Origin of the sequence: Microvirga splendida (assembly GCF_016427565.1) — a bacterium.
Taxonomy (GTDB): Bacteria; Pseudomonadota; Alphaproteobacteria; order Rhizobiales; family Beijerinckiaceae; genus Microvirga; species Microvirga splendida.
On sequence record NZ_JAELXT010000008.1, the window covers coordinates 1 to 56,626 of the forward strand.

52 protein-coding genes (1 of these 52 cut by a window edge) are annotated in these 56,626 nt (G+C 65.0%); 28 read left to right on the forward strand and 24 right to left on the reverse strand.

The features are described from left to right. Nucleotides 1–107: 107 nt before the first annotated feature. Nucleotides 108–1,022, forward strand: coding sequence for a DMT family transporter (locus JAO75_RS10030; RefSeq protein WP_246742446.1), 915 nt, complete (start codon nt 108–110; stop codon nt 1,020–1,022). An 89-nt stretch (nt 1,023–1,111) separates the two neighbouring features. On the opposite strand, the gene JAO75_RS10035 is transcribed toward JAO75_RS10030, so the two are convergent. Continuing rightward, entirely contained in the window at nt 1,112–1,798 is a 687-nt protein-coding gene (locus JAO75_RS10035; protein WP_199048786.1) for a Crp/Fnr family transcriptional regulator, read from the reverse strand. Nucleotides 1,799–2,013: 215 nt separating this feature from the next. Between JAO75_RS10035 and JAO75_RS10040 the strand changes: the two genes are divergently transcribed. From JAO75_RS10040 to JAO75_RS10060, 5 genes are all read left to right on the forward strand, one after another. Beyond that, nucleotides 2,014–3,891 carry an ABC-F family ATP-binding cassette domain-containing protein gene (locus JAO75_RS10040; RefSeq protein WP_199048788.1) on the forward strand — a complete coding sequence of 626 codons (1,878 nt, stop codon included), beginning with the start codon at nt 2,014–2,016 and terminating at the stop codon, nt 3,889–3,891. Nucleotides 3,892–4,003: 112 nt separating this feature from the next. Beyond that, the gene (locus JAO75_RS10045; protein WP_199048790.1) at nt 4,004–4,186 is read left to right on the forward strand and encodes a hypothetical protein; all 183 of its coding nucleotides are present in this window, start codon (nt 4,004–4,006) and stop codon (nt 4,184–4,186) included. A gap of 72 nt (nt 4,187–4,258) precedes the next feature. Continuing rightward, complete coding sequence (locus tag JAO75_RS10050) at nt 4,259–4,426, forward strand: hypothetical protein (RefSeq protein ID WP_199048792.1); 168 nt, start codon at nt 4,259–4,261, stop codon at nt 4,424–4,426. Nucleotides 4,427–4,495: 69 nt separating this feature from the next. Continuing rightward, nucleotides 4,496–4,906: a hypothetical protein gene (locus JAO75_RS10055; protein WP_199048794.1), complete on the forward strand. Its 411-nt coding sequence runs from the start codon at nt 4,496–4,498 to the stop codon at nt 4,904–4,906. 390 nt (nt 4,907–5,296) lie between these two features. Beyond that, a complete protein-coding gene (locus JAO75_RS10060) occupies nt 5,297–5,965 on the forward strand; it encodes a calcium-binding protein (RefSeq protein WP_199048795.1) in 669 nt (222 codons plus the stop codon). 105 nt (nt 5,966–6,070) lie between these two features. Here the strand turns inward: JAO75_RS10060 and JAO75_RS10065 are convergent, their stop codons facing one another. Beyond that, the gene (locus tag JAO75_RS10065; protein WP_199048796.1) at nt 6,071–6,454 is read right to left on the reverse strand and encodes a hypothetical protein; all 384 of its coding nucleotides are present in this window, start codon (nt 6,452–6,454) and stop codon (nt 6,071–6,073) included. Nucleotides 6,455–6,459: 5 nt separating this feature from the next. Then, nucleotides 6,460–8,001, reverse strand: a complete 1,542-nt coding sequence (locus JAO75_RS10070) for a S10 family peptidase (protein ID WP_199048797.1) — start codon at nt 7,999–8,001, stop codon at nt 6,460–6,462. 155 nt (nt 8,002–8,156) lie between these two features. Between JAO75_RS10070 and JAO75_RS10075 the strand changes: the two genes are divergently transcribed. After that, complete coding sequence (locus JAO75_RS10075; RefSeq protein WP_199048798.1) at nt 8,157–8,678, forward strand: hypothetical protein; 522 nt, start codon at nt 8,157–8,159, stop codon at nt 8,676–8,678. A gap of 11 nt (nt 8,679–8,689) precedes the next feature. Here JAO75_RS10075 and JAO75_RS10080 read toward each other — a convergent pair whose 3' ends face one another. Continuing rightward, nucleotides 8,690–9,142 (reverse strand): DNA polymerase III subunit chi, encoded by a 453-nt coding sequence (locus JAO75_RS10080; RefSeq protein ID WP_199048799.1) that lies wholly within the window; start codon nt 9,140–9,142, stop codon nt 8,690–8,692. A gap of 64 nt (nt 9,143–9,206) precedes the next feature. Next, the gene (locus JAO75_RS10085) at nt 9,207–10,703 is read right to left on the reverse strand and encodes a leucyl aminopeptidase (protein ID WP_199049095.1); all 1,497 of its coding nucleotides are present in this window, start codon (nt 10,701–10,703) and stop codon (nt 9,207–9,209) included. A gap of 214 nt (nt 10,704–10,917) precedes the next feature. Here JAO75_RS10085 and lptF point away from each other — a divergent pair, with 214 nt between their 5' ends. From lptF to JAO75_RS10115, 6 genes are all read left to right on the forward strand, one after another. Continuing rightward, on the forward strand, nt 10,918–12,078 hold the full coding sequence (gene lptF, locus JAO75_RS10090; RefSeq protein WP_199048800.1) for an LPS export ABC transporter permease LptF: 1,161 nt from the start codon (nt 10,918–10,920) through the stop codon (nt 12,076–12,078). 2 nt (nt 12,079–12,080) lie between these two features. Further along, nucleotides 12,081–13,166 (forward strand): LPS export ABC transporter permease LptG, encoded by a 1,086-nt coding sequence (gene lptG, locus JAO75_RS10095; RefSeq protein ID WP_199048802.1) that lies wholly within the window; start codon nt 12,081–12,083, stop codon nt 13,164–13,166. Between the two features lie 35 nt (nt 13,167–13,201). Further along, the gene (locus tag JAO75_RS10100; RefSeq protein ID WP_199048804.1) at nt 13,202–15,715 is read left to right on the forward strand and encodes an LPS-assembly protein LptD; all 2,514 of its coding nucleotides are present in this window, start codon (nt 13,202–13,204) and stop codon (nt 15,713–15,715) included. Nucleotides 15,716–15,739: 24 nt separating this feature from the next. Beyond that, complete coding sequence (pdxA, locus tag JAO75_RS10105; RefSeq protein ID WP_210340219.1) at nt 15,740–16,741, forward strand: 4-hydroxythreonine-4-phosphate dehydrogenase PdxA; 1,002 nt, start codon at nt 15,740–15,742, stop codon at nt 16,739–16,741. Continuing rightward, nucleotides 16,738–17,598 (forward strand): 16S rRNA (adenine(1518)-N(6)/adenine(1519)-N(6))-dimethyltransferase RsmA, encoded by an 861-nt coding sequence (gene rsmA, locus JAO75_RS10110; protein WP_199048808.1) that lies wholly within the window; start codon nt 16,738–16,740, stop codon nt 17,596–17,598. The genes pdxA and rsmA overlap by 4 nt, the downstream gene beginning before the upstream one ends. A 149-nt stretch (nt 17,599–17,747) precedes the next feature. Beyond that, complete coding sequence (locus JAO75_RS10115; protein ID WP_199048810.1) at nt 17,748–18,860, forward strand: D-alanine--D-alanine ligase family protein; 1,113 nt, start codon at nt 17,748–17,750, stop codon at nt 18,858–18,860. A gap of 14 nt (nt 18,861–18,874) precedes the next feature. Here JAO75_RS10115 and gmk read toward each other — a convergent pair whose 3' ends face one another. From gmk to fabD, 7 genes are all read right to left on the reverse strand, one after another. Then, nucleotides 18,875–19,525: a guanylate kinase gene (gmk, locus tag JAO75_RS10120; protein ID WP_199048812.1), complete on the reverse strand. Its 651-nt coding sequence runs from the start codon at nt 19,523–19,525 to the stop codon at nt 18,875–18,877. A gap of 4 nt (nt 19,526–19,529) precedes the next feature. Next, entirely contained in the window at nt 19,530–20,417 is an 888-nt protein-coding gene (locus JAO75_RS10125; RefSeq protein ID WP_199048814.1) for a YicC/YloC family endoribonuclease, read from the reverse strand. Between the two features lie 94 nt (nt 20,418–20,511). Beyond that, nucleotides 20,512–21,870, reverse strand: a complete 1,359-nt coding sequence (mltG, locus tag JAO75_RS10130; RefSeq protein WP_199049097.1) for an endolytic transglycosylase MltG — start codon at nt 21,868–21,870, stop codon at nt 20,512–20,514. Between the two features lie 93 nt (nt 21,871–21,963). Next, nucleotides 21,964–23,226 carry a beta-ketoacyl-ACP synthase II gene (fabF, locus tag JAO75_RS10135; protein WP_199048816.1) on the reverse strand — a complete coding sequence of 421 codons (1,263 nt, stop codon included), beginning with the start codon at nt 23,224–23,226 and terminating at the stop codon, nt 21,964–21,966. 66 nt (nt 23,227–23,292) lie between these two features. After that, nucleotides 23,293–23,529 carry an acyl carrier protein gene (locus tag JAO75_RS10140; protein ID WP_199048818.1) on the reverse strand — a complete coding sequence of 79 codons (237 nt, stop codon included), beginning with the start codon at nt 23,527–23,529 and terminating at the stop codon, nt 23,293–23,295. Nucleotides 23,530–23,765: 236 nt separating this feature from the next. After that, nucleotides 23,766–24,503, reverse strand: coding sequence for a 3-oxoacyl-[acyl-carrier-protein] reductase (fabG, locus tag JAO75_RS10145; RefSeq protein WP_199048820.1), 738 nt, complete (start codon nt 24,501–24,503; stop codon nt 23,766–23,768). Between the two features lie 12 nt (nt 24,504–24,515). Beyond that, the gene (gene fabD / locus JAO75_RS10150; protein ID WP_199048822.1) at nt 24,516–25,463 is read right to left on the reverse strand and encodes an ACP S-malonyltransferase; all 948 of its coding nucleotides are present in this window, start codon (nt 25,461–25,463) and stop codon (nt 24,516–24,518) included. Between the two features lie 431 nt (nt 25,464–25,894). On the opposite strand from fabD, the gene rpoZ reads away from it, so the two are divergent. From rpoZ to JAO75_RS10180, 6 genes are all read left to right on the forward strand, one after another. Beyond that, nucleotides 25,895–26,302 (forward strand): DNA-directed RNA polymerase subunit omega, encoded by a 408-nt coding sequence (gene rpoZ, locus JAO75_RS10155; RefSeq protein ID WP_199048824.1) that lies wholly within the window; start codon nt 25,895–25,897, stop codon nt 26,300–26,302. A gap of 187 nt (nt 26,303–26,489) precedes the next feature. Then, nucleotides 26,490–28,649 (forward strand): RelA/SpoT family protein, encoded by a 2,160-nt coding sequence (locus JAO75_RS10160; RefSeq protein WP_199048826.1) that lies wholly within the window; start codon nt 26,490–26,492, stop codon nt 28,647–28,649. A 6-nt stretch (nt 28,650–28,655) separates the two neighbouring features. Continuing rightward, nucleotides 28,656–29,357 carry a gamma-glutamyl-gamma-aminobutyrate hydrolase family protein gene (locus tag JAO75_RS10165; protein ID WP_199048828.1) on the forward strand — a complete coding sequence of 234 codons (702 nt, stop codon included), beginning with the start codon at nt 28,656–28,658 and terminating at the stop codon, nt 29,355–29,357. A gap of 22 nt (nt 29,358–29,379) precedes the next feature. Next, nucleotides 29,380–30,090 (forward strand): HAD family hydrolase, encoded by a 711-nt coding sequence (locus tag JAO75_RS10170; protein ID WP_199048830.1) that lies wholly within the window; start codon nt 29,380–29,382, stop codon nt 30,088–30,090. Nucleotides 30,091–30,201: 111 nt separating this feature from the next. Next, nucleotides 30,202–30,789 carry an orotate phosphoribosyltransferase gene (pyrE, locus tag JAO75_RS10175; RefSeq protein ID WP_199048832.1) on the forward strand — a complete coding sequence of 196 codons (588 nt, stop codon included), beginning with the start codon at nt 30,202–30,204 and terminating at the stop codon, nt 30,787–30,789. A 238-nt stretch (nt 30,790–31,027) separates the two neighbouring features. Then, a complete protein-coding gene (locus JAO75_RS10180) occupies nt 31,028–31,672 on the forward strand; it encodes a LabA-like NYN domain-containing protein (RefSeq protein WP_199048834.1) in 645 nt (214 codons plus the stop codon). Between the two features lie 212 nt (nt 31,673–31,884). Here JAO75_RS10180 and JAO75_RS10185 read toward each other — a convergent pair whose 3' ends face one another. Genes JAO75_RS10185 through dapA form a run of 3 tightly spaced genes read right to left on the reverse strand, consistent with a single transcriptional unit; the run spans nt 31,885 to nt 33,836 of the window. Further along, on the reverse strand, nt 31,885–32,415 hold the full coding sequence (locus JAO75_RS10185; protein WP_199048836.1) for a glycine cleavage system transcriptional repressor: 531 nt from the start codon (nt 32,413–32,415) through the stop codon (nt 31,885–31,887). A gap of 55 nt (nt 32,416–32,470) precedes the next feature. Then, nucleotides 32,471–32,944: an SsrA-binding protein SmpB gene (gene smpB / locus JAO75_RS10190; RefSeq protein ID WP_199048838.1), complete on the reverse strand. Its 474-nt coding sequence runs from the start codon at nt 32,942–32,944 to the stop codon at nt 32,471–32,473. Nucleotides 32,945–32,951: 7 nt separating this feature from the next. Further along, a complete protein-coding gene (gene dapA, locus JAO75_RS10195; RefSeq protein ID WP_199048840.1) occupies nt 32,952–33,836 on the reverse strand; it encodes a 4-hydroxy-tetrahydrodipicolinate synthase in 885 nt (294 codons plus the stop codon). Nucleotides 33,837–34,025: 189 nt separating this feature from the next. Between dapA and JAO75_RS10200 the strand changes: the two genes are divergently transcribed. Then, nucleotides 34,026–36,068 (forward strand): lytic transglycosylase domain-containing protein, encoded by a 2,043-nt coding sequence (locus tag JAO75_RS10200; protein WP_199048842.1) that lies wholly within the window; start codon nt 34,026–34,028, stop codon nt 36,066–36,068. Nucleotides 36,069–36,113: 45 nt separating this feature from the next. After that, nucleotides 36,114–36,995 carry an alpha/beta fold hydrolase gene (locus tag JAO75_RS10205; RefSeq protein WP_199048844.1) on the forward strand — a complete coding sequence of 294 codons (882 nt, stop codon included), beginning with the start codon at nt 36,114–36,116 and terminating at the stop codon, nt 36,993–36,995. Between the two features lie 140 nt (nt 36,996–37,135). On the opposite strand, the gene JAO75_RS10210 is transcribed toward JAO75_RS10205, so the two are convergent. From JAO75_RS10210 to JAO75_RS10230, 5 genes are all read right to left on the reverse strand, one after another. Then, a complete protein-coding gene (locus JAO75_RS10210) occupies nt 37,136–38,374 on the reverse strand; it encodes a porin (protein WP_199048846.1) in 1,239 nt (412 codons plus the stop codon). Nucleotides 38,375–38,877: 503 nt separating this feature from the next. Next, a complete protein-coding gene (gene hppD, locus JAO75_RS10215; RefSeq protein ID WP_199048848.1) occupies nt 38,878–39,993 on the reverse strand; it encodes a 4-hydroxyphenylpyruvate dioxygenase in 1,116 nt (371 codons plus the stop codon). 85 nt (nt 39,994–40,078) lie between these two features. Beyond that, on the reverse strand, nt 40,079–40,705 hold the full coding sequence (gene maiA / locus JAO75_RS10220; protein WP_199048850.1) for a maleylacetoacetate isomerase: 627 nt from the start codon (nt 40,703–40,705) through the stop codon (nt 40,079–40,081). Next, nucleotides 40,702–41,205, reverse strand: a complete 504-nt coding sequence (locus JAO75_RS10225) for a MarR family winged helix-turn-helix transcriptional regulator (protein ID WP_199048852.1) — start codon at nt 41,203–41,205, stop codon at nt 40,702–40,704. Before JAO75_RS10225 ends, maiA begins: the two co-directional genes overlap by 4 nt. A 219-nt stretch (nt 41,206–41,424) precedes the next feature. After that, nucleotides 41,425–42,513: a TRAP transporter substrate-binding protein gene (locus tag JAO75_RS10230; protein ID WP_199049099.1), complete on the reverse strand. Its 1,089-nt coding sequence runs from the start codon at nt 42,511–42,513 to the stop codon at nt 41,425–41,427. Nucleotides 42,514–42,586: 73 nt separating this feature from the next. Here JAO75_RS10230 and JAO75_RS10235 point away from each other — a divergent pair, with 73 nt between their 5' ends. Beyond that, nucleotides 42,587–43,606: a fumarylacetoacetate hydrolase family protein gene (locus JAO75_RS10235; RefSeq protein WP_199048854.1), complete on the forward strand. Its 1,020-nt coding sequence runs from the start codon at nt 42,587–42,589 to the stop codon at nt 43,604–43,606. Beyond that, a complete protein-coding gene (locus JAO75_RS10240; RefSeq protein WP_199048856.1) occupies nt 43,606–43,959 on the forward strand; it encodes a VOC family protein in 354 nt (117 codons plus the stop codon). The genes JAO75_RS10235 and JAO75_RS10240 overlap by 1 nt, the downstream gene beginning before the upstream one ends. Before the next feature lie 60 nt (nt 43,960–44,019). On the opposite strand, the gene JAO75_RS10245 is transcribed toward JAO75_RS10240, so the two are convergent. Beyond that, entirely contained in the window at nt 44,020–44,550 is a 531-nt protein-coding gene (locus JAO75_RS10245) for a DUF4142 domain-containing protein (RefSeq protein ID WP_199048858.1), read from the reverse strand. A gap of 185 nt (nt 44,551–44,735) precedes the next feature. On the opposite strand from JAO75_RS10245, the gene JAO75_RS10250 reads away from it, so the two are divergent. Together JAO75_RS10250 and JAO75_RS10255 are read left to right on the forward strand one after the other, a co-directional pair. After that, a complete protein-coding gene (locus JAO75_RS10250; RefSeq protein WP_199048860.1) occupies nt 44,736–45,488 on the forward strand; it encodes a tellurite resistance TerB family protein in 753 nt (250 codons plus the stop codon). 64 nt (nt 45,489–45,552) lie between these two features. Further along, nucleotides 45,553–45,768: a dodecin gene (locus JAO75_RS10255; protein WP_199048862.1), complete on the forward strand. Its 216-nt coding sequence runs from the start codon at nt 45,553–45,555 to the stop codon at nt 45,766–45,768. Nucleotides 45,769–45,938: 170 nt separating this feature from the next. On the opposite strand, the gene JAO75_RS25180 is transcribed toward JAO75_RS10255, so the two are convergent. Continuing rightward, nucleotides 45,939–48,053 carry a M10 family metallopeptidase C-terminal domain-containing protein gene (locus tag JAO75_RS25180; RefSeq protein WP_343234589.1) on the reverse strand — a complete coding sequence of 705 codons (2,115 nt, stop codon included), beginning with the start codon at nt 48,051–48,053 and terminating at the stop codon, nt 45,939–45,941. Between the two features lie 339 nt (nt 48,054–48,392). Then, nucleotides 48,393–50,201 (reverse strand): ABC-F family ATP-binding cassette domain-containing protein, encoded by a 1,809-nt coding sequence (locus tag JAO75_RS10265; RefSeq protein WP_199048867.1) that lies wholly within the window; start codon nt 50,199–50,201, stop codon nt 48,393–48,395. Between the two features lie 112 nt (nt 50,202–50,313). Here JAO75_RS10265 and JAO75_RS10270 point away from each other — a divergent pair, with 112 nt between their 5' ends. After that, nucleotides 50,314–52,377, forward strand: coding sequence for a sensor histidine kinase (locus JAO75_RS10270; protein ID WP_199048869.1), 2,064 nt, complete (start codon nt 50,314–50,316; stop codon nt 52,375–52,377). Here the strand turns inward: JAO75_RS10270 and JAO75_RS10275 are convergent. Continuing rightward, nucleotides 52,361–53,788 (reverse strand): aldehyde dehydrogenase family protein, encoded by a 1,428-nt coding sequence (locus tag JAO75_RS10275; RefSeq protein ID WP_199048871.1) that lies wholly within the window; start codon nt 53,786–53,788, stop codon nt 52,361–52,363. The genes JAO75_RS10270 and JAO75_RS10275 overlap by 17 nt on opposite strands. A gap of 301 nt (nt 53,789–54,089) precedes the next feature. On the opposite strand from JAO75_RS10275, the gene JAO75_RS10280 reads away from it, so the two are divergent. Beyond that, nucleotides 54,090–55,703, forward strand: coding sequence for an ABC transporter ATP-binding protein (locus JAO75_RS10280; protein ID WP_199049101.1), 1,614 nt, complete (start codon nt 54,090–54,092; stop codon nt 55,701–55,703). 13 nt (nt 55,704–55,716) lie between these two features. Further along, nucleotides 55,717–56,626: the 5' portion of an aldehyde dehydrogenase family protein gene (locus JAO75_RS10285; protein ID WP_199048873.1), read on the forward strand. The gene runs 563 nt beyond the window's last position; only the first 910 of its 1,473 coding nucleotides appear in the window; the start codon lies at nt 55,717–55,719; its stop codon lies beyond the right edge, outside the window.

A 56,626-nucleotide genomic window follows, 5' to 3' on the forward strand; every position in this document is an offset into this window, starting at 1 on the left:
TCTGCAAAACCTGGCTCAAGGAGCCCAAACGCTTCAAACTTGATCCGGTCCATCAAATGCCGGGACTGAACATCTAGTCTGACCACGCAGGTGGCTGGGAGCGGGCAATGGGAAAGCGCGAGGGCGGCGGAGCAGGACACATCGCGGCCTTTGCCGCGATGGCGTTGATCTGGGGCCTCACTTGGCTGCCTATGAAGATCGCCTCCGAGGCGGTGCCGCCGATCTTTCTGGCGATGATCCGCTTCCTGCTCGCCGGGCTCTTCTTTCTCGCGTTCATTCTCGTGAAGGGGCTGCCGCTCAAGGCAGAGCAGCCGTGGCGTGTCATCGTCGCGTCGCTTCTCATCACGACCGGCTGCTACAGCCTGCTGTTCTGGGGCGTGGCCCGCGCCCCCACCGGGCTGTCGTCGATCGTCAATCTCTCCCTCATGCCGATCTTCCTGATTCTGGTCGGCGCCTTCTACGGCCAGGAGCGCATCACCGCCCGCAGGCTGGGAGCCATCGCGCTCGGCGTCCTGGGTCTCGTGATGCTTTTCTCCGGACGAACAGGCACGGCGCAGGATGGCGCCTTGGTCGGCCTTGCCGCAGTGGCCGTGGCGACCTTGAGCTATGCCTGGGGCGCGGTGGTCAGCCGCCCGCTGATGCAGGCGATGCCCCCGATCACCCTCGCCTTCTGGGAGACGAGCATCGGCGCCCTCGGCCTTGTCCCCGTGTCGCTCCTGGTGGAGGGCTACGATCCCGCCTATTTCGTCGGGCTCACGGACGAGCGCGCGCTCATCGGCCTCGCCATCCTCGTCCTCGGCGGCTCCCTCGGAGGGTTCTCGATCTATCTCTGGCTCGTGCGCGATTGGGGCGCCTTCCGGGCCGGGCTCTACTCCTTCGTCAGCCCCGTCGTGGCGGTCGCCGTGGGCGTCGCCTTCGCCAACGAGGCCTTCGGCTGGCCGGAGGCCATCGGCATGGGCGTGATGCTCTCCGCCACGGCGCTGGCGCTCACCGAGGGCAGGCGTGCCGCAGCGGTCGCCTAGAGCTGTTTCCACTTGCGTGGAATCATCTCTCTTCTTTGGTTTGCCGCATTTTCTGACGGCGAACCGGAGCCACTTCGCCGAGAAATGCTTTAGTGATCGGTCCGGAACGCCTCGGCGACCCGCTCCTTGAGCACGTCCGGCTGGCGCAGGATTAGGGCACCGCGCGTCCGTTCGATCAGCCCCTCCTGGGTCAGCATGGTGAACTCCCGGGTGATCTGCTCGCGGCGGCAGCCGATGCGGGCGGCCACGATATGGTGGAAGGGCGGCGGCGTGATCACCCGCTCGCCCGACTTGTCCTGCCGGGGCGTCGACAGCCGCAGGAGCTCCGAATAGAGCCGGTGCCGCAGGTCGAGCACCGTCTGCTCCATGAAGCGGGCGTTCAGCTCGCGGATGCGCGAGGCCATGAGGCAGAACAGGCGCTCGGCCACGGGCTGGTGGGAGAAGAGCATCTCCTTGAAGACGGAGGCCGGCATCACGCAGGCTTCGCCCCGGGTGAGCGCCGTGACGTTGGCTGAGCGGGGCACGCCGTCCAGAGCGGCCAGCTCGCCGAACAGGTCGCCGGGCTTCATTTCGTGCAGGATGACCTCCTTGCCGGAGGCGGTGCGCATGAGGACCCGCACCTCGCCGGACAGGAGAAAATAGACGTCCGTGGAGGGCTCGTCGAAGTCGACCACGACTTCTTCGGGATCGAAACGGCGCCAGTTGGCCCGCGTCTCGAACGGGGCGAGGTCAATCTCCAGCCCCTTGAACAACTTGATCCCAGTGAGCCGCCCCATCGGTTTCCTCCCTGCACGACATCTTGGCTATACCATAGATCCCGTACTTTCGGTACGGAAGAGATGCCGTATCCCTTTGTCAAGCCTCCAGGTTCCCGTCACTGGCAATTCCGTCTATCGCCCAGGTTTTCTGCCGGGCAGCGGCAGGGCCGGGATTCTGCCCGGCGGCCACCCAAACACCTTGCCAGCGCGGCCCTCCCGCGCCAAAAGGCGGCATGCTCCACGTCAACGACCTGACCTACCGCATCGGCGACCGGCTTATCCTCGACCGCGCCTCCTTCAACCTGCCTGACGGCGCGAAGGTGGGCCTCGTCGGGCGCAACGGTGCGGGCAAGACCACCCTGTTCAAAATCATCCAGGGCGACCTCACCTCCGAGAGCGGCTCCGTCACCCTGCCCCGCGGCATGAAGATCGGCGCCGTGGCCCAGGAGGCGCCGGGCGGGCCCGAAACCCTGATCGACGTGGTGCTCGCCGCCGACAAGGAGCGTGCCGCCCTGCTCGCCGAGGCCGAGACGGCGGACGGCCTGCGCCGGGCCGAGATCGAGACGCGGCTCACCGATATCGGCGCCCATTCCGCGCCGGCCCGCGCGGCCGCCATCCTGCACGGCCTCGGCTTCGACGCGGAGGCGCAGAACCGGCCCTGCTCGGACTTTTCCGGCGGCTGGCGCATGCGCGTGGCACTGGCCGCCGTGCTCTTCACCGAGCCCGACCTGCTGCTCCTCGACGAGCCGACCAACTATCTCGACCTCGAGGGCACCCTCTGGCTCTACGACTATCTCGGGCGCTATCCGCATACGGTGCTGATCATCAGCCACGACCGCGAGCTGCTCGACACCTGCGTGAACCACATCCTCCACCTCGACCGGGGCAAGCTCGCCATCTATCGCGGCGGCTACACGTCGTTTGCAAAGCAATATGCGGAAAAGCGCGAGCTCACCGCAAAGGCGGCCGCCAAGCAGGAGGCGGAGCGCAAGCACCTGCAGGCCTTCGTCGACCGCTTCAAGGCCAAGGCCTCCAAGGCCCGGCAGGCGCAGTCCCGCGTGAAGCGGCTGGAGAAGATGGAGGCGATCACGACCATCGTGGAAGACGACGTGCTGCCATTCAACCTGCCGGGACCGGAGCGTCCCGCCGCGCCGCCGCTGATCACGGTGGAAGGCGCCGCCGTCGGCTACGGCCAGCGCATCGTCCTCGACCGCCTCAACCTCACGATCTCGCCGGACGACCGGATCGCGCTGCTGGGCTCCAACGGCAACGGCAAATCCACCTTCTGCAAGCTCATCGGCGGCAAGCTCGCTCCCATGAAGGGCGAGATGCGCACGCCCACGCGCATGGATGTCGCCTATTTCGCCCAGCACCAGCTCGACGAGCTGAACCCGAAGGCCACGGCCTACGACCATGTGGCGGAGCGCATGCCGGATACCCCCGTCGCCAGGATCCGCGCCCGCACGGCGCAGATCGGCTTCCCGGGCGCGAAGGCCGACACGCCGGTCTCGGCGCTGTCCGGCGGCGAGAAGGCGCGCCTGCTCATGGGGCTTGCGGCCTTCAACGGCCCTCACCTGCTCATCCTCGACGAGCCGACGAACCACCTCGACATCGACAGCCGCACGGCCCTGATGGAGGCGATCAACGACTATACGGGCGCGGTGATCCTGGTCAGCCACGACCGCTTCCTGATAGAGGCCTGCGCCGACCGGCTCTGGATCGTCGGCAACGGCGGCGTGAAGCCCTTCGACGGCGACATGGACGATTACCGCCAGCTCGTCCTGTCGGGCGAACTCGATCCGCAGAAGCGCCCCGACAAGCCGCTGGCGCCCGGCGCCTCCAAGGTCGACGAGCGCCGGGCCGCCGCCGAGCGTCGGGCAAGCCTCGCCCCCCTCCGCAAGAAGCTCGAGGCGCTCGAGGCCCGGATGGCGAAACTCACAGAGGTCATCGGCAAGGTCGATGCGGCGCTGGCCGACGGCACAGCGTTCCAGAAGGATCCGGCCAAGGCGTCCGAGCTTTCCCGAATGCGCGCCGAGGCTGCTTCCACCCTGGAAACGGTCGAGGAGGAATGGCTGGCGCTGAGCAGCGAGATCGAGGAGGCGGGCGCTTAGAAGGCCCGCCTGCCCGCCTCTACTCCCCCAGAGCAGGGGAGCTACCCCCTCGGAGCACACTCCGAATCGAAGCGTGGTCGTAAGCTGACCACAGCCTTATGGGGGGCTGACGATGAAAATCCTGATTTCCGCCTGCACCGACAGGGCGTTCGAGGAAGGGCTCATGCCGATGGCCCATCTGACGATGGCAACGGCATCGGCCGTGAACGACAACGCGCCTCATGCTCCGTCCCGTTGGAGGCTTCGTCTGCATCGCAGGCACCCTGCCGACCTGACGCACCGGGCCGCCTCGTAGGGAGGGTGCGGCGGAGCACATCGAACCGTCCCGGGCAGGTCTACCTTCCGGCGATCCTCAATGGAGGTTTCAATGGCCCAAGCCCTGTCCTACTGCACGGCGAAACTGTTTTCACACGCCATCCTGCCGCTGGCGATGATGAAGCCGCAGCCGGTCGCGAGCGCCAACGACGACGATCCCCCGGCGTCAATGGGACGGCAGGAAGCCCCCAGGTTCGCCGCTGCATCGCTACGGTCGTGAACACCGGCCATTCCGGCTGCGTTCATCATGAGAGGCGCACATTGGTGCGCATTGAATGGAGAACGGACCATGTTTCCTGCAGTTTTGGCCACGGCAATGCTCATCGGCGGCGCCCTGATCGGGATGCCCTCGCAGGCACAGGCGCAAGGGCTGGTGCAGTGCGCACGGGAGAATGGCTTCTGCCGCGTTCCCTATCCGACCCGCGTGATCTACGGCATTCGCGGCCAGGGCGTCGAGGTTTTCGTCCGCGGGGGCGGTGTCCCCTGCACCAACAGGGTGTTCGGCGATCCCGCTCCGGGAGTCGCGAAGCGCTGCTTCTATATCGCCCGCGGATCGGAAAGGGGCCCAAGGCGATACGAGGAGCGGCCCAGACGATACGATGACGGATACCGCAGGTCCTTCCGCGAGTACGATCGCGGTTATGAGGACTATGAGGACGACGGATACGACCGCCCCTTCCGTTCCTACGAGGTCTACTGATCCCGGCAGCAGTCGGCCGGCCCTTGGCCGGGACACAGGAGCGATGAGCGCGCCGGTGTTGCGCGCTCATCGCCGTTTCAAGCGGATCGCGGAGAGGCTCGAGCAGGCCGTCCGGCACGAACCGCTCCCGACCGGCCCATGCCCGGTCACGGACCCTCCCCTGCCGCCTCGTTCCGGATCGGTCTTCACCCTTCGTTAGCCATGATCTCAGTTTGCCACCGGGCCGGCGGTTATACGGCAGATGAACGGGCCGCCTTGCCACCATTCAGCCATGCTGTCCGATGATGCAGTCACGAGGGGTTAACCGCCCTATGGCACAACTCGGACCAGAAACCTTCGACGGGTCTCGCACTCAAAGCAGCCCGGCAACAGAAGACTGCGGAGACAACGATGGCGACCATCTACGGGGATGACTTCGACGACGATATCGAAGCTTTCGACACTTCGGATATCATCTACGGCTATGACGGGGACGATCTGATCTACGGCTTTGACGGCGATGACGACATCTATGGCGGCTACGATCACGACACGATCTACGGCGGCTACGGGGATGATTACCTGATCGGCGGCGCCGGCCATGACGACCTTTACGGCGACTCCGGGTTCGACGACCTCTACGGCGGCTCGGGTCTCGACTACCTTTTCGGAGGCTCGGGGGAGGATCTCCTGGTCGGCGGGACAGGGCGCGACACCCTCGCCGGCGGAACGGGAGAAGACTACTTCACCTTCAAGAGGGGCGATTCCGGTCTGAAGACGAGCACGGCCGACACGATCCTCGATTGGAACAGGTCCTTCGACTTCATCGACATGACGATCAAGGGAACCAGGAGCAACTACCGCGAGTTCGAGACGGATGCCGCCTCCATCGCAACGGCCGCTTCCGACGCCGACTATTTCTACGGCGATACGAACGTCAGGCACGTGTTCCTGTTCAATCCCGACATCGACACGGGATTCCTCGTGTCGGACCTCAACGCCGATGGTCTGTTCGAGACGGGTGTGGTGCTCAAGAAAGCCGGCCTCGCATCGGACATGAGGTTCGACTACATCATCTGAGAGAACGTCCCGCAGAACTGGAAATGGCCGCACTCGGTGCGGCCATTTTCGTTGGAAGGGTCGGAGACGTCGCCCCCGAAAAGGCTCCAGCCCTGTAGGCGAAGTTTAAGGCTTCACCACCCGGTCGAGGCTGTTGTTCACGAAGAAATACAGCTCGCGGCCGCCGGGCTCGGAATAAAGCACCTGCACCTCGCGCTGGCCTTTGCCGCTTTCGCCCACGAGCACGTCGGTGGCGGGCTTGCCCTTCAGGCGCACGAGATCGCATTCGGTGATGCCGGGCTCGATGGCGGCGGCCGTGCCAGCGGGCGTGCCGGTGCAGCGGCCATCGGGCCCGAGAACCGGACCGTCGATTACAGGACCCAACGCTGCGGAAGGTGCAGGAGCGGCGGCCATAGGTGCCACCGCGGAAGGCGGCTCGCTGCGCGTGCTGATGCACGCAGACAGAACCAGCGCCACGAGGGCGACACCCGGCAGAACTCTTGCATCCATTCCGATCAATCCTTCTTGTCGACCGCCCTCGCCTGCAGGGCCTCGTCGAAGAGCCGCTCCGCATCGGCCTTGAAAGCCTGCCGCGATGCCTGCCGCGAATAGAACATGTGGCCGCCTTCGTAAACAGCGAGCCCCACGCGCTTCTGCGGCCCGAGGTCGGGCAGTTGGTTCAGGAGCAGCTGGGACGCGAAGTAAGGGGTCACCAGATCGGTGAAGCCGTGGGTGACGAGGACGCGCAGCTTGCCGTCGAGCGCCAGAGCCTGCCGCAGTTCTTCCAGGTTTTCGGGGCCGCTGCGCCCGCCGCCCCAGCGCCATGCGCCGTTGACGGAACCGTTGAGCAGGTTGTAGCGCCCCTCCGCCTTGTAGTTCAGATTATGGGTCAGGTGGTGGACGATGGCGCTCGTCAGGGGCGCGGTCATGCCGTCGAGCACCGGATCCTCGAATCGGGAAACCTGCGCATTCGGGTTCGGATCGGCGATGGCCACATTGGCGTCGTAGGCGCTGACGATCTCGGACGAGCCGCGCCGCAGCTCCCGTTGAGCGGCCCGCATGTCGATGCGCCCGGCAAGACGGCGCGAGACTTCGGGGCTGAGCCCGCTCAACTCCGCCACGCGCCGGCTGACCCGCTCGACCGCCTCCTTGTCCTGGAGACCGCGCATCAGGTCCACGAGGTACTCGCCCGAGGCATAGGCTTCCGCCTCCTTCAGCGCCTCACGCGAGACGGAGCCATCGCGTGAGAGGTGTGTCGCGGCAAGCGATGGCAGAACGGCCGCATTGATCCAGGGCGCGCCGGCGCCCTGGTCGAGCCAGTCGAAGTCGAAGACGGGCGAGACGAGAACCAGCCCGCTGAAGCCGATGCCCTGATCGCTCTGGAGCTTCTGGGCCAGGAGCGGCCCACGGAATCCGCCATAGCTCTCACCGACAAAGAATTTCGGCGATATGAGCCGGTTCTTTTCCTTCAGCCACCGCATGACGAAGGCGGCCAGTCCGTCGATGTCGCCCTGGACGGAATAGAACCGCTCCCGCACCGGATCACCGCCGACCACGCGGCTGTAGCCGGTTCCTGGCGGGTCGATGAAGACGAGGTCGGTGAAATCGAGCCAGGTCTCGGCATTGGGCACGAGCGCCGGAGGAGCCGAGGGGCTGATCGTGGGGCCGTCGAGCGGCAGGAGCCACGGCCCGATGGCGAGAAGATGCAGATAGGCCGAGGACGCTCCCGGGCCGCCGTTCACCACGAAGGTCACGGGCCGCGTCGCCGGATCGGCATCGTCCCGCGTATAGGCAACGAACCCGATCTCCGCCTGCGGGTCGGCGAGGGTCAGGTGCCCGGCCGTTGCCGTGAAGGACAGGGTCCGGCCGGGAAGCTGGAGCGTATGCCGCGTCACCGATTCCGGCGGCAGCGCCTGCGCTTCCCGGGCCTCGGGCCTGGGCCGGCGCTGCTCCTGCTGCTGCTGCTGTCCCTGAGCCTGCTGCTCCTGGGCTCCGGCAAAAGGGACAATGATGAAGAGGCTGAGAGCAGCAGCGAGCAGACGGAAGACGCGAAGCATAGCTATGATCCTTATGGCCTCCAAGAAACTGGAAAGGTGATACCCCGTTCCAAGGTATAAGGGTCTAATTCACAATCACATCTGCTTCAGGTCCTTCACAGAATACCGAAACTATGTTTCATGGCTTGGAACTATTCTGAAGCCGGCAGTAGAACATGCATTCATCAAGTCATATTACCTTGAGACTTTATCCGATTTGGATGATCTGGACTGGCCGCATTTTCCTTTACATCGCGCTGATTTTCGCTCCTGTAGCGGTAGTGGAATGGACCCTGCCTCTTCTTCCTGCCGCGCTCAAGGAAAACGGGAAAGCTCTTCTCAATGGTTTTGCCGTTCCGCTGCTCTACGCCCTGCTTTATGCCTTTTTGCACAAGATGAGAGCGCGCTCTCAGAACTTCATCATTGTCGTTTCTATCTTGTATGGCGCCATTGGGATCGCCGAGGCGCAACGGGCATTCACGATTGGGGGGCTCTACCATTGGTTCGGGGCAGTCTTATGCCCGCTTTATGCATTGAGCTTCGCCTGGTTGTGGCACAAGGGACGGATCGCCAACCAGACCGCGCTTGCAGCAAGCTACTTGGCGGAACGCGAAGCTCAAATTGAGATCCAGGCAGAAGCAATTTTGCGTGCGCAACGCCTTCAACGAGGGCCGGAAGCCGACGACAGGGTTCCGTAAATCTGCGTAGCTCACGCCTTCCGTTGCCAGCGCCCGCCCTCGTCCTGCTGCCAGTAAGTCGCGTCGTGGCCGCCCTCCTTCACGGCCCGCCACTGGTCGCGGGCGAAGGCCAGCGCCTGGAGATCGTTGCCGTCGAAAAGGATCACCAGGCGCTGGTAGGCCGTCATGTCGGCCGGCAGGTCGGCGCCTTCCACCAGGAATCGGATGGAGGCGCCGTTGGGATTGTCGCCCGACAGGGTGATGAGGATCGGCTGATCCGCCGCATGGGCCTCCCGGTCCGTTCCGTGCGGCAGGAAGCTTTCGTCGGTGAAGGTCCACAGGTGATCGTCGAGGGCGGACATCCGCTCCTCGGTCGTCACCTGGATCACAGCGCGCCACCCGCGCTCCAGCGTCTTCTGCAGGAGCGTGGGCAGCACGGCCTCGAGCGGCTGATGCTGGAGATGATAGAAAAGGACCTCGGTCATGGGAGGTTACTAGCCCTGCGGCCGCGAAGGGTTGCGGCCGCTCCTCGGTCCCTTTCCGATGTCATCACCGGGCCTCGTAATGATCGCGCACGAGGCGGTCGAGGAGGCGCACGCCCCAGCCGGAGCTCCAGCCCTTGTTGATCTCCGTCGCCGGCGAGCCCATGGCGGTTCCGGCAATGTCGAGATGAGCCCAGGGCACATCGTTGACGAAGCGCTGGAGCAGCGACGCCGCCGTGCTCGATCCGCCGAAACGCCCGGCCGAGTTCTTCATGTCGGCGAACTTGGATTCGATCATCTTGTCGAACTCGGGCCCCAGCGGCATGCGCCAGACCCGCTCGCCGGTTGCCTTGCCGGCGGCGGTCAGGCGCTCGGCCAGTTCGTCGTTGTTGGAGAACAGGCCGGCATATTCCTGCGCGAGCGCCACCATGATCGCGCCCGTGAGGGTCGCCAGGTCAATCATGAACTTGGGCTTGAAGCGGTCCTGCACGTACCAGAGCACGTCGGCCAGCACGAGGCGGCCTTCGGCATCCGTATTGATGATCTCGATGGTCTGGCCCGACATGGTGGTGACGATGTCGCCGGGGCGCTGGGCATTGCCGTCGGGCATGTTCTCCACGAGGCCGATGGCGCCGACCACGTTGGCCTTGGCCTTGCGGCTCGCCAGGGCATGCATGAGGCCGACCACGCAGGCGGCGCCCGCCATGTCGCCCTTCATGTCCTCCATGCCGGCGCCCGGCTTGATCGAGATGCCGCCGGTGTCGAAGACGACGCCCTTGCCGACGAACGCGATGGGCTTGTCGTTCGCCTTGCCGCCGTTCCAGCGCATGATGGCCACCCGGCCGCCGCGCACCGAGCCCTGGGCCACGCCGAGCAGCGCCCCCATGCCGAGCTTCTTCATGGCCTTGTCGTCCAGGATCTCGACCTCGACGCCGAGCTTGGTCAGCGCCTGCGCGCGGGCGGCGAATTCCTGGGGTCCCAGCACGTTCGGCGGCTCGTTGACGAGGTCGCGGGCGAGGATCACGCCCTGCTGAACGGCCTCGCGGGCCTTGTAGGCCTTCTTCACCGCCGCGGGATCCGCCACGCTGAAGACCAGCCGTCCGCCGCCCTTGCCGTCGTCCTCGTCCTTCTTCTTGGTCTTGTAGCGGTCGAAGCTGTAGCGGCGCAGCTGGGCGCCGAGGGCCATGTCCGCCGCCGCCTCAGGGGAGACCTCGGTTTCGGGCAGGTCCAGGACCACCGTCGCCAGCTTGCCGTTCACCTTGCCGGCGATCAGGCCGCCCAGCTGGGCGAAATCGACATTGGCCCGGTCCTTCTCGCCGCCGGTGCCGATCACGATCAGACGGTCGACGGAGAGGCCCGTGGGGACCACGATCGACATGGCGGACTTCGCCTTGCCCTTGAAGCTCTCGGCGGCGGCCGCCTTGGCGATCAGATCGACGGCCTTCGGCCCGAGCTGCTTGGCCACGGCCGCGGTGGGCTTGAGATTCTCCCCGACGAAGACGATGAGATCGCCGGATTCGACCTTGCCGTGGGCCTGGAAGTCGATCTTGAAGCTGTCGGCCATGAAATCCTCTTTGTTCTGGTGCATGTCCGGTCTTGAGGCCGGCTGCGGCGCTGACGCGCGATGCTGACGGTTGGGACATATATCATATTGCGCGCTCGGGAACGGGGAAGTCGCCGCGAAATCGGCGCAATTTCTGGCTGTTGAAAACGCCCGTCTTGCCTGAGACCGTGCGACACGATACCCAGGGCGCCACCGCCCGGGGGCGAAGGGCCTTATGACACTTCTCGAACGCTACATCCTGAAAATCACCTTCAGCGCCTTCGCCGCCTGCCTGGTCGCCCTGACGGGGGTCATCTGGATCACCCAGGCCCTGCGGGAACTCGACCTGCTGACCGGCAAGGGCCAGACCCTTCTGATCTTCCTGACCGTCACGGGGCTCTCGCTGCCGGCCTTGATCAGCGTCATCGCGCCCGTCGCCCTGTTCCTGGCCACCCTCTACACGCTGAACAAGCTGAACGGCGATTCCGAGCTGATCGTCATGAGCGCCGGGGGCATGCCTCCGGGGCGATTGCTGCGCCCCTTCCTGGCGCTGGCGGCCTTCATCTGCCTCATCGTCGGGATCATCTCGATCCACATCATGCCCGCGAGCTTCCAGGAGATGCGGCAGCTGTTCACGAAGATCAGGGCCGACTTCGTGGGTACCATGGCCAAGGAAGGCCAATTCATCAGCCTGGAGAACGGAATCACCTTCCATTACCGGGAACGTCAGGGCGATTCCCTGCTCGGGATCTTCATGGAGGACCTGCGGGAGAAGAACAAAGGCATCGTGTATCTGGCCGAGCGCGGCCAGACCGTCGAGCAGAACGGAACGGCCTATCTCGTTCTCCAGAAGGGCAGCGTTCAGCGCAAGGAGCCGAACAGCCGCGATTCCTCCATCGTGGCCTTCGAGCGCTATGCGGTCGATCTCTCGGCGTTCAACAACGAGGGCGGAGAGGTGGTCTACAAGCCGCGGGAGCGAAGCACCACCCAGCTGCTGTTCCCCGACAAGAGCGACCCCCTCTACCAGGCACAGCCGGAGCGTTTCCGGGCCGAGCTGCACGAGCGCCTGTCCTCCTGGCTCTACCCGCTCGCCATGATGATGATCGCCTTCGCGGCTCTCGGCGAGGCCCGCACGACGCGCCAAGGCCGTAGCCTGGCGATCGCCGGCGCGGTGGTGGCGATCGTGCTGATGCGAATCCTCGGTTTTGCCGCCAACAGCGCCGTGGCCCGGACCCCGGTCGCGGTCGTTGCGATCTATGCCGTACCCTTGGCGAGCATCCTGATCAGCCTGCTGCTCATCCTGCAAGGACCGGCCATGCGGTCGGCCCAGGCCAGGGTTCTGAAAGCGATCAACAATCTCCTGCCGGCCCGTTCCCCTGCGGCCCAGAAAGCCTGACCATGCTGATCGGCCGGACCCTTGGCTTCTATTTCTCACGGCAGTTCCTCAAGACCATCGTCATGGTCTTTGCGACGGTCTTCACCCTCGTCTACACCCTGGATTTCGTGGAGCTCATGCGCCGGGCGGGCGACGCGCCGGAGGCGACGACGGCGGCGATTGCCCAGCTGGCCCTGTTCCGCACTCCGTCCATTGCCGAGCAGGTGATGCCCTTCGCCGTACTGTTCGGCAGCATGGCGGCCCTCCTGCAGCTGAGCCGCAAGCTCGAGCTGGTGGTGGCGCGCGCGGCAGGCATCTCCGCCTGGCAGTTCCTCCAGCCGGGGCTCCTCATCGCAATCCTGATCGGCGTGCTCTCCGTCACCGTCTACAACCCCCTCTCGGCCGTCCTCAAGCAGCGCGCCTCTGCCCTGGAGACGAGCATCTTCTCCAGGAATGTCCAGACCCGCGACAAGCCGATCTGGCTTCGCCAGAGGAGCCTCGACGGGCAGGCCATTTTCCGGGCGACAGGCTCTGCGACGGACACCGCGACCCTCTATGACGTCACGGTCTATGCCTTCGACCACGACGGCACTTTCAGCCATCGCGTCGAGGCCCGCGAAGCGAACCTGCACGAGGGCTTCTGGGAGCTGAAGGACGCCAGGGTTCTGTCCGCCACCGAGGAGCCCCGGTCCCATGACCGTTACCTGATTGCCTCGAGCCTGCAGCCCTCGCAGGTTCGACAGAGCTTCATCGACCCCGATGCGGTCCCGTTCTGGGACCTGAAGGAGACGATCGACAGGATGGAGCAGGCAGACATCAACGCCACCACCTACCAGCTCCATTACGACCTGCTTCTGGCCCGTCCTCTGCTCTTCATCGCCATGGTTTTCGTGGCCGCTTCCGTGTCGTTAAGATTCTTTCGATTTGGCGGTGTAGCCATGATGGTTCTGGGTGGCGTCGCAGCCGGGTTCATGCTTTATGTCGCCACTGAGCTTATGGCGGAGCTTGGAGCCTCCGGAATCATCAGTTCCCTTGTTGCGGCTTGGTTCCCTGCTGTAGTAGGCAGTCTCTTAGGGACCTTGGCGTTATTGTACCAAGAGGACGGCTGACCGTTCTCGAGAAGAAGTATTGCGAAGGAGTGGGGATGCGGCGGCTTAAGGCAACGATCGCAACGTCTGCGGTCGCAGCGGCACTGGTTTGTGCTGCTGGGTCAATGCCTGCGCTTGCCCAAGCCACGCTCAACGAGGCTATCGGCGCCCGCGCCCAATCGGGATCCGGGGAGGACCGCCTCCTCGTGGACGCTAAGGAAATCGTCTACGACAAGGACCGGAACACGATTGCCGCCTCCGGCGACGTGCAGATGAACTACCAGGGCCGGACGCTCCAGGCCGACCGTGTCACCTATGACCGGAACACCGGCCGGGTCTTCGCCGAGGGCAATGCCCGTCTGACGGATGCCAACGGCACCGTCGCGACGGGCGACCGTTTCGAACTCACGGACGACTTCAGAAGCGGCTTCATCGATTCCCTGAGGGTGGTGCAGACCACCGTGGAGCAGGGCCGTCCCCTCACGACCCGCTTCTCCGCCCCGAGGGCCGAGCGCGCCGAGGGCGAGACCACGATTTTCGAGCGCGGCACCTATACGGCCTGCGAACCCTGCAAGGACAATCCGGAACGCCCCCCGCTCTGGCAGGTGAAGGCGGCCAAGATCATCCACAACAACAGCGAACGTACGATCTATTACGAGGATGCGACCCTTGAGCTCCTCGGCATCCCGGTCGCGTATCTGCCCTATTTCTGGACGCCGGATCCGACCGTCAAGCGCAAGACGGGCTTTTTGGCACCCCGTTACATCTATTCGAACACCCTGGGCTATGGCGGCTCGATTCCGTTCTTCTGGGCCATCGCTCCCAATTACGACCTGACGATCAGCCCGACCATCCTGAGCCGCCAGGGCCTCCTCGGGCAGGTCGAGTGGCGCCATCGCCTGGAGACCGGCGCCTACAACATCCGCGCGGCCGGCATCAACCAGCTCGACCCTGAGGCTTTCCTTCCCTCACCGTACGGAGCACGCGACCGCGACTTCCGCGGCTCCCTGGAGACGACGGGCGAGTTCTTCATCAACGACAACTGGCGCTGGGGCTGGGACATCGCCCTCGTGTCCGACAAGTGGTTCCTCACGAATTATCGCATCCGCAGCGAGAGCCTGAGCAACTATTACGTTAAGGAATCGATCTCGACCGTCTATCTCCAGGGACAGGGCGACCGCTCGTTCTTCGATGCGCGGGGCTATTATTTCAAGACCCTCTCCACCTACGATTGGCAGAAGCAGCAGCCGGTCGTGGCCCCGGTGATCGACTATAACAGGCGCTTCACGCCCTCTACCATCGGCGGCGAATTCGCCATCGACGTGAACGTCACTAGCCTCTCCCGCGAGGCTGCCCAATTCGATCCGTTGTCCCCAAGCAATGCCTCCTACTTCGGCATTGCCCGGACCTGCACTGTTTTTGACCCGGAACGATGCCTTGTTCGCGGCATCAGCGGCTCCACGTCGCGGGCTTCGGTCACGGCTTCCTGGCGGCGCGAGTTCATCGACCCCATCGGCCAGGTCTGGACGCCGTTCGCCTATCTGCGAGCTGACAATTTCTGGATCGCTCCCGACTTCCACGGCTACCAGAACCCGCAGCTCGCCAACTTCATCGATGCGGATGACGATTATCTCTTCCGCGCCACCCCGGCGATCGGGCTCGAATACCGCTATCCCTTCATCGCCAGCTTGGGCACCTCGGGCCAGCAGATCCTGGAGCCGATTGCCCAGATCATCGCTCGCCCGAACGAGACCCGGATCGGCACCCTTCCCAACGAGGATGCCCAGAGCCTGGTGTTCGACGACACGTCGCTCTTCGATTGGGACAAGTTCTCCGGCTACGACCGGGTCGAGGGCGGGGTGCGCGCCAACGTTGGCCTGCAGTACACGGTCACCGGCGCGGACGACTTCTATGCCAATGTGCTGTTCGGCCAGTCCTATCAGATCGCGGGGCGAAACTCCTTCCGGCAGGGCGACCTGGCCAATGTGGGCCTGGATTCGGGCTTGGATTCGCGGGCATCCGACTATGTCGGTCGCTTCCAGATCTCACCGAATGCCAATTTCGCCTTCGTGTCGCGTGGACGCTTCGATCAAGAGGATTTCAGCCTGAACCGGTTCGAGGCCGGCATCCGGGCGAACTTCAATCCCTACCTGCCGGTCTCGACTTCGCTGACCTATGCCCGGTACGAGGCTCAGCCCGCCATCGGCTACCCGACCCGCCGCGAGGGCCTGCTGGCCTCCGCCCGCTGGGACATGACGCCGAATTGGTTCGTCACGGGTTCGGTCCTCCTTGACTTGGACCGCTATCTCGTGGCGCGCGAAGAGATAGTTGCTCCGGGAGCAGCGGTGTTCGGGCGTGAGAACGTCGCTTATGTTGCCGGCATGTCCCTGGGACTGGGCTATATCGACGAGTGCACGACCTTCTCGGTGAGCTACAGCATCACCCCGCGCGACGTGACCCTGACCTCGGGCGAGAGGGAGCAGAACCACACGGTCGCGTTCAGCCTTGAGCTCCGCTCTCTCGGTGAGGTGGGCTATACTCAAAGGCTCAGCGGTTCCGCAGATGAGTGACGGCGAAAGACACGGGTGCCGAACTTGAACCTGCCCTCACTCCTGCTGACGCAGGGTGATCCTGCCGGGATCGGGCCGGAACTGGCCCTGAGGGCCTGGCTGCTGCGGAAGGAACACGCCCTGCCCCCCTTCGCGGTGTTGAGCGACCCTGCCTTCCTTGAGCGGGTTGCGCAGAGCCAGGGCTGGGATGTGCCGATCATCGCCGTCGAGACAGCGCAGATCCCGAAGGTGTTTCCGAAGGCCCTCCCGGTTCTCCCCTTGAGCGTTTCGGTCGCCGCGCAGCCCGGCCGGCCCGATGCAGGCGCTGCGGCATCGGTGGTCGAATCCATCGAGAGAGCCGTGCAACTGGTCCGGCAGGGAGCGGCTTCGGCGCTGGTCACCAATCCCATCGCCAAGCACGTCCTCTACGAGGCCGGGTTCCGGCATCCAGGCCATACGGAATATCTCGCTGCCCTGGCTTCAGAGGGCACGAATGAGACGTTCCATCCCGTGATGATGCTCTGGAGCGAGCAACTGGCGGTGGTGCCTGTGACCGTGCACATTCCGCTTGCGAACGTGCCCTCGGCCCTCACCACGGACCTGATCGTTCTGACCGGGCGGATCGTGGCCCGGGAGCTGCGGGAGCGTTTCGGCATCGCGAATCCGAGGCTGGCGCTCGCGGGCCTCAATCCGCACGCAGGCGAGAACGGAGCGATGGGGGCGGAGGATGGCGGCGTCATCGCCCCGGCCATCGACATCCTGCGCCAGGAGGGTATCGAGGCGGCAGGCCCCCTGCCCGCCGACACCATGTTCCACGCCCGCGCCCGCAGCCGCTACGATGCGGCGCTCGCCATGTATCACGATCAGGCCCTCATCCCGATCAAGACCATCGCGTTCGACGAGGCGGTCAACGTCACCCTCGGGCTTCCCTTCGTGCGCACCTCCCCGGATCACGGCCCCGCCTTCGACATCGCAGGCCAGGGGATTGCCCGACCCGACAGCCTCATCGCCGCCATCAAGCTCGCAGCCCGGTTGGGCAGCCCATGAGCCAGATCGACGACCTCCCCCCCTTGCGCGAGGTGGTTCGGACTCACGGCCTCATGGCCAAGAAGTCGCTGGGCCAGAACTTCCTGTTCGACCTCAATCTCACCAGCCGCATCGCCCGCTCGGCGGGACCGCTGGAGGATGCCACCGTCATTGAGGTCGGCCCCGGCCCAGGCGGCCTGACCCGAGCGATCCTCGCGGCCGGCGCCAGGAGGGTGGTCGCCATCGAGCGCGACACCCGCTGTCTGCCTGCGCTCGCCGAGATCGCTGAGCGCTATCCGGGCCGGCTTCAGGTGGTCGAGGCCGATGCCCTGGAGTTCGACCCGCGCCCGCTCGTGGGCGAAGGGCTCGTGCGGATCATCGCCAACCTGCCCTACAATGTCGGCACGGCTCTCCTGACCGGATGGCTCACCACCGAAGTCTGGCCGCCCTGGTGGGCCTCGCTCACCCTCATGTTCCAGCGTGAGGTGGCCGAGCGCATCGTGGCCGACGAGAGCGATCCGAAAAATTACGGGCGCCTGGGCGTCCTCTGCGGCTGGCGCTCGGAGTCGCGCATCCTCTTCGATGTGCCGCCATCGGCCTTCGTGCCGCCGCCGAAGATCACCTCAAGCGTCGTCCACCTGACGCCGCGAGCGAACCCGCTGCCCTGCCGGCTCGAAGCGCTGGAGGCGGTCACGCGGGCGGCCTTCGGGCAGCGCCGCAAGATGCTGCGCCAGAGCCTTAAATCCCTCACGCCCGATCCGGCCGAGATCATTCGGGCGGCCGGGCTCGAAGAGACGACCCGGGCCGAGAACATCCCCGTCGAGGGCTACGTGGCGCTGGCCAATGCCCTGGACGCAACGCGCGGCTCACGGGTCTAAAGCGGCTCGGCCGCTCGCCTCGCCCCCGATCCAGCCTATATGCAGCCGCTCGACGGGAGTGGAGCGGGCTCTTCATGGGACCTTAACCGCCCTCTCCCATGATTGCTCAGGCAAACGGCCCCACACGGCCGCGAGAGGAGGAAGCGGGCATGTCGCAGCCGCGCAAGAGGATCGGGCTTCTGTTCGGAGGCCGCTCGGCCGAGCATGAGGTCTCCAGGCTTTCGGCCGCCAATGTGCTGCGCGCCCTCGATCCGGACCGCTACGACATCGTCCCCATCGGCATCGGCCGGGACGGGCGCTGGCTCCTCTGCGACAGCGGCAATGGTGGCGGACGGGGGGCGAAATCCCTGGAGATTCCCGAGGGAGCGCCGCAGGTCGCCCTGCTGCCGGGCGGTGCGGGCGAGATGATGGTCCTGAACGGCGGCTCGGGCTCAAGCACCCTGCGCCTCGATGCCGTCGTGCCAGTGCTCCACGGCCCGAACGGAGAGGATGGCACCGTCCAGGGCTTCCTGGAACTCGCCAACATCCCCTATGTGGGCTCGGGCGTGATGGGTTCCGCCGCTGCCATGGACAAGGACGTGGCCAAGCGGCTGCTGCGCGACAGCGGCCTGCCTGTCGTTCCCTTCCTCACCCTGACGCCCGGCACCCGCGCCGACTACCGGGCGGCGATGGATGCCCTTGGGACGCCCGATCTTTTCGTGAAGCCTGCCAATATGGGCTCCTCGGTCGGCGTCTCCCGCGCCTCATCGCCTGAGGAGTTCGCCAAGGCCTGCGAGAAAGCCTTCCGCTATGACGCCAAAGTGCTGGTGGAACGCAGCGTTACGGGAGCGCGGGAGATCGAGTGCTCCGTGCTGGAGAACGCGGCGGGCGATATCAAGGCCTCCCCGCTTGGCGAGATCGTGCCGGCCGGCAGCCATGGCTTCTACAGCTACGACGCGAAGTACATCGATGCGGACGGCGCCCTCCTGCGCATCCCGGCCGAACTCACCGCAGACCAGGCGCGGCGCATCCAGGAGCTTGCGGTCGAGACCTTCAAGGTTCTGGGATGCGAGGCCCTGGCCCGCGTCGATTTCTTCGTCGACCCGAAGAGCGAGGACAGCCTGTTCATCAACGAGGTGAACACCCTGCCGGGCTTCACCGCCATCAGCATGTATCCCAAGCTCTGGGAGGCCGGAGGCCTGCCGCAGAGCGAGCTGATGGAAGTGCTGATCGGGCATGCCATCGCCCGCCATGAGCGCCGGAACGAGTTGGCGCTGGTCTGACCGGGAATGCCGAGCTAGTCGAGCTTCTCGGCCAAGAGCCCTTCGACGAAATCCGAGAGGCCGACGAGGCGGTCGCGCTTGAGGCGCTCGGCGGCCTGAATGGCCTTCAGGCTCTGGAAGGAGCGGTCGAGGTCCTCGTTGACGATGACGTAATCGTACTCGACCCAGCGTTCCATCTCGACGCGGGCATTGGCAAGGCGCTTGGCGATGACCTCGGGCGCGTCCTCCGCCCGGCGCTCGAGGCGCGCCTTCAGCTCCCTGAAGCTCGGAGGCAGCACAAAGACGGTCACCACGTCGTCGGGAAGCTTCTGCCGCACCTGACGGGTGCCCTGGTAGTCGATGTCGAAAACCATGTCCTGGCCGGCTGCCAGGGTCTTCTCCACGGGCTTGCGCGGCGTGCCGTAGAAATTGCCATGCACCTCGGCCCATTCCAGGAGTTCGTCGCGATCACGCATCGCCTTGAACTCTTCCACGTCGATGAAGTGATAGTGCTTGCCCTCGATTTCGGAGGGGCGCTTGGGACGTGTGGTGACGGAGACCGACAGGACGCCGGCCCGCTCCTCGACAAGGCTGCGGGTGAGCGTGGTTTTGCCGGCACCCGATGGCGACGACAGGATGAGGATCAGGCCGCGACGGCCGACCGGCGACTTCGGATCTTGGCTCACCGCATCACTCCACGTTCTGAACCTGCTCGCGGAATTGCTCGATCACGGCCTTCAGTTCAAGGCCGATCCGCGACAGGGAGACATCATTGGCTTTCGCGCACAGGGTATTCGCCTCACGGCCGAATTCCTGCGCCAGGAAATCAAGACGCCGGCCGACCGGACCGCCCTCCTGCAACAGGCCGCGCGCGGCATCCACATGGGCGCGCAGGCGGTCAAGCTCCTCGCGGATATCCGCGCGGGCTGCGATCAGCACCGCCTCCTGATGCAGGCGTGCCGGATCGAGGGCGTGCTTGCCCTCGAACAGTTCCGCGATCTGAGCCTCCAGCCGGGCGCGGATCGCCTCCGGCTGGCGGGCGGGCGCGGCCTCGGCCTCGTCGACGAGCCGCGAGATCAGATCGAGCTGCTGCCCGAGGACGGCGGAGAGCGCCTGCCCCTCCTTCAGCCGGGCCGCCTTGAGCGATTCGATCAGCGCGCCGATACCGGCGCGCAATGCGGCACCAAGCGCCTCATTCTGCCCCGGATCGTCGGCGTCGTCGTCGAGCTCCACCACGCCGCGAACGGCAAGGAGGCCGTCGAGGGAGGCCGGCTTCACGTTGTCCGGAAGCGACAGGCCATTCAGGGCGGAGAGCAGCGATTGCAGCACATCCTGGTTGACACGCAGCTTAGGGGCGGACGAGGCCTTGTTCAGGGAGAGGTTGAGCTGGCCCTGGCCGCGGGTGAGCGCCTTGATGATCTGCCCGCGGGCTTCCTCGCCCATGGCGTCGAGCCCGGAGGGTGTCCGAACCCGCACTTCGAGCCCGCGCCCGTTCACGGTCTTGAGTTCCCAGGCCCATTGATAGGCGCCGGTGACGCCGGCCTCGCGGGCAAAGCCGGTCATGCTCGCAATGGACATGCGTGAAACCTCGAACGGAATGAAAAATCGGCGCGACCATAATGCGCGCCGATCCAAGAGTCGATTGCACGGAACGGGGATTTCTCCCCGTCCCTCATGGCTGCTGGAGGGCCGGAACGTTCTTCGGGTTGCTCAGGTCGAAGCTCTTGTTCTTGAGCGGATCCTTGTCGGTTCCCTCGCTGGCATCGAAGCCGCGTCCCGGGCGTCCGCCTGCAGCCGGCAGGGCGCTCGCCGTGCCGCGCAGCGCGGGTGCCGCGCCGGGCTGCAGGCTCGTCTGGTCGCCGTCGGGGGCCACGCGATCCACATCGGCGTCAGGCGCCGGGCGGCTCTTCTCGATCTGCCGCCAGCGGGCCACGTTGCGCTGATGCTGCTCATAGGTCTCGGCGAAGGCGTGACCGCCGGAGCCGTCGGCCACGAAGTAGAGGTCCTTGGTCCTGGACGGATTGGCCACCGCTTCGAGCGCAGCCCGGCCCGGGTTGGCGATGGGCCCCGGGGGCAGGCCTTCGATCACATAGGTGTTGTAGGGCGTCGCAGCCTGGATCTCGCTGCGCAGGATGCCGCGGCCCAGGGTGCCCTTTCCGCCCACGAGCCCGTAGACGATGGTAGGATCGGACTGGAGCTTCATGCGCTTCATCAGGCGATTGATGAAGACGCCTGCGACCCGCGTGCGCTCGTCGGCCCGGCCCGTCTCCTTCTCCACGATGGAGGCAAGGATCACGAGTTCCTGCGGCGACTTGATCGGCAGTTCGGGCGAGCGGCGCTGCCAGATCTGCTCGATCGCCTGGCGCTGGGCCGTCTGCATGGTGTTGATGATCTGTTGGCGCGTGGTGCCGCGCTCGAACTTGTAGGTATCGGGCAGGAGCGAGCCTTCCCGCGGGGTCTCGGCGACGTCGCCGGCAAGGATCTCGTGCTCATAGAGGCGGGACAGGATCTGCTCGCTGGTGAGCCCCTCCGGAATCGTGACGGAGTGCAGGATGGCCCGGCCCTGGATCAGGGTGTCGATGGCCTCCTCGACGCTGGTCCCCGCCTTGAACTGGAACTCGCCGGCCTTGAGCTGCCCGCGCTGGCGATTCATGTAGGCATAGGTCTGGAACAGCAGAGGCTGCTCGATCACACCCTCCTGCTTGAGGATCTGGGCGATCTCGCCCGTGCCGGTGTTGCGGGGGATCACCACGACCTTGTCGCTCTGCAGCGGCCCGTCGGCGGTCACCTCCTGCTGCAGCATGGAGAAGCCGAAGATGCCGGCAATCGCCACGGCCACGAGCAGGGTCAGCAGCCCGCTGAGCAGGGACAGCATGCCCCTGCGGCGGCGGCGGAGCCTCGGCGGCGGCGGGGGAGCCATCGACGGCTTGATGGCCTCGCTCGGGGACCGGGGCGCCAGGCGGGGCTGTGACGATCCGTTCTCGGAATCGTCCACGGGAGCAAGAAGGATCTTTTTCTTTCGTCCGAACATCACGCCGCTTTTCTGGTATCGGCCGGCGGTCCTGCCGGTCCGCCGACACCCTAGCAGGGATTATGGCGAAAAGCCGTAACAGGCCCGCCGTTATCAGGATACGCGACGAAGAATGAGCGAAGCGTTTGTTCCGCCAAACCCGAAGGAGTTCGACAGGGCCACATTGACCTCTTTGCGCTTGGCCTGCTTCGGCACGAGGTCGATGGCCGTCTCCACCGACGGATTGTCGAGATTGATGGTCGGCGGAATGATGCCGTCCCGGATGGCCAGGATCGAGAAGATCGCCTCGGCGGCGCCGGCGGCGCCGAGAAGGTGACCGATCGCCGACTTGGTGGAGGACATGGAGAGCTTGCCCGCCGCATTGCCCATGATCCGCTCGACCGCCTTCAGCTCCAGCTCGTCGCCCAGCGGCGTCGAGGTGCCGTGGGCGTTGACGTAGTCGATCTCGGACACGTCGATGGCAGCCCGCTTGAGGGCGGCCGCCATGCAGCGATAGGCGCCGTCGCCGTCTTCCGAGGGCGAGGTGATGTGATAGGCATCGCCCGACAGGCCGTAGCCGATGACCTCGGCATAGATCTTGGCGCCGCGCGCCTTGGCGTGCTCGTATTCCTCCAGCACCACGATGCCGGCGCCCTCGCCCATGACGAAGCCGTCACGGTCCTTGTCGTAGGGGCGCGAGGCGCGGGTCGGGTCGTCGTTGAAATTGGTGGACAGGGCCCGGCAGGCGGCGAAGCCTGCGATGGACAGGCGGTTGATCGGCGATTCCGCGCCGCCGGCCACCATCACGTCCGCATCGCCCAGGGCGATGAGCCGCGCGGCGTCGCCGATGGCATGGGAGCCCGTGGAGCAGGCGGTCACCACCGCATGGTTGGGGCCCTTCAGGCCGTGCTCGATGGACACGTAGCCGCCGGCGAGGTTGATGAGGCGTCCCGGAATGAAGAAGGGCGAGATGCGGCGCGGGCCGCGCTCGATCAGGGTGGCGGAGGCCTCATAGATGCCCCCGATGCCGCCGATGCCGGAGCCGATCAGCACGCCGGTCGCGCACTGCTCCTCGTAGGTCTTGGGCTCCCAGCCGGAATCGCGCAGGGCCATCGTGGATGCCGCCATGGCATAGACGATGAAGGGGTCGACCTTGCGCTGCTCCTTCGGCTCCATCCACTCGTCGGCGTTGAAGGTGCCGTCGGTGCCGTCGCCGCGCGGGATCTGGCAGGCGATCTGGCAGGCCAGGTCGTCGACCTGGAAATCCGTGATCCTGCCGGCGCCGCTCTGCCCCTCGACGAGGCGTGACCATGTGGCATCGACCCCGCTTCCCAGCGGAGTGACCATGCCAAGACCTGTAACAACTACCCGGCGCATGAATTCCTGCCCTATCGATTGATAAAATTAGGGCGTCGGATGAATCACCCGACGCCCCTTCAGCGCTTAGGCTGCGTTCTTCTCGAGGAAGCGGATGGCGTCGCCGACCGTCACGATGGTCTCAGCCGCGTCGTCCGGGATCTCGACGTTGAATTCTTCCTCGAACGCCATCACCAGCTCGACCGTATCAAGGCTGTCGGCGCCCAGGTCGTCGATGAAGTTCGCGTTCTCGACCACCTTGTCGGCTTCGACGCCGAGGTGCTCGACAACAATCTTCTTCACGCGATCAGCGACGTCACTCATCGTTTTTTCCTCAGTGGCTGCCGCCTCAGGAATCGGGCGGATTAAGAAATCAATTTTTAGATCAGCTGCTCAGCTGACAACGCTGAAACGGCTACCCTGCGCCGTGCAAAGCCGCATTTTTGAGCGCCGGTCAACCCCTTTGACCTGATCGGGATCATGCTTAACACAAGCTTATCCTGTCTGGCGAGAGGGTGCCGGCACCTGCAAACAGATTCCGGAAACGGGCATAAGTTCCTTTAGAACATAGCCATTCCGCCGTTCACGTGCAGGGTCTGACCCGTCACGTAGGCGGCTTCCTGGGATGCGAGATAAACCACGGAGGACGCGATTTCGTCTCCCTGGCCCAGGCGCCCCATGGGGATCGTGCCCAGGATTCCCTCACGCTGCTTCTCGTTGAGCACGTCGGTCATGGGCGACTCGATGAAGCCCGGAGCAACGCAGTTCACCGTGATGTTGCGGCTGGCGACCTCGGCGGCAAGCGCCTTGGTCATGCCGATGAGGCCGGCCTTGGAGGCGGCATAGTTGCCCTGCCCCGGATTGCCCGTGGAGCCCACCACGGAGCCGATATTGACGATACGGCCGTAGCGGCGGCGCATCATGTTCTTCACGGCGGCCCGGGAAAGGCGGAAGGAGGCGGTCAGGTTCACGGCGATCACCGTGTCCCACTCCTCGTCCTTCATGCGCATGAACAGGTTGTCCTTGGTCACCCCGGCGTTGTTGACCAGGATGTCGAGCCCTTCCATGGCAGCCTCAGCTGCCGGAACGAGAGCCTCCACCGAATCCTTGTCGGACAGGTTCGCCTCGACCACATGGACCCGCTCGCCCAGGGAGGAGGCCAGTTCGTCGAGAGCGGCGCGGCGGGTTCCCGACAGGGTCACGGTGGCGCCCTGCGCATGAAGGGCGCGGGCGATGGCGCCGCCGATGCCGCCCGTGGCGCCGGTGACGAGAGCCTTGCGGCCGGTGAGATCGAACATGCGGGGTTCCTCTTATCCGTTCAGGGATGCCTTGAAGGCGGCGATATCCTCAGGTCCGCCGATGGCGGCGGACGAAGCCCCCGAGGCGATGCGCTTCACGAGGCCGGTCAGCACCTTGCCGGAGCCGACCTCATAGAAGGCATCGACGCCCTGGGAGGCCATGAAGGCCACGCTTTCGCGCCAGCGCACGGTGCCGGTGACCTGACGGACCAGGGCATCGCGGATGGCCGCCGGGTCCGTGATGGGAGCAGCCTCCACGTTGGCCACGACGGGAACGACGGGGGCATTCACGGTCACCCGGTCCAGGGCCTCCCGCATGGCATCGGCCGCCGGCTGCATGAGGGCACAATGGAAGGGGGCGGACACGGCCAGCATCACGGCGCGCTTGGCGCCCTTGGTCTGGGCAATGGTCACGGCCCGCTCGACGGCCGCCTTATGGCCGGAGACCACCACCTGGGCGCCGCCATTGTCGTTGGCCGCATCGCAGACCTCGCCTTGCGCCGCCTCGCGGGCAACCTCGAGGGCTGCGTCGTATTCCAGGCCCAGAAGCGCCGCCATGGCGCCCTGCCCCACGGGAACGGCATTCTGCATGGCGTTGCCGCGGATCCTGAGAAGCCGGGCCGTATCGGAAATGGAGAGGCTGCCGGCAGCCGCGAGAGCCGAATATTCGCCCAGCGAATGACCGGCCACGAAGGCGGCATGCCGCTTCAGATCGAGACCGGCCTCGGCCTCCAGCACCCGGATCGCCGCCAAGCTCACGGCCATGAGGGCCGGCTGGGTGTTGGCCGTGAGGGTCAGTTCCTCGGCAGGCCCCTCCCACATGAGGGTGGAGAGCTTCTGGGACAGAGCCTCATCCACCTCGTCGAAGACAGCCTTGGCTTGCGGGAAGGCCTCGGCCAGGGCCTTGCCCATTCCGACCGTCTGGCTTCCCTGTCCGGGAAAAATGAATGCGCGCGTCATCAGGAACGGAACCCTCAGTTCAACGAATCCGCGCGGGACTCGCACCCGCAAGGCAAGGAGTCAAGGCGAAGCGCGCGCTGCCCCGCACTTGAGCTGTGATCAGATGAGGCGCCTCCAGCCCCGCAGCATCTGCCGGTTGACCGGAGGCCGTTGCAGGCTGAAACGCCTCAGGACGGCGTCCAGGGCGTGACCGAAACTTCGAAGAACGGATCTCAAGGCTCCCAAAGACCGACCCTCCCCAGGCTTGCCCTCCTCAGGCTTGGCCTTGGGAAACACTACCTAGGCCGGGGTACCTCCGCCGTGCGCCCTCGCACCTGCCCCCTCGGCTTGGACACAGGCCCGCCGCGGAACCCATCCCCTTGTTTTCTTGAGACAACCGGTGTATCCGGTCCCCCTTCCGATATTTCTTGAACCTGAAGAAGGAGCCCCGCATGGCTCGCGTGACCGTCGAAGACTGCATCGACAAGGTCGACAACCGGTTTGAGCTCGTGCTGCTGGCCAGCCACCGGGCCCGCCTCATCTCGTCGGGCTCGCCGCTGACGATCGATCGCGACCGCGACAAGAACCCGGTCGTGGCTCTTCGTGAGATCGCCGACGAGACCATCGCTCCGGACGACCTAAAGGAGCAGCTCATCCACTCCATGCAGAAGTATGTCGAGGTGGACGAGCCGGAGGCCGAGGCCGTGCCGATGCTCAGCAACACCGCCGCAGCCCCCTCCACGGGCAGCGACAACGACGCGGACGTGCAGTTCGACCGCATGAGCGAGGACGACCTGCTGCGCGGCTTGGAGGGCCTCGTGCCCCCGAGCAACAGCGCGGACGACGACGAGCGCGAGTAAGCGTCACCAAGCCTTTCGAGAAGCCCGGCCCTGCGCCGGGCTTTTTCGTTGGAGGGCTTAACCACGACCCGGCTAGCCTGCCCTGTGGCGAGGTATTCAGCTTGCGGTCAGAAGACGTTGTACAATATCCTCAATACCTTCCCGATTTTAAGCCAGAGAGACCGGGCCCAAAGGAGATGTCGGCCGCATGATGCGCCAGTATGAACTCGTCGAGCGGGTCAAGCGCTACAACCCCTCGGCCGACGAGGCGCTTCTCAACCGCGCTTACGTGTATGCCATGATGGCCCACGGCACCCAGAAGCGCGCTTCCGGCGACCTGTTCTTCGGCCACCCCCTCGAGGTGGCCGCCATCCTGACCGACCTCAAGCTCGACGACGCGACCATCGCGGCGGCGGTCCTGCACGACACCGTGGAGGACACGCAGGCGACCCTGGAGGAGATCAACAAGACCTTCGGGCCTCAGATCGGCGCCCTCGTCGACGGCCTCACCAAGATCAAGCGGCTCGACCTCGTCTCGAAGCGGGCCGCTCAAGGGGAGAACTTCCGCAAGCTCCTGCTGGCCGTGGCCGACGACGTGCGCGTGCTTCTGGTCAAGCTCGCCGACCGCCTGCACAACATGCGGACCCTCCAGTTCATGCCGCCGGAAAAGCGCAAGCGCATCGCCGAGGAGACCCTCGACATCTATGCGCCGCTCGCCGGGCGCATGGGCATCCAGGAAATGCGCGAGGAACTGGAGGAGCTGTCCTTCCAGAACCTCGACCCGGAAGCCTACGAGGCCATCCGCCGCCACCTGCACGAGCTCTCGGCCAAGAGCGAGAAGCTGGTCGACGAGATCGAGCGGACCCTGACCACCAAGCTGCGCGCCCAGGGGATCGAGGCGGTGGTGACCGGACGCCAGAAGCGGCCCTATTCCATCTGGCGCAAGATGGAGCGGAAATCCGTCTCCTTCGAACAGCTCTCCGACATCTTCGCCTTCCGGATCATCGTGAACACCCTCGACGAGTGCTACCGGGCGCTCGGCGTGGTCCACACCAGCTGGCCCATGGTGCCGGGCCGCTACAAGGACTACATCTCGACCCCGAAGCAGAACGATTACCGCTCGATCCACACCACCGTGATCGGCCCCGGCAGCCAGCGCGTGGAACTCCAGATCCGCACCGACGACATGGACGAGGTGGCGGAATACGGCATCGCGGCGCATGCGCTCTACAAGGAAGGCGTGAACGACAATTCGCGCCTCGCTACGGAGAGCCGCGCCTATCAATGGCTGCGGCGGACCATCGACCTGCTGGCGGAAGGCGACAACCCGGAGGAGTTTCTGGAGCACACCAAGCTCGAACTCTTCCATGACCAGGTCTTCTGCTTCACCCCGAAGGGCCGCCTCATTGCCCTCCCCCGGGGCGCGACGCCCATCGACTTCGCCTATGCGGTCCATACGGATGTCGGCAACACGGCGGTCGGCTGCAAGATCAACGGCCGCATGTCGCCGCTGCTGACCGAGCTGCAGAACGGCGACGAGGTGGAGATCGTGCGCGCCGAAGGGCAGACGCCTCCGGCCGCCTGGGAATCCCTCGTGGTCACCGGCAAGGCCCGCGCCTCGATTCGCCGCGCCACCCGCGCGGCCGTGCGCCGGCAATATACCGGCCTCGGCCATCAGATCCTGGAGCGCGCCTTCGAGCGGGCCGGCCGCCCCTTCTCCGACGAGAAGCTGAAAGGCGCCCTTCCCCGCCTGGCGCGAGCCTCCGTCGAGGATGTTCTGGCAGCTGTGGGCCGCGGCGAGATGTTCTCCGGCGACGTGGTGCGCGCCGTCTACCCCGATTATTTCGAGGAGCGGCGCGACGGCAGGGGCGGACATCCCGACGGCACCGGCAAGAAGAGCCCCGGCGAGCACACGAGCGGCATTCCGATCCGCGGCCTCAGCACCGACATGCCGATCCACTTCGCACCGGAAGGCGGCGCCGTGCCGGGCGACCGCATCGTCGGCATCATGACCGCCGGCGAAGGCGTGACGATCTACCCGATCCAGTCTCCCTCCCTGGCGGCCTACGACAATGAGCCTGACCGCTGGATCGACGTGCGCTGGGATCTCGAAGCGGGTTCGACCCAGCGCTTCCCGGCGCGCATCAAGCTGCAGTCGATCAACGAGCCCGGATCGCTCGCCCAGATCACGCAGGTGATCGCCGATCACGACGGCAACATCGACAATGTCTCCATGAAGCGCCGCACGCAGGACTTCACCGACATCACCATCGACCTGACGGTCTGGGACCTGAAGCATCTCAATGCTATCATCGCGGAACTGCGCGCCAAGCGCGTGGTGAGCCGCGTCGATCGCGTAACCGGATAAGACCCCATGTCACGCAAACCTCGCATCGCCGTCATCATGGACGAGAACACCAGCAGCGGCGGAACGCTTTACGAAACGACGAAGGCGTATTTCGTCGCCGTCCAGCGCGCCGGCGGCCTGCCCTTCGGCATTCCCTATCTGGCAGAAATGATCGAGCCGGTCGTGGAGGAATTCGACGGCTTCGTGAGCGTCGGCGGCCGCATCCGGTTTCCTCGCGACTGGTACGTTGCCGGCGACGAGTCCCGCTACCCGTCATCGGAACGGCTCGAGATCGAGCAGGCGCTCATGCGGGGATTTCTCGAACGCGACAAGCCGGTGCTCGGCATCTGCAACGGCATGCAGATGCTCGCCTGTCTCCACGGAGCGCGCATGGTGCATGAGGTGCGCAAAACCGGCCCGGATATTCTCACCCACGATGACCGGACGGCCATGCACTCCGTCGAGATCGTCCCGGGCACGATGCTCTCGCGCATCCTGGGCACGGCGCGCCTCGATGTGAACAGCCGCCATCAGGAGGCGGTCGTTGCCGTATCTGATCGCGCCGTCATTGCCGCCAGGGCGGATGATGGGGTGATCGAGGCTGTCGAGATCCCGTCCCGGCGTTTCGCCATCGGCGTCCAGTGGCACCCGGAGGCCTTCGCGACCCAGGACCATCCCGGCAACAGCTTGTTCAGCGCCTTCGTGCAGGCGACGCAGCACCGCTCCTGAAACACTACTGCGGGGATTGCCGATGCCGATTGAAGTTCTCGGTCTCGATGCCGACGATACGCTCTGGCACAACGAGACGTTCTACCAATCAACGCGCCAGCGCTTCAACGAGCTGCTCGCCGATTTCGTCGATGTCGAGCGGCTCGAAGCGGAGATCGCGGCGACGGAGCATCGCAATCTCGGCCTCTACGGCTATGGGGCGAAAGGCTTCACGCTCTCGATGATGGAGACTGCCATCCAGGTGAGCGACGGGGCAATATCGAGCCGAGCCCTCAGCGAAATCCTCGCCATCGGCCGTGAGCTGATGAACCATCCCGTGGAACCCCTCCCCGGCGTTCACGAGGCGCTGGAAGCGCTCTCGGAGCAATACAGGCTCGTGCTGATCACCAAGGGCGATCTGTTCCACCAGGAGTCGAAGCTCGCGGCCTCCGGCCTCGGCAGCTTCTTCTCAGGGATCGAGATCGTCAGCGAGAAGAAGGCCGAGACCTATACCCGCATCTTCTCACGCCACGGCGCCGGCCCGGAACACGCTGCCATGGCCGGCAATTCCGTTCGCTCCGACGTGCTGCCGGCGCTCGAAGCAGGCAGCTACGCGGCGCTCATCCCGTTCCATCTGGTCTGGGCGCACGAGGACGCCCCGCTTCCCACCGCTCACCCGCGGTTTGCGGAACTGGCGGCGCTCGCGGAGTTGCCGCGTTGGCTGGCGGATGTTTCAGGAAATGGCGCAGGCTGACCTCGAAGGCAGATAACCGCCGACACCTCACGCAGAGGAACTGTCTTTCCGGAGGATCTTGCCTCATTCCCGAGAGCCTGCCAAAAGCGGTCGATCAGGAGACGCATAGCCATGACCCAGAACGAGGTTCTCGAAGAATTCCGCTCCGCAGGTGCGTTGCTGGAGGGGCACTTCATTCTCTCGTCGGGACTGCACAGCCCGGTCTTCCTGCAGAAGATGTTCGTGTTCCAGGATCCAGCGCGCACGGAGCGGGTCTGCCGAGCGCTGGCGGACAGGATCAGGGAGAAGTTCGGAGCCGTCGACTACGTGGTCTCGCCTGCCGTCGGCGGCATCGTGCCGGGTTACGAGACGGCCCGGCATCTGGGGGCCAAGGCGATCTTCGTCGAACGGGAGAACGGAGCCTTCGCGCTGCGGCGCGGGTTCACGATTCCGGAGGGCGCCCGTGTCGTCATGGTGGAAGACATCGTCACGACTGGCCTTTCCTCTCGGGAATGCCTGGCGTCCCTTCGGGAACATCCCGGAACGATTCTGGGAGCCGCCTGCCTAATCGACCGCTCCGGCGGCAAGGCCGATCTCGGCGTTCCCCTCGTGTCCCTCGTCCAGCTCGACATTCCGGCCTACGCGGCGGACCAGCTGCCACCCGATTTGGCTGCAATTCCGGCCATCAAGCCGGGCAGTCGCGACCTGAAATCAAAATAGCTGTTCATTTGTCACGCACAGGGTTGACTGCCTTGGTTCTGACAACTTGACTCTTGGAATTTACACGCCATTAAGTATTTTCTATTGTCAGGATTACTGGTCCGAAGGGTTAATAGCAGCCTGTTCTGGGGCACGTCGAATATTTTTCGCGCAGTTATATTGTCTGCGTAAATAATAGATGTCGCTTGAATAATGAAGGTTGTTAGGCCGCTCCGGCAGACACGGATAGAGAATACTTATGTCAGGCCAGCAGCGGATCGCTCTCTTCATTGATGGCGCCAACCTATACGCTACCACGAAAACTCTGGGCTTCGATATCGATTACAAGCGCCTCCTGAAGGAATTCCAGGGACGTGGAACGCTCGTGCGGGCCTTTTACTATACGGCGCTTGTAGAAGATCAGGAATATTCTTCCATCCGCCCGCTGATCGACTGGCTCGATTACAACGGCTACCGCGTGGTCACGAAGCCGACGAAGGAGTTCGTCGATTCCGCCGGCCGCCGCAAGGTGAAGGGCAACATGGACATCGAGCTCGCCATCGATGCGCTGGAGCTCGCGCCCTACATCGACCACATGATCCTGTTCTCCGGCGATGGCGACTTCCGCTCCCTCGTCGAGGCATTGCAGCGCCGTGGCGTTCGGGTCTCGGTGGTGTCCACCGTCACCACGCAGCCGCCAATGGTGGCCGACGAGCTGCGCCGGCAGGCCGACGAGTTCCTCGACCTGTCGCAGCTCGCCTCCCGAATCGGCCGCGATCCCTCGGATCGGCCGCAACGCCCCATGAACGAGAACGGGGATCGCCCCCGTCCGCAGCCGCGTAGCCCCGCGCTCGAGAGCCGCTACGGCATCCGCCAGCCGCAGGACGACGAGTTCGACGTCTGACATAATCGAACGAAATGCATCATGGCCGGGTCCGCCCCGGCCATTTTCATTTGCGCTAAAGCATCGGACCCACAAGTGGACTTGCACTTTTGGGATCGGATCCGATGCTTTCTTCTTGGATGAGAGCATCGTTCGGGCGGACCCAGCGGGCCGCGCCAGCGAAAACCGGGTCCACTTTTCGCTAGCGCGGCCCGCTGAGTCCGCACGATGCTCTAGAGCGAGCTCTCTTCAACCTGACAGCTCAACCCCAACGCTCCGGCGGTGTTGCTGACGGTGGCGAGACACAGATCGGTCCGCTCCGGCGGGATTGAGACTGCAAAGCGCGTCACGTAAAGCCCGCCCTCCGCGTCCGGCAGCTTGCGCGCCTCGAGCCGCACGATATTGGACTCGTACTGCCTGAAGACCTCGGCCAGCCGGGCCACGAGGCCGAGCTGATCGCCGCCGCTGATGGCGATGCGATGGGTGACGCTTCCCGCAGGGCCGGGGCTCGGGTCGAACGCATAAGGGACTGCCCGGATCTCGGCGCCTTCGAGTTCCGGGAGTTCCTTGAGGCCGGCCTCCACGTCGCCGGCCGTCACCTCCGGCGGAAGTTCGCACAACGCCACGAACTCGGCCCCGGAGCCGAGGGACGCAAAGGTCGTGTCCCGCAGGTTCACACCGATGTTGAACAGGTGCTCGGCTATGGCCGCGACGAGCCCGACCCGATCGGGCCCGAGAACCGACACCAGAGCTACGGACGCCATATTTCACCTCCCGATTGGACGCACCTGAGGGAGGCTAGCACAAAGTGCCCTTGCGTCAGCCCTTCTCGCGCATGAGACGGGCCTTCTCCCGGTTCCAGGAGCGCTCCTTCTCCGTCTCACGCTTGTCGTGCAGCTTCTTGCCCCGGCCGAGGCCGAGTTCCACCTTTGCGCGCCCGCGATCGTTGAAATAGATCTTGAGCGGGATCACCGTGAACCCTTCCCGCTGCGTGGCGCCGATCAGCTTGTTGATCTGGTGCTTGTGCAACAGCAGGCGCCGGGGGCGCTTGGTTTCGTGGTTGAAGCGGTTGGCCTGCAGGTACTCGGGGATGTAGGCGTTGAAGAGATAGAACTCCTCCCCCGACGGCCCGGCATGGGCCTCGCCGATTGTCGCCTTTCCCTGGCGCAGGGATTTCACCTCCGTGCCGGTGAGCGCGATCCCAGCCTCGTAGGTATCGATGATCTCGTAGTTGAACCGCGCCTTCCTGTTGTCGGCGACGACGCGGTTGGGAGTCTTGGTGTCTTTTGCCATAAGCTTTCTAAGCGTTGATCAGGCCCGCATGGACCATGGCCGAGCGAACGGCCTGCTTCGCGTTGTCGGAGGCGGGCACCAGAGGCAGGCGCACATCGTCTCCCATCAGGCCCAGCAGCGATGCCGCATATTTCACCGGCGTCGGATTGGTCTCGATGAAGAGGTTCGTGTGCAGGGGCATGAGGCGGTCCTGCACCTTCAGGGCCGAGGCGTAATCCCCGTTCAGGCAGGCGCTCTGCATCTCGGCGCAGAGGCGCGGCGCCACGTTCGAGGTGACGGAGATGCAGCCATGGCCACCGTGGGCCATGAACCCCAGAGCCGTGGCATCCTCGCCGGAAAGCTGGATGAAGTCCGGCCCCATCACCTGCCGCTGCTGGCTCACCCGCGCCATGTTGGCAGTGGCGTCCTTCACGCCGGCGATGTTCTTCAGCTCAAAGAGCCGCGCCATCGTCTCCACCGACATGTCGATCACGGAGCGGCCGGGAATGTTGTAGATGATGATCGGAATGCCGATGGCGTCGTTGATCGCCTTGTAATGCTGATAGAGGCCTTCCTGCGTCGGCTTGTTGTAGTAAGGCGTGACGATCAGCACCGCGTCGGCGCCCACCTTTTCCGCGTGCCTGGAGAACGCCACAGCCTCGGCGGTGCTGTTGGAGCCGGCGCCGGCGATCACCGGCACCCTGCCCTTCGTCTCCTCGACGCAGATCTCGACGACCCGGTCATGCTCCTTGTGGCTCAGCGTCGGTGTCTCGCCGGTCGTGCCAACGGGAACGAGGCCGCTGGTGCCCTCCTGGATCTGCCAGTTGATGAAGGACCGGAACGCAGCCTCATCCACGGCGCCATCCCTGAAGGGGGTCACCAGGGCCGTGATGGAGCCTTTGAATTGGGTCATGAATCTTCCTCGGGTAAAGCGCGCCGGATCCTAGAGGCCACAAGGGTTTAACACATAGGGGGTGCGGCGCATGGGCGCAAACGTTCCTTCGGGGAGTTGTCCTAGCTCGGCACTTGGTGTTTCCTCAAGAGAAACGTCGTCACAATCACATACGGGCGACAGGAAAGGGGTGAGCGGGTGAGCCTCAACATGCGTCTTCTCATTGGTCTTGTGACATCCGTCGCGCTTGTCCAACTCTCCACCCTCACGGTCCAGGCCAACGAAACGCTCCCCTTGAAGCCCGAGGCATCCCAGGCCAGCCCCCTGGAGACCTTCGTTCCGGCCAATCCGGTGCCGGGAGACCTGGAACACTTGGCCGGGATCTTCAAGGCTTACCGGGACAACGATCTGACCGAGGCCGAGATCCTCAAGACCAAGCTCGCTCAGCCGGCAGCCCGCGCGCTCGCAGAGTGGTACGCGATCCGCAGCGGCGCGCCCGCTACCTTCGACCGCATCATGGCCTTTCGGAAGGATTACCCGGACTGGCCCCTGACCAGCCAGATCCGGCGCAGAAGCGAGGATGCCCTGCTGGCCGAGCGCCGCTCGCCGCCCCAGGTTCGCTTCTTCTTCGCCAATCAGGCCCCCGTCACAGTGGGCGGACGCATCGCGCTCGCCTCGGCCCTGAAGGCGGACGGCCTCGAGCAGGAGGCCCACGAGAAGATCCGCCATGTCTGGCGCGAGGACAATTTCGGCCCCGACCTGGAGCGCCGCATCCTCGACCAGTTCCCAGGCGTGCTCTCCCAGGCCGATCACCGCTTCCGCATGGAGCGGCTGCTCCTGAAGGAGAACTGGGGCGGAGCCCAGCGGGCCGCGGGCCACGCGGGCAAGGATTACGGGCTTCTCGTCAAGGCACGCATGGCCGTGTTCCAGGGCAAGAAGAAAGCCCAGAAGGCTTTCGCGGCCGTCCCGGCCTCCCTGCGCAGCGACCCGTCCTATCTCTTCTCCCGCGCCCTGCTCCAGCGCCGCAGCAACAACCTGGTCGAAGCCGCTGGCATCATCATGCAGGCCCCGCGCGATCCGGAGCTGCGGGTCGATGGGGACGAATGGTGGGCCGAGCAGCGCCTGATCACCCGGGAGCTTCTCGACAAGGGCGATGCCAAGACGGCCTACGAGGTGGCCAGCCATCACGCGGCCGAATCTCCGGCGCAGCAGATCGAGGCGGAGTTCCATGCAGGCTGGATCGCCCTGCGCTTCCTGAACGAGCCTGCGAAGGCCTCGGGGCACTTCGCAGCCGTCGCCAAGACGGCCACGACCCCCATCTCCCTGTCTCGCGTTGCATATTGGCAGGGCCGTGCGGCGGAGGCGGCTGGCGAGGCTCAGAATGCCCGCCTGTTCTATGAGCGCGCCGCCGACCACCCCACAACCTATTATGGGCAACTCGCTCAGGAGAAGCTCGGTCGGACCATTGCGCTGCGGACGGTCGATCCCCTCACGGAGGAGGAGCGCAAGGCTTTCAACGCCCTCGCCCCGGTCCAGGCATTGCAGCTGCTGCAGCAGATGGGCGAGCAGGATCTGACGATCGGCCTCTATATCGATCTGGCCCAGACCCTGACCGATCCTGGTCAGCTCGATGCTCTTGCGGACCTCGCCACGTTGCAACAGAACCCCCGGGCGGTTCTTGCCGTCGGCAAGATCGCCCTGCAGAGGGGCTTCCCTCTCGACCAGCACGCCTATCCCTTGGCGGCCATTCCGGACTTCCAGTCCGTCGGGGACGAGGTGGAGCCCGCCATGGTCTATGCCATCGCCCGGCAGGAAAGCGCCTTCAATCCGCGTGCCATCTCCAGCGCCGGGGCGCGGGGCCTCATGCAGCTCATGCCGGCGACCGCCAAAAGAACAGCGCAGCGCTTCGGCGTCGGCTTCGACCTGAAGCGCCTGATCGAAGATCCCTCCTACAATGCAAAGATCGGCTCCGCCCATCTCGGCGAACTGATGGAGGATTGGAAGGGCTCCCATATCCTCGCCTTCGCGTCCTACAATGCGGGCGGCGGCAACGTAATCAAATGGGTCCGGTCCTACGGCGATCCGCGCAAGCCGGACGTGGACGAAGTCGACTGGGTCGAGCGCATCCCCTTCTACGAGACCCGCAATTACGTGCAGCGCGTTCTCGAGAATCTGAGGGTCTATCGGCAGCGTCTGAATGAGAAGCCTGCACCGGTGGCTCCAGCAACAGCGGACGCGACAGGCACCAACTAGTCATGCAAGATGCGGCTCATCGACAGCCAATGACCATGGATTGAGATGAGCGACACCTACCGGGATCTTTTCGTGTCCGCAGCCGACGGGCTGCGCCTCTATGCTCGAGACTACGGAACCGACACGGGCGACGCCCTGCCGGTCGTGTGCCTCTCGGGGCTGACGCGCTCATCCGAGGACTTTCACGAACTCGCCCTGGGCTTGAGCCATGATGCGTCACGCCCTCGCCGCATCCTGTCCCTGGATTATCGCGGCCGTGGCCGTTCCGACTGGGACGAGAACTGGCGTAACTACGACGTCAAGGTCGAGCTGAACGATGTGCTGCAGGTGCTGACAGCCGCAGGCATCGCCAGGGCAATCTTCGTCGGCACGTCCCGAGGCGGGTTGATCACCATGGCCATGAGTGCTGGCCGCCCCACATTGATCGCCGGCGCGGTCCTCAACGATATCGGCCCTGTTCTTGAAGCCAAAGGTCTTGCGCGGATCAGGGGCTATGTCGGCAAGCTGCCGACGCCCCGCACCATGGATGAAGCCGTACAGATCCTGCAACAGGCGTCGGGATCCGAGTTTCCGGCCTTTACGGATGAGCAATGGCGGGCCCTGGCGCGCGTCACATGGCGTGAGAGCGACGGCAAGCTGGTCCTCAACTACGACCCGAATCTCATGAAGACCCTTGAGACTGCCGATCCGGAGGCTCCGCTGCCCAATCTCTGGCCGCTTTTCGAGGGGTTGAAGCCGTTCCCCGTCCTCGTCATCCGCGGCGAGCATTCGGACCTGCTGTCATCTGAGACGGTGCAGGCCATGCAGGAAAGGCATCCGCGGCTCACGGCGATCACCGTCCCCGGTCAGGGACACGCCCCTGCCCTCGATGGCGATCTCGTTCATACGATCAAACAATTTGCCAGCACGGTCGAGGCGGCCGGCTGAGGCGCTGACAGATCCGGCCTAGCCCGCATCGACCCAGGCGCTTGATGCTTCCCACCGCGAGAGGCGCCCGCCTGCCGATGCACCAAAAGAAAAACCCCGGTGTTGCCACCGGGGTTTTCCTGTCCAATCAGACGAGCCGATTAGAAGTCGCGCTGAACGCGCAGACGAGCTTCCCAGCGGTCGTCGTTGTCGAGGGCGATGCCGTCAACGTCGATGTTGGCGTAGATGGCCTCAACACCGATATCCAGGCCCGCAACCGGGGTCCAGAAGAGGTTGGCACCAGCGCGCCACTCGGTGAACTCGTCGAACAGCTCGCCGCCGTACTCGACGGTCGCATACGAACCGTGGATGTTCGAACGCAGGGTGGGCGTCCAGTAGTGACGCAGACCACCGGCAACCTGCCAGCCGCGGCCGGTCTCGACGTCGCCATCGACATCGACGTAAGCGTCGACGACGGGGAAGCCGCGAACGGTGCCGGAAGCGCCGACGCCGGTCACGTTCGAGCCGAAGCCGAGGTAGCCGAGAGCGCCGTCAGCGTACGCGGCAGCAATCCAGAGGGCATCGCCTGCACCGAGAGCCGGCAGGTTGAAGCCGGCCTGAATGCCGACGGCCCAGCCGAGTTCGCTGTCGAGGAAGTCGGCATCAACCACATCGAACGCGTTGGAGCGGGTCTGGTGGAGAGCACCGGAGAGCTGGACCGAACCCCAGGTGCCGGCGTACTTCACGTTACCGACGAGGTCGGGCCACTGCTGGCCAGCGACGACACCATCGATGTCCGTCAGACGGTTACCGGCGAAGGCGCCTTCTTCAAGCGAGATGCTGGCCGAGAAGCCGTTGCCGAAGGAGAAGGTGTAGGCCAGCAGGTTCACGTCCGGATAGTCGTAGAAGCGGATCGTGGTGATGTTGCCGGAGGGCAGGTCGCCGTTGGCGAAGAACGAGGTCGTGCGACCAGCGGTCAGGCCACCGAACTGGATGTAGGCCTGAGCGATGTTCGGCGAAGTGGCGTTCGAGACGCCGCCGAGCTGACCAGCGTACACGCCGGTGTTGCGGTCCATCTCCATGCGGACGTAAGCGCGGAGCAGGCCGTAAGCGGTGGCGGTGCGGGCGTCGAGAGCGACGCGGCCACGAGCGCGGAAGCCGATCGAGTTGTCTTCGCGGAACTGCGGCTCGAGGTACTGATACTCAGCGCGAACGCGGCCGGAGACGCGCAGGCAGGTTTCAGTGCCCGGGATGTAGAAGAAGCCTGCGCCGTAGGTGGAGCAGACGCGGACGTATTCGACAGCAGCGGCCTTCCGGACGGGAAGATCGGCAGCTTGAGCTCCGGCAACAGCCGCGAGACCCGCGACCGATCCGAGGAAGAGGCTCTTAACGAGCTTCATGGTTAAACCTCCAAAGTTTCGAGACCCTGGGGGGCCGGGTTTTTGTGCCTCGGTGACTTCATCGAAGCCCTAAACACGTCCCTTTTCCCCTAAGTATCCGGCGGTTCGCCATTATGGTCGAACCCACCAGGATCACGACTGGGGTGCCCCCGTCGCTGGAGCCACATTATCCATCGCCGCCCCGCAAGCAACCGAATGAAGGCGCAAAATGGGCGGCAGGGGGGGCTTTTCAGGGGCATGTTGCACAAACGCAACGCTTGGGGCCGACTTCTTTACTTTTCGTTAAGACTTCAGCTCGTTTCTTCACAAATCCTTAAGAGACAAGGGTTTCGTCGAGGTTTCAAAGTCGCGTGATCGCCCGATGAGGCGCTCTCCCCAGCGGCAGGTCACCGGTTCGCGCTTGTGAATAACGCCACCCGCAGTGGCCAGCCCTCGACCCCGGCCCCAACAGAAAAGAGGCCGGAACGGGTCCGGCCTCGGGTCGAATCGACGGGTCAGCGGCTTCAGGCGACCTTCGGGCCGATCACCCCCCGGCGAATCTGATCCTCCTCGATCGATTCGAAGAGGGCCTTGAAGTTGCCTTCGCCGAAACCGTCATCGCCCTTGCGCTGGATGTACTCGAAGAAGATCGGTCCGATGGCCGTCTTGCCGAAGCGCTGAAGCAGCACCTTCGTGAAGCCGCCCTCGACCACGCCCTCCCCGTCGATGAGGATGCCGTTCTTCTTGAGACGGTCGAGAGGCTCCTCGTGCTTGGGAAGCCGCTTGTCGATGCGCGAATAATAGATCTCGTTCGGTGCCGGCATGAACTCGAGGCCTGCATCGATCAGCGATTCAATGGATTCGTAGAGGTCGTGAGAGCCGAGCGCCACGTGCTGGATGCCCTCGCCCTTATATTCCTGCAGATATTCCTCGATCTGCCCGGTCTCGCCCGCATCCTCGTTGATCGGAATACGGATCTTTCCGTCCGGGCTCGTCATGGCGCGGGAGTGAAGGCCCGTCAGCTTGCCCTCGATGTCGAAGTAGCGGATCTGCCGGAAGTTGAAGAGACGCTCGTAGAAGCCGGCCCATTCGTTCAACCGTCCGCGATAGACGTTGTGGGTCAGGTGGTCGATGTAGTGGAGACCGACGCCTCTCGGCTTGGGATCCTTCTCGTCGAGCCACTCGAAATCGACGTCATAGATCGAGCCCTTGGCTCCGTAGCGATCCACGAAATAGATATGCAGCCCGCCGATGCCTTCGATGGCCGGGATCTCCAGTTCGTTGGGTCCGACCTGCGTCTGCACCGGCTTGGCGCCCATGGACAGAGCCCGTTCATAGGCATACTTCGCGTCGGCGACGCGGAAGGCCATGGCCGGGGCGGACGGGCCGTGCTGGGCGGCAAACTGCTCGGCGAAGGAGCCCGGCTGCGCATTCACGATGAAGTTGATGTCGCCCTGCCGGTAGAGCAGCACGTTCTTCGAACGGTGCTTGGCCACGACGCTGAAGCCCATGGTCTTGAAGAGACGGTCCAGAGCTTGCGGATCGGGGTGGCAGTACTCCACGAACTCGAAGCCGTCCGTCCCCATCGGGTTCTCTTCGGAAATGGCGGCCGGGGGCGCATCGTGCGGGAACGGTCCCATGGTCTTTCTCCTGTCATGCCTCCGGTGAGGGAAGCCTTTGCGTGTGAAACCAACGCATTCGCTCGTCGGCGGATGCAGTTCTTCGTCAGGCCGCGTCGGGCTGGTTGGCCGGGGCGGCATCCTGAAAAGCCTTGAGGTCGGCACAAGCCGCATCCACCGCGACGATCTTCGGATAGGCATCGAGCGGGACGTTGAAACGCCGGGCATTGAAGACCTGCGGCACGAGATAGACATCGGCCATCGTGACCTTGGACCCGAAGGCGTAAGGTCCTGGGCCGAGCATCGACTCGATGGCCTCGAAGCCCTCGCGCACCCAATGGGCATACCACTCGTCCGCCGCGGCCTGATCGTGCCCGAGGCGGTTCTTGAGGTAGGCCAGCGTTCCTGAATTGTTGAGCGGGTGGATATCGCAGGCGATCAGGCTGGCGATGGCCCGGACCGTGGCCCGGTTGAGGGCGCCCATCGGCAGAAGCGGCGGATCCGGATAAGCCTCGTCGAGATATTCGAGAATGGCGGGCGACTGAGTCAGGGGCGTGCCGCCGATGTCCAGTGAAGGCACGCGCATCTGGGGATTGAGCGCCTTGTATCCCGCCTCGCGCTGCTCCCCCTTCACAAGGTTCACGGGCAGGGATTCGTAGGAGACGCCCTTGAGGTTGAGCGCGATCCTGACGCGGTAGGCGGCGGATGAACGGAAATACGTGTAGAGCTTCACGCCTCGTCCCCCTCTGCCTCAACTGGTGCCAGCAGTCGCGCCTGTCGGGTGAGCTTGTCGATCAAGGCGGAAAGCGTCTTCTGCTCCTGAGCGGTCAGCACCGACAGCAGGCGCTCGCCGACCGCGAGGGCTTCCGGAGCCACCGCTTCGTAGATCGCCCGTCCCTCCGGCGTCAGGGCGAGCCATTCCTCGCGGCGATCATCCAGGTTCGGGCGGCGCTTGACGAGCCCGCGCTTCTCAAGTGCCGAAACCGCCCGCGACACGGTCGATTTGTGCATGACGCCATCGGGCGCCATGTCCCTGGCCGTCCGGCATTCATACTGGCCGAGGGTCACGATCACGCGCCATGCCGGGATCGAGAGACCGAACCGCTCGGCATAGATCTGGGCGAGCGCGCTCGACGTCAGCCCGGCCAGCACATTGAGCCGGTAAGGCAGAAACTCCTCCAGAACCACCAAGGGTTCGGGGGCCGGCTTCCTCGCTGCAGATCCGCTCGCCATAACCATTCCGTTCGTTGCTGCCGCAACCAATACCAAGAACCGTTGCATGAGCAACTAGATTTATATGCCGCAACGTCAATATTCGTGTCGGGCTTTTCCCAACAGCAGGTCCAGAAGCAAAACAGCGCGTCCGGCAAAACCGGACGCGCTGTTTGATCACTCGCACAATTCAGAAGCGGCTTGCTAACGGCTTTCAGCAGCCTGCTTCAGCCCCAAGGCTTACACCCGGCCGCGGGTGCGGATCATGAAGGTGTCGAAGGCGTATTCGTTGAGCTGCCACCAGGGCAGGACCTCGCTGCGATAGGCCACCATCGAATCGTAGACCTTCTTGAAGTTCGCATCCTTGGCGGAGAGCTCCGCATAGAGCTCGTTGGCCGCTTTCAGCGAGGCCTCCATGATGGCCGGGGAGAAGGTGCGCAGCTCCGCGCCGGCGCCGACCATGCGGCGCAGGGCCTGACCGTTCACCGCGTCGTACTTGGCCAGCATCCAGTTGTTCGCAGCCTCGCAGGCATTGGACATGATGGCCTGGTAATGCTTTGGCAGCTCGTTCCACTTCTGCTGGTTGACGACGAGGTGCAGCATGGCGCCGCCCTCCCACCAGCCGGGAGCGTAGTAGTATTTGGCCACTTTCAGGAACCCGAGCTTCTCATCGTCATAGGGGCCGACGAACTCGGCCGCATCGAGGGTGCCGCGCTCCAGGGCCGGGTAGACATCGCCGGGCGCGATCTGCTGCGGCACGACGCCGAGCTTGGCCAGCACCATGCCGCCGAGGCCTCCGATGCGGAACTTGAGGCCGCTCAGGTCCTCGACCGTGTTGATCTCCTTGCGGAAGAAGCCGCCCATCTGGGCGCCGGAGTTGCCGCAGACCAGGGAGGTGCAGTTGTACTTGGCCAAGACGTCGTTGATGATCTCCTTGCCGCCGGCAAAGTGCCACCAGGAGTGGAGCTGGCGGGCATTGAGGCTGAAGGGCAGGCCCGTGCCCATGCCGAGCGCCGGTTCCTTGCCGACCCAGTAATAGGTCGGCGTGTGAGCGCATTCCACCGAGCCGTTCTGCACCGCGTCCATGGCCTGGAGACCGCCGACGATCTCGCCCGGCGCGAAGACCTGGATCTGGAATTTTCCGTCGGTGGCGTCCGCCATGTACTTGGCGAAGGTCTGGGCGGTGCCGAAGATGGTGTCGAGGGATTTCGGGAAGCTCGAGGTCAGGCGCCAGCGGACTTCCGGCATGCTTTGGGCGATCGCGGGAGCCGCCACCGTGCCGGCCGCAGCGGCGAGGCCGGCACCCTTCAGAAAGTTTCTTCTCTTCATCGTCGTCATTGGCGTTTCCCCGGAAAGCAATTCGTTGCAAGCTGAGTGGACCATAACAACCCGGTCGGTGGCAATGAAGCTTTCTTCCCTGAATCAAGGCCGTGATGGCCGCCTCGTCGTCGTCTCGAAGGACCTGACCCACGCGACGGATGCATTTTTCATTGTCCCCACGCTCCAGCAAGCCCTGGACGATTGGGAAAAAGTCGAACCCCGCCTGCGCGACCTCGCCGAGCAGCTCGAGCACGGCTCCGTCCCGGCCTTCCGCTTTCACGAGCACGACTGCGCCTCCCCCCTGCCCCGCGCCTACCAATGGGCCGACGGCTCGGCCTACGTGAACCACGTGGAGCTGGTGCGCAAAGCCAGGGGCGCCGAGATGCCGGCCTCGTTCTGGACCGACCCGCTCATGTACCAGGGCGGCTCCGATTCCTTCCTCGGCCCGCGCGACCCGATTCTGGCCGCCGACGAGGCTCACGGCATCGACTTCGAGGCCGAGGTCGCGGTGATCACCGGCGACGTTCCCATGGGGGCCACCCGCGAGGAGGCTGCCGCCGCCATCAAGCTCGTCGTCCTCGTCAACGACGTGTCCCTGCGCAACCTGATCCCGGGGGAGCTCGCCAAGGGCTTCGGCTTCTTCCAGGCCAAGCCCTCCTCGGCCCTGTCGCCGGTGGCGGTCACGCCGGACGAACTGGGCGAGGCCTGGGACGGCGGCAAGCTGCACCTACCCCTGCTCTCCAGCCTCAACGGCAAGCCCTTCGGCCGGCCCAATGCGGGCGTGGACATGACCTTCGATTTACCGACCCTGATCGCGCACGCGGCCAAGACCCGGCCGCTCGGCGCCGGCACGGTGATCGGCTCCGGCACGGTCTCGAACAAGGACGAGAGCGGCGGACCGGGCAAGCCCATCGATCAAGGAGGCCTCGGCTATTCCTGCCTGGCGGAGCTGCGCACGGTGGAGACGATCGTGCAGGGCGAGGCCCGGACGCCGTTCATGCGCTTCGGCGACACGATTCGCATCGAGATGAAGGACAAGGCGGGCCACTCGATCTTCGGAGCCATCGAGCAGGAGGTCCAGGCCTACCGCAAGGAGGCGTGATGCTGCGCCTGGACCATGTTCAGCTCGCCATTCCCGCCGGCGCGGAGGAGCTGTGCCGGCCCTTCTATGCCGGCATGCTCGGCATGAGGGAGGTGCCGAAGCCCGCGGCGCTTGCCGGACGCGGCGGGCTCTGGCTGGAGAGCGGGTCCGTTCGCATCCATCTCGGTGTCGAAGAGAATTTCCGCCCGGCCCGCAAGGCACACCCGGCCATTGCCGTCGCGGATCTCGATGCGCTGGCGCGGCTCCTGTCCGAGGCCGGTCACGAGCCGGCTTGGGACGATGCCATCCCGGATCTCCGGCGGTTCTACGTCGAGGATCCGGTCGGCAACCGGATCGAGTTCATGGAGGGCTGACGGCCCCAACGAAAAAGGCCGCCGGAAACTCCGGCGGCCTTTTCGATAGGCATCGGCGGTTTACATGACGCGGGCGCCGCCACCGGCAATGCCCTGCGCGTGCTGCAGATGCATCTGCAGGGTCGGCAGGGTCTGGCGGGCGAAGGCTGCCAGCGGAGGAACGTCGCCGTTCGAGCCATAGGACGAGAACAGGGCGACGGATTCCTGATGCGCCATGACCTGGGCGCCCATATAGGCCGAGTCGAAATCGGAGGCCGTCTGGAGAGAGGCCACCATCGCCTGATGGCGCGGGATCATGGTGGGAGCCGGCATCGGCAGGCCGGAGCGGCGCAGAACGGCCATCATCCGGCGGGTCGCCAGGTTGTGATCGCGGATCATCTGACGGGCGAAGCGGCGGACCTCGGGACTGCGCGCGCGCTGCAGGGCCAGCCGGCTCGACTCGATCTCGAGGAGATTGGACGAGACCGCCGCCGGAACGAAGACCGATGCGGTGGTGACGGCCATCGGGGCTGGAGCCGACGCCATCGGCGTCATGCAGCCGGCAACGCCAAGTGCCATCGCACCGGCGACAAGAGCGATCTTGAGATTCATTGCGGGAGTTCCCTTCCTGCGCCCGGTCCGAACGGTCGAGCTGACGGCTCTCCAACCATGGAACACCCCTGCAGGTTCCGGCCGGCTGCCTGAATTCCTAACCGACAGGTGAACGCGGCCCGCGGAACTCTTGGAAATGCCCTGTCTTTTCCTGGTGCACATCCTCAAGCACAGGGAGAATACACATGAATCTCGGCAGCATCATCGACGGCCTGATGCGCAGTCAGGGCTCCCACAAGGGCCACCGGCCGCAGCAGGGCGGCCTCGGCGGCATGCTCGGCGGCTCCGGCGGGTTCGGCTCGCAGATCCCGGGCGGCATGGGCGGCCTTGCGGCAGGAAGCCTCCTGTCCCTGATCCTCGGCTCCCGCGGCGGACGCTCCGCCGGCGGCTCCCTGATGAAGGCCGGCGGCCTTGCGGTGCTCGCGAGCGTCGCCTTCAAAGCCTATCAGGACTGGCAGGCCAACCAGGCCCCCGGCGCCGGGCAGCCCGGAAGCGTGCCCGCGCAGCCGCCGGCCGGCAGCGGGTTCCGCCTCGAGGAGGAGAAGGACAAGAACGGCCACGAGATGGGCCTCGCCCTCGTGCAGGCCATGATCTCGGCGGCGAAGTCCGACGGGCATCTCGACGGAGAGGAAAGCACCCGCATCCAGGAGCAGATCCAGCAGCTCGGCCTCGGCAACGAGGAGAAGGGTTTCCTGCTCGACATGATGGCCAAGCCCGCCGATGCCGCCGCCATCGCCCGCCTGCCCAAGAGCAAGGAGCAAGCCGCCGAGCTCTACGTGGCCTCGCGGGTCGCCATCGGCGACGCGGACACCCCGGAGGAGAAGGCCTATCTCGACCGCCTCGTGGCGCTTCTCGACCTTCCGCCCGCTCTGGTCACCCATCTCGATGCGCAGATCGGCGCCGTCCGCCAGACGGTTGCCGGCGGCACGGGAGCCTGACCCCGCCAGGAGGCTCCATGGGACAGCCATGGAGCCTCGCCTCTCCAGCACAACGGAGTCCTTCATGAACGACCACGTCTACAAGATCGTCGAGCTCGTCGGCTCGTCCGAGACCAGCATCGAGGATGCCATCCAGACCGCGATCCGGCGGGCCAATGCGAGCTTGAGAAACCTGCGCTGGTTCGAGGTCATCCAGACCCGCGGCCATGTGGAGGACGGCGAGGTGCGCCACTACCAGGTGGTGCTGAAGGCCGGGTTCACGCTGGAGGACGGCCAGTAGGCCGTTCTCTGTGTCATTCCCGGCCGGAGCGCAGCGGAGGGGAAGGGAATCCACCCGCATGCGCAAAGCCATGGATCCCCTTCCCGCACTTCGTGCGCCGGGGATGACACAGAGGGGTAGGCACGGCTTCAAACACGCCCGTCCCATCCCTCAAGGCAGTTCCTGCTTGCTCAGATGACGAAGAAGTCGGAGTACTTGAGAAGGGCCTTGTTGGTCAGCGTCGCGATCTGGATCTGCGCCTTCGATCCTGTTCCGTCCTGATCGTAGTACAGCTTGCCGGATCTCTTGTCATACACGATCCGGTCCTCCGCATCCTGAGCCTTCGTGTTCTGCACGAACATGTCCGACTTGAACTTCTTCGGCTTGGAGAAGGTCCCGGATCCCAGCTTGGTGAAGACCTTGTTGTCCAGGTAGATGCCGTCGTCCTGGGTGCGGAAGTCGGCGATCTGATCCACGTTCGTGCGCTTGTTCAGGCGCATGTCGAACACGAACACGTCCTTGCCTGCGCCTCCCGTGAGCACATCGTTGCCCAGCCCGCCATAGAGCGTGTCGCCGCCGGCCTCGCCCGCGAGCACATCGGCGCCCGATCCGCCGCGCAGGGTGAAGGGCGTGGCCTCCACGGCGTTCGTCACTGTGATCGCGAAGGTCTGGCTGGTCACGCCGCCGTAGTCGTCCCGTGCGTGCACCGTCACGCTGTGCTGCCGGGCGGCCTCGAAGTCGAGGGCATTGGCCACCACCAGGCTGTTGCCCACGAGGGCAAAGGGGCTGCCGGCGTCGAGGCTGTAGCGCAGCCCATCCCCGTCCGCATCCGTGGCCGACAGGATGGCCACCACGGAGTTGATCGGGGCGTTCTCCACCACGTTCTGCGCCGACAGGCCAAGGCCTGCGGGAGCCGTGTTGATGACCTCGATTCCGTCATCGAACTGCAGCAGGCGGATGTTGTAGAGCCGGTCGGTGCCGTCAGATCCTGCGACGGTGAGGCTGCCGTCGCCGTTACGGGTGATCGTGGTCTGCGCCCGCTGGCCCGAGAACACGGCCGTGTTGACGCCGCTGCCGCCGCTCAGCGTGTCGTCGCCGCCCCCGCCCTGCAGCGTGTCGTTGCCGACGCCGCCGAGGAGCCGGTTGGCCACTCCGTCGCCGGTGAAGCGGTCGTTGCCCGAACCGCCGATGAGGTTCTCGATGGAATACAGCGTGTCCCAGCCATAACCGGTGTTCTGCGGCTCGCCCTCAAGTGACAGATCGACGGTTGCACCCGCGGCACCTGAGAAGGCGACCGTGTCGATGTCGAATCCGCCATCGAGCACGTCGTCCCCCAATCCGCCTTCGAGAGTGTCGATGCCGTCGAAGGCCAGAAAGACATTATCAGCGTTGCTGCCGACAATACTATCGTTCCCGGCTCCTGTCTGAACATTTTCTATGCTTCGATAAACGCTCCTGCCTGCACCCGTAGACTGCACATCGGTTCGCTGAAGATTTAACGTGATATCCGTCGTGCCATTGAGGATGATCAAGTGATCATTGCCATCGCCGCCGTCGATAGTATCATTCCCAGAACTGCCTCTAAACCGGTCGTTCCCTGCACTTCCAAACGCTCGATTGTTCCCAGAACCCAGATCGATGATTCCGTTGATGATCGTGCCTGAGCGGCTGTCGAAGATGTCATTTCCACCATAAAGATTTACGTTTCCTTGGATCAATCCAGTGTTGGTAACTTGATCAACATCCTCACTTCCGAAAAGAGCGAGATATTCTTTGTTGCTATACCCTCCCTGTATAAATCCGGAATTCAGCAGAGATGAGCCAAAATCAGTGGAAATCCTGATAGCTACGTCTGAATACGATGCGATAGTACCTGCATTGATCAGGTTGCCCGATCCACCCGTCAGGAGTACGCCAGTTCCAATTCGCCCAACGATCTGTCCTTCATTGTGAAGGATCTGATGACTTAACCCACCGCTCAGCAAGACACCGAACGACCCTCCAACGATCGAGCCCGTTGAACCTACGAAGACTGTATTGTGACCTGTCCCGGAGTTCACGCCAGCGCCATGCGCTGAAATAGTCCCCATAATTGTTGCTGTCAGCCTCCCACTGAACGCGAGAACACCATCACCCCCGGAAGTGGATACTGAACCTGCCCTTTCGACAATCAAATGATCGCCAGGTCCAATTTGAATTCCAGACGCTTCCCGGGTCGGAAGAACAGTATTCACGATAACTGTAGCCATTAGTTGTCCCAACGTTCCTTCAACAAGTTTCGCCAGACAAACTGCCACAGAACTCATATCACTTGCCCCCTCCGTTCAGGGAGGGCAGATAGCTTTCTCCTTGGCACTCCCCCAACTCATGTTCGAATTGAAGCCGCAGGCTCATGCGAAGAATATCGTCCTTCCGCAGCTTGCCAGACCGATCAAACCACCGTGAAGGCGGACGATCCAGTCTGCGAGGCTCAAGCTCGAATCCAGATCTCGCACGGCAGCGTTTCGCTAGCGGCAGAATGGTTAGAATAGGAAGAGCAAATCCGCCGGAATGCTTATGCCTAATCGGCGGCAACGGTACGAATGAGGCAATCGTCAATGCTGTGCAGGAGAAGATTTTGTGCCAAGGGGCAAGCCTTCACCAGCTCACCCCTCCAGCTCCTCGCGCAGCATCTCCAGCTCCAGCCAGCGCTCCTCGGCCGCGTGCAGTTCTGACTGCAACTGCGTCAGCGCATCCATGGCCTTCTGGAAGCGGGCCGGGTCGCGTGCATAAAGCTCGGGATCGGCGAGGATCTCCTGCACCTTGGCGATCTTCGCCTCGATCTCACCCATGCGCTTCGGCAGCGTCTTGAGGTCGTGCTGCTCGTTGAAGGAGAGCTTGCGCTTGTTCTGCACTTGGGGCGCGGCGGCGGGCTTGTCGGCGCTCTTCGCCTTCGCTTCCTTCTCGACGACGCGGGCCTGCACGCCGCGCCCGCGCTGGGCCACCATGTCGGTGTAGCCGCCTGCATATTCGAGCCAGCGCCCCTCGCCTTCCGACACAAGAACGGAGCTCACCGTGCGGTCGAGGAAGTCGCGGTCGTGGCTCACCAGAATGACCGTGCCGGAGTAATCCTGGATCATCTCCTCGAGCAGATCGAGGGTCTCGAGGTCGAGGTCGTTGGTGGGCTCGTCGAGCACCAGGAGGTTGGAGGGCTGCGCCAGGGCGCGGGCCAGCATGAGGCGGTTGCGCTCGCCGCCGGAGAGCACGCCCACGGGGGTGCGCGCCTGCTCGGGCGCGAACAGGAAGTCCTTCATGTAGCCGATCACGTGCTTGGTCTGGCCGCCGATGGTGACGGTGTCGCCGCGCCCGCCGGTGAGCGTCTCGGACACGGTGGCGTTGGGATCGAGGCTCGCGCGGCGCTGGTCGAGGGTGACCATCTGCAGGTTGGAGCCCAGGCGCACCCGTCCCTCGTCCGGCGCGAGAACGCCGGTCAGCATGTTGATGAGGGTGGTCTTGCCGGCGCCGTTCGGCCCGATGATGCCGAGCCGGTCGCCGCGCAGCACCCGCAGGGACAGGTTCGACACGATGGGCCGGTCATAGGATTTCGAGATGCCCTCCGCCTCGACCACGAGGGTGCCGGACTGTTCGGCCTCGGCGAGGCTCATGGTAACCGTGCCGACGGCGCGGTTGCGGTCGCGGTATTGCTGGCGCATGGCGTGGAGGTTGCCGAGGCGGCGCACGTTGCGCTTGCGCCGGGCGGTCACGCCGTAGCGCAGCCAGTCGGCCTCGGCCACGAGCTTGCGCCCGAGCTTGTGGTGCTCGGCCTCCTCCTGCTCCAGCACCTGGTCGCGCCATTCCTCGAAATGAGCAAAGCCCCGGTCCATGCGGCGGGTCTTGCCCCGGTCGAGCCAGACCGTGGCCTGGGACAGGCTCTCCAGGAAGCGGCGGTCGTGGCTGATGAGAACGAGCGCCGAGCGCAGGCTTTTCAGCTCGCCCTCGAGCCATTCGATGACCGGCAGGTCCAGGTGGTTCGTCGGCTCGTCGAGCAGAAGGATGTCGGGCTCCGGCGCCAGCACGTGGGCGAGCGCCGCGCGGCGGGCCTCGCCGCCCGAGAGGTCGGCGGGTCTTTCCTCCCCAGTCAGGCCGAGCTGCTCCAGCAGATAGCGCGCCCGGTACGGATCGTCCCCCGGCCCGAGCCCCGCCTCCACATAGGCGAGCGTCGAGGGATAGGCGGTGAGGTCCGGCTCCTGGGCGAGATAGCGCACGGTGGCGCCCGGCTGCACGAACCGCTTGCCGCGGTCGGCCTCGATCTGCCCTGCGGCGATCTTGAGCAGGGTGGACTTGCCCGAGCCGTTGCGGCCCACGAGGCAGGCGCGCTCGCCGGGGGAAACGGAGAGGTCCGCGCCCACGATGAGCGGCGTGCCGCCGAAGGTGAGAGCCGTGTCCTGGAGGGAAAGAAGAGGAGGAAGTGCCATTCCCGGTCACCTGACACCTCTTCGCCGCAGATGCAAGGCCGCTCCGGGATGTTACGGGGTGGACGGTCTTTGATCTTTGTGCTCCCCTGCTGAGGTTAAGCTGAGCGTGTGAATGACACTGACGAGGCGTCTGCTCCTTCTGGCATTGATCTCGGTTCTGCCGGCGATCGTCATCTGGACGTACACGGAAGTCTCGCTGCGCCGGGCTCGCGAAGCGGAGGTGAACGATCTCGCCATCCGGCAGGCGCAGCTGGTGGGCGCGGAGATCGACAGGATCCTCGATGGGGTCCAGGGTCTCCTGCTCGCCATCGACGAGACCCGATCCATCCGCACCTTCGACACCGACGTCTGCAGTCCCTATCTGAAGGCCGTCCAGGAAAAGGTGCCCTATATCCTGTCCATCGTGGCCATGGACATCAGCGGACACATCCGCTGCCGGCCGTCCGGCACCGTCGACACGCGGCACTACTATGCGGACAGGGCCTACTTCCACAATGCCCTGGACAAGAAGGGTTTCGTCGTCGGCGAGTATACCCCGGCCTTCGAGGAAGGCGGGCTCGGGCCGCATCCGGTGCTGCCGCTCGCCCTGCCGATCTGGAACGACAGGGGCGACGTGGTGGGCGTGCTGGCCGCGGCTCTCGATCTGCGGTGGCTCAGCCAGAAGCTGAAGGAGCGCACCGTTCCGGCAAACGGCTCGATCACCGTCGCCGACCGGAACGGCATCGTCCTCGTGCAGGAGCCGCAACCCGAGCGGTTCCTGGGCAAGCTGCTGCCGCCGGAATTTCGGGCTCAGTCCAAGGCCGCGGACGTCGTCACCGCTCAAAGCACCCTTCCCGACGGGGTCAGGCGCGTTCTCGCCCACGTGCCGCTGCAGCTCCCGCCGCGGGACATCTACACCAATGTCGGGTTGTCGACAAAAGCCGCCTTCGCAGGTATCAACCAGGCCGCTCAACGCGGCTTCATGCTGATCGCGGCGGCGCTCATCCTGGCCCTGTCACTGTCGGCCCTGCTCAGCCGCGCCTTCATCACCAAGCCGTTCGAGACAATCATAGGCGGCATCCAGGCATGGCGGCGGGGCGATTACGGGGCGCGGATCGCGCTGCCGCGCAAATCCGGCGAGTTCAGCATCCTGGCCAAGGCCTTCAACGACCTCATGGACGACGTGGCCGAGCGCCAGCAGGCCCTTCAGGTGAGCGAGGAGCGCGCACGTCTCGCGCTCGAAGCCGGCCACATGGGAACCTGGTGGTACGATCCCGGCAAGAACGTCGGCGGATGGTCCCCTCAGGCGGCGGCCATGATCGGGCTTCCCGAGACCATGTCGTCGATGGACCCGAACGATTGGATCGGCATCCTTCATCCCGAGGACGTGAATCGCGTCGTCGAGAAATGGCGGACGGCCGTCAAGAATCGCGGCGACTACGAGGACGAGTACCGCATCCGCATGTCCAACGGGGACATCCGCTGGATCGGCTCCAAGGGCCGCGTCTTCCTCGACACCCGCAAGAGGCCCGTTCACTTCGTCGGCATCCTGCACGACATCACCGAGCAGAAGCACGCGGAGGAGCAGCAGCGCTTCTTCCTGAACGAGCTGAACCACCGGGTGAAGAACACGCTGGCGACGGTGCAGTCCATCGCGTCCCAGACGCTTCGCACGACGGAGACGCCGGCGCAATTCAGGGAAGCCTTCGAGGGCCGGCTCCTGGCCCTGTCGAAGACGCACAACCTGCTGACGCGGCAATCCTGGCGCGAGGCCGAACTGCGCGACGTGGCGGAGCAGGAACTGGCACCCTACCGCAAGGCCGGCGACGAGCGGGTCGTGCTGGACGGCCCGGACGTGAAGCTGCCGGCGCGCTATGCCATCAATCTCGGCCTCGTGCTGCACGAGCTGGTGACGAACGCCGCCAAGTACGGCGCGCTCTCGACCAGTGCGGGCCATCTGGAAGTGGCGTGGTCGGTCGTCGAGGGCGGCGACCGGCCGAAGCAGCTGCGCATCCACTGGTCCGAGAGCGGCGGGCCGCCGGTCGCGCCGCCCAAGCGCCAGGGCTTCGGCTCCCGCCTCATCCGCCGCAGCATCGAGGGCGAGCTCGGCGGCTACATGGTGCTGAACTTCGCCGAAAGCGGAGTCGCCTACGACATTTCCATTCCGCTGACCCAGCCGACTAGCGCAGCAGCATAGACAAAAGGCGGTTCATGCGGCCGCCATAGGGCGCCTTGGTCATGCCGGCCCCGTTGAACCGCGCCTGGCGGAACACGGACCGGGCATGGCTGAAGGTGCGAAAGCCCGCCTCGCCGTGATAGGCGCCCATTCCGCTCGGCCCCACGCCGCCGAAGGGCAGCTCCTCCTGCACGCAGTGGAGCAGCGTATCGTTGATCGCGACGCCGCCGGATTGCGTCCGCGCCAGAACGTGCTCGGCGATCGCCTTGTCATGGCTGAACAGGTAGAGCGCCAGAGGGTGCGGACGCGCGCCGATGAAGCGGCAGGCCTCCTCGATGTCGTCATAGGGCACGACGGGAAGCACGGGGCCGAAGATCTCCTCCTGCATCGCCTGCGCGTGATCGGGCACGCCGGTCAGCACGACGGGCGCGAGCTTGCGGTGCGTCTCGCCCAGGGCTTCATCGGCCGGGTTGATCTCGTGCACGCGGGCGCCGCGCTCGCGTGCATCGGCGATCAGGCCGCGCAGGCGTTCGTAGTGCCGCTCGCTGACGATCGCCGTGTAGTCGGGGTTCGAGGCAAGGGTCGGGTACAGCGTCGAGACCGCATCCCGATACGCGGCGACGAAGGCACCTGTCTTCTCGCGCGGGACGAGCGCGTAATCGGGCGCAATGCAGGTCTGGCCGGCATTGAACAGCTTGCCGACAGCAATCCGTTCGGCGGCTTTCTCGACAGGATGATCCGGTGCAACGAGGGCCGGGGATTTTCCGCCGAGCTCAAGCGTCAGCGGCACGAGGTTCTCGGCGGCCGCCTGCATGACCTGGCGACCGACAGCGGTCGAGCCGGTAAAGAGCAGGTGGTCGAATCTCAAGTGCGTGAAGGCCCGCGCCACATCGGTCCCGCCCTGCACCACGACCACCTCGGCGGGATCGAAGATCTCGGCGATCACCGTTTCCAGCAGCGCAGAGGTGCGCGGCGTGATCTCGGACGGCTTGACCATGATCCGGTTGCCCGCCGCCAGCGCTCCCGCGAGCGGCGAGAGCGCGAGCTGGACCGGATAGTTCCAGGGACTGACGATGCCCACGACTCCGAGCGGCTGATAGAGGACGCGTCCGGAGCCCGGCTTGAACATCCATTGGATCGGCCGCCGCCGCGGCTTCATCCATCGGCGGAAGTTCTTGCGCGCATGGCGCAAGGCGGCGACGACCGGGTAGAGATCGGCGAGCTTCGTCTCGTGCGGCGAGCGATGCCCGAAATCGGCCGCGATGGCCGCCGCGAAGTCGTCGGCATGGCGCACGATCCCGTCGGCCAGCGCCCCGAGAGCCTCGGCGCGCCGCTCGGGCGACAGGGGGCCCTGCTCCATCAGGGCACGCCGCTGCGCGTTGAAACAGGCTTGCAGCCTGTCTCTCACCGGATTGGGAATCGCGTCGTGCACGGGTCGAGGGCTCCTCTGGGTCCACGCCATGATATGGCGGAGGAAACATCATTCTCAACACGGCATCGGCCTTCATGATTTCGATGCGCCGGTGTCATCCCCGGCGAGCGCAGCGAGGGAAGGGGATCCATGGTGCTGAGCGTGCGGGTGGATTCCCTTCCCCTCCGCTGCGCTTCGGCCGGGAATGACACTCAATCTGCTCGTGCGGGAACGATTTACGTGGGAGGCCTGCCGATAAGGTGGATTGACGGAGCGCCTGGGATCGCAAGGATAGCGGTCCGACCCCTCCCGCAGGAGAACCCTGGTGAGCAGCCCCTCCCCCGTGCTGTCGATCGAGAACCTCTCCATCGGCCTGCCCGCCCTGGCCGACCGGCAGCATGCGATCAGGAGCCTGTCGCTCTCCATCAACCCGGGCGAGACCCTCTGCGTGGTGGGTGAGTCCGGCTCGGGCAAGTCGATGACCGCCATGGCGACCATCGGCCTGCTGCCCCAGGGCGTGGAGGTGCTGTCGGGCAGGATCGAACTCGGCGGCCGCAATCTCCTCACCCTGGACGAGCCGGGCTGGTGCGACCTGCGGGGACGCGAGGTCGGCACGGTGTTCCAGGAACCGATGACCTCGCTCAACCCGGTCATGCGGGTGGCCGACCAGATCGCCGAGACCTTCCGGGCCCATGGGCTGCTCACGCCCGCCGAACGCGCCAGGCGCGTGCTCGACCTGCTGACGGAGGTGCACCTACCCCACCCCGAGCTGATCGCCAAAGCCTATCCGCACGAGCTTTCCGGCGGCCAGCGCCAGCGGGTCATGATCGCCATGGCGCTCGCGCTCGAGCCGAAGCTGCTCATCGCCGATGAGCCGACGACCGCGCTCGACGTGACCACGCAGGCCCAGGTGCTCAAGCTCATCGACAACCTGCGCCGCAAGCACGGAACGGCGGTTCTGTTCATCACCCACGATTTCGGCGTGGTGGCTGAGATCGCCGACCGGGTCGCTGTGCTGCAGCAGGGCGAGCTTGTCGAAGAAGGCCCGGCCGAACAGGTGCTGACCCGTCCGCAGCACCCCTACACCAAGCGGCTCCTCGCGGCGGTGCCCTCTTTGACGCCGCCCGCCCCCAAGCAGCTGGCCGGCGAGCCCATCGCGCTCAAGGTCAGTGCCCTCACGAAAACCTATGGCGGCCGCGGCTTCTTCCGCAAAAGCCGCGAGGTTCAGGCGGCCGATGCGGTGAGCTTCGACATCCGGCGCGGGGAGACGCTCGGGCTCGTGGGCGAATCCGGCTCCGGCAAGTCGACGGTGGGGCGCTGCGTGCTGCGGCTGATCGAGCCCGACGGGGGCGCCATCGCCATCGGGGACCTGGACTTCGGCGCGCTCTCCCAACGCGACCTGCGGCCTCACCGGCGCAAGATCCAGATGGTGTTTCAGGACCCCTTCGCCTCCCTCAACCCGCGCCGCACCGTCGGGCGCATCATCGCCGAGGGGCCGATCACGCAAGGTACGGCTCAGGCCAAGGCTCTCGATGATGCGCGCATCCTGCTGGAGAAGGTCGGGCTCCCGGCCCAGGCCATCGAGCGCTATCCGCACGAGTTCTCCGGCGGCCAGCGCCAGCGCATCGGCATCGCCCGCGCTCTCGCCATGCGGCCCGACGTGCTGGTGGCTGACGAGGCCGTGTCGGCCCTCGACGTGTCGGTCCAGGCCGAGATTCTGAAGCTGCTGAAGGGCCTGCAAGCAGAGTTCGGCCTTGCCATCCTGTTCATCACCCACGACCTGAGGGTTGCCGCCCAGATCTGCGACCGCGTGGCTGTCATGCAAAAAGGGCGGATTGTGGAAATGGCCGAAACCGCGCAACTCTTTGCCGATCCGCGGGATGCCTATACCCGCCAGCTCCTGGCCGCCGTGCCGGGCATGCACACAATGATCTAGGGAGATGACATCCGTGAACGATCAGGTCAGCGCGACGGTTGCGCCCAACATGGTGTTCCAGAATTTCATCGGCGGGCGCGACCGCCCCGCCTCCGACGGCATGACGCTCGATGTGTTCTCGCCCGTCGACGGCTCGCTCTTCGCCCGCATTGCCTCCGGCACGGCGCAGGACATCGACGAGGCCGTGAAGGCGGCCCGTGATGCGCTCGACGGCGCCTGGGGCAAGCTGACGGCGACCGAGCGCGGACGCCTGCTTATGAAGCTCGCCACGGTGGTCGAGGCGCATGCGGACGAACTCGCGCTTCTGGAAAGCCGCGATAACGGCAAGCCCCTGCGCCAGTCGCGCGCCGATGCCATTGCGCTTGCCCGCTATTTCGAATTCTACGGCAGCGCCGCCGACAAGCTGCACGGCGACGTGATCCCCTATCTCAATACGCATTTCATCGGCGTCGAGCGGGTGCCGCACGGGGTGACGGGGCATATCGTGCCCTGGAACTACCCGATGCAGATCTTCGGGCGCTCGGTGGGTGCGGCGCTGGCCGCCGGCAACGCCACCGTGGTCAAGCCCGCGGAGGACGCGTCGCTCACGATCCTGCGCGTCTGCGCGCTCGCCCGCGAGGTCGGCTTCCCCGATGGATCGCTCAATGTGGTGACGGGCCTCGGCCGCACGGCCGGCGCGGCGCTCGCGGGTCATCCGGGCATCGACTTCCTGTCCTTCACCGGCAGCCCCGAGACGGGCACGGCCGTCCAGGTTGCGGCGGCGCAGAACCATGTGGGCGTGACGCTCGAACTCGGCGGCAAGTCGGCCCAGGTGGTGTTCGACGATGCCGATCTCGAGCGAGCCCTGCCCACCCTCGTCAATGCGATCATCCAGAACGGCGGCCAGACCTGCTCGGCCGGCAGCCGCCTGCTGATCCAGCGCG

Bases quoted from the DNA above. Each gene is read 5' to 3' on its own strand.
- hppD (WP_199048848.1), bottom strand. From the start codon at position 39,993: ATGGGACCGTTCCCGCACGATGCGCCCCCGGCCGCCATTTCCGAAGAG.
- JAO75_RS10040 (WP_199048788.1), top strand. From the start codon at position 2,014: ATGCTCCACGTCAACGACCTGACCTACCGCATCGGCGACCGGCTTATC.
- JAO75_RS10030 (WP_246742446.1), top strand. From the start codon at position 108: ATGGGAAAGCGCGAGGGCGGCGGAGCAGGACACATCGCGGCCTTTGCC.
- JAO75_RS10200 (WP_199048842.1), top strand. From the start codon at position 34,026: ATGCGTCTTCTCATTGGTCTTGTGACATCCGTCGCGCTTGTCCAACTC.
- JAO75_RS10080 (WP_199048799.1), bottom strand. From the start codon at position 9,142: ATGACCGAGGTCCTTTTCTATCATCTCCAGCATCAGCCGCTCGAGGCC.
- rsmA (WP_199048808.1), top strand. From the start codon at position 16,738: ATGAGCCAGATCGACGACCTCCCCCCCTTGCGCGAGGTGGTTCGGACT.
- JAO75_RS10210 (WP_199048846.1), bottom strand. From the start codon at position 38,374: ATGAAGCTCGTTAAGAGCCTCTTCCTCGGATCGGTCGCGGGTCTCGCG.
- fabG (WP_199048820.1), bottom strand. From the start codon at position 24,503: ATGTTCGATCTCACCGGCCGCAAGGCTCTCGTCACCGGCGCCACGGGC.
- JAO75_RS10070 (WP_199048797.1), bottom strand. From the start codon at position 8,001: ATGCTTCGCGTCTTCCGTCTGCTCGCTGCTGCTCTCAGCCTCTTCATC.
- JAO75_RS10075 (WP_199048798.1), top strand. From the start codon at position 8,157: ATGCATTCATCAAGTCATATTACCTTGAGACTTTATCCGATTTGGATG.
- JAO75_RS10125 (WP_199048814.1), bottom strand. From the start codon at position 20,417: ATGTCCATTGCGAGCATGACCGGCTTTGCCCGCGAGGCCGGCGTCACC.
- lptF (WP_199048800.1), top strand. From the start codon at position 10,918: ATGACACTTCTCGAACGCTACATCCTGAAAATCACCTTCAGCGCCTTC.
- JAO75_RS10085 (WP_199049095.1), bottom strand. From the start codon at position 10,703: ATGGCCGACAGCTTCAAGATCGACTTCCAGGCCCACGGCAAGGTCGAA.
- JAO75_RS10045 (WP_199048790.1), top strand. From the start codon at position 4,004: ATGAAAATCCTGATTTCCGCCTGCACCGACAGGGCGTTCGAGGAAGGG.
- JAO75_RS10050 (WP_199048792.1), top strand. From the start codon at position 4,259: ATGGCCCAAGCCCTGTCCTACTGCACGGCGAAACTGTTTTCACACGCC.
- smpB (WP_199048838.1), bottom strand. From the start codon at position 32,944: ATGGCAAAAGACACCAAGACTCCCAACCGCGTCGTCGCCGACAACAGG.
- JAO75_RS25180 (WP_343234589.1), bottom strand. From the start codon at position 48,053: ATGAGTTCTGTGGCAGTTTGTCTGGCGAAACTTGTTGAAGGAACGTTG.
- fabF (WP_199048816.1), bottom strand. From the start codon at position 23,226: ATGCGCCGGGTAGTTGTTACAGGTCTTGGCATGGTCACTCCGCTGGGA.
- JAO75_RS10205 (WP_199048844.1), top strand. From the start codon at position 36,114: ATGAGCGACACCTACCGGGATCTTTTCGTGTCCGCAGCCGACGGGCTG.
- dapA (WP_199048840.1), bottom strand. From the start codon at position 33,836: ATGACCCAATTCAAAGGCTCCATCACGGCCCTGGTGACCCCCTTCAGG.
- JAO75_RS10230 (WP_199049099.1), bottom strand. From the start codon at position 42,513: ATGAAGAGAAGAAACTTTCTGAAGGGTGCCGGCCTCGCCGCTGCGGCC.
- fabD (WP_199048822.1), bottom strand. From the start codon at position 25,463: ATGACGCGCGCATTCATTTTTCCCGGACAGGGAAGCCAGACGGTCGGA.
- mltG (WP_199049097.1), bottom strand. From the start codon at position 21,870: ATGTTCGGACGAAAGAAAAAGATCCTTCTTGCTCCCGTGGACGATTCC.
- pyrE (WP_199048832.1), top strand. From the start codon at position 30,202: ATGACCCAGAACGAGGTTCTCGAAGAATTCCGCTCCGCAGGTGCGTTG.
- JAO75_RS10225 (WP_199048852.1), bottom strand. From the start codon at position 41,205: ATGGCGAGCGGATCTGCAGCGAGGAAGCCGGCCCCCGAACCCTTGGTG.
- JAO75_RS10180 (WP_199048834.1), top strand. From the start codon at position 31,028: ATGTCAGGCCAGCAGCGGATCGCTCTCTTCATTGATGGCGCCAACCTA.
- JAO75_RS10240 (WP_199048856.1), top strand. From the start codon at position 43,606: ATGCTGCGCCTGGACCATGTTCAGCTCGCCATTCCCGCCGGCGCGGAG.
- JAO75_RS10185 (WP_199048836.1), bottom strand. From the start codon at position 32,415: ATGGCGTCCGTAGCTCTGGTGTCGGTTCTCGGGCCCGATCGGGTCGGG.
- JAO75_RS10255 (WP_199048862.1), top strand. From the start codon at position 45,553: ATGAACGACCACGTCTACAAGATCGTCGAGCTCGTCGGCTCGTCCGAG.
- JAO75_RS10060 (WP_199048795.1), top strand. From the start codon at position 5,297: ATGGCGACCATCTACGGGGATGACTTCGACGACGATATCGAAGCTTTC.
- JAO75_RS10140 (WP_199048818.1), bottom strand. From the start codon at position 23,529: ATGAGTGACGTCGCTGATCGCGTGAAGAAGATTGTTGTCGAGCACCTC.
- JAO75_RS10055 (WP_199048794.1), top strand. From the start codon at position 4,496: ATGTTTCCTGCAGTTTTGGCCACGGCAATGCTCATCGGCGGCGCCCTG.
- JAO75_RS10115 (WP_199048810.1), top strand. From the start codon at position 17,748: ATGTCGCAGCCGCGCAAGAGGATCGGGCTTCTGTTCGGAGGCCGCTCG.
- rpoZ (WP_199048824.1), top strand. From the start codon at position 25,895: ATGGCTCGCGTGACCGTCGAAGACTGCATCGACAAGGTCGACAACCGG.
- JAO75_RS10100 (WP_199048804.1), top strand. From the start codon at position 13,202: ATGCGGCGGCTTAAGGCAACGATCGCAACGTCTGCGGTCGCAGCGGCA.
- JAO75_RS10270 (WP_199048869.1), top strand. From the start codon at position 50,314: ATGACACTGACGAGGCGTCTGCTCCTTCTGGCATTGATCTCGGTTCTG.
- JAO75_RS10035 (WP_199048786.1), bottom strand. From the start codon at position 1,798: ATGGGGCGGCTCACTGGGATCAAGTTGTTCAAGGGGCTGGAGATTGAC.
- JAO75_RS10165 (WP_199048828.1), top strand. From the start codon at position 28,656: ATGTCACGCAAACCTCGCATCGCCGTCATCATGGACGAGAACACCAGC.
- JAO75_RS10245 (WP_199048858.1), bottom strand. From the start codon at position 44,550: ATGAATCTCAAGATCGCTCTTGTCGCCGGTGCGATGGCACTTGGCGTT.
- JAO75_RS10265 (WP_199048867.1), bottom strand. From the start codon at position 50,201: ATGGCACTTCCTCCTCTTCTTTCCCTCCAGGACACGGCTCTCACCTTC.
- JAO75_RS10160 (WP_199048826.1), top strand. From the start codon at position 26,490: ATGATGCGCCAGTATGAACTCGTCGAGCGGGTCAAGCGCTACAACCCC.
- JAO75_RS10170 (WP_199048830.1), top strand. From the start codon at position 29,380: ATGCCGATTGAAGTTCTCGGTCTCGATGCCGACGATACGCTCTGGCAC.
- JAO75_RS10250 (WP_199048860.1), top strand. From the start codon at position 44,736: ATGAATCTCGGCAGCATCATCGACGGCCTGATGCGCAGTCAGGGCTCC.
- lptG (WP_199048802.1), top strand. From the start codon at position 12,081: ATGCTGATCGGCCGGACCCTTGGCTTCTATTTCTCACGGCAGTTCCTC.
- JAO75_RS10235 (WP_199048854.1), top strand. From the start codon at position 42,587: ATGAAGCTTTCTTCCCTGAATCAAGGCCGTGATGGCCGCCTCGTCGTC.
- JAO75_RS10065 (WP_199048796.1), bottom strand. From the start codon at position 6,454: ATGGATGCAAGAGTTCTGCCGGGTGTCGCCCTCGTGGCGCTGGTTCTG.